The 57,671-nt window shown below is 67.9% G+C and carries 41 protein-coding genes and 1 pseudogene (2 of these 42 cut by a window edge); 18 read left to right on the top strand and 24 right to left on the bottom strand.

The window, feature by feature from the left end:
• The 4 genes from LC490_RS20925 to LC490_RS20910 form a co-directional block, all read right to left on the bottom strand.
• Nucleotides 1-533: the 5' portion of a bile acid:sodium symporter family protein gene (locus tag LC490_RS20925; protein WP_223621485.1), read on the bottom strand. It extends 466 nt beyond the left edge of the window; only the first 533 of its 999 coding nucleotides appear in the window; its start codon is at nucleotides 531-533; the stop codon falls past the left edge of the window.
• 291 nt (nucleotides 534-824) lie between these two features.
• Complete coding sequence (locus LC490_RS20920) at nucleotides 825-1,199, bottom strand: hypothetical protein (protein ID WP_031371293.1); 375 nt, start codon at nucleotides 1,197-1,199, stop codon at nucleotides 825-827.
• A gap of 22 nt (nucleotides 1,200-1,221) precedes the next feature.
• Nucleotides 1,222-2,160 (bottom strand): DNA/RNA non-specific endonuclease, encoded by a 939-nt coding sequence (locus LC490_RS20915; protein ID WP_223621484.1) that lies wholly within the window; start codon nucleotides 2,158-2,160, stop codon nucleotides 1,222-1,224.
• A 128-nt stretch (nucleotides 2,161-2,288) separates the two neighbouring features.
• On the bottom strand, nucleotides 2,289-4,274 hold the full coding sequence (locus tag LC490_RS20910) for a prolyl oligopeptidase family serine peptidase (protein WP_223621483.1): 1,986 nt from the start codon (nucleotides 4,272-4,274) through the stop codon (nucleotides 2,289-2,291).
• Between the two features lie 209 nt (nucleotides 4,275-4,483).
• Between LC490_RS20910 and LC490_RS20905 the strand changes: the two genes are divergently transcribed.
• Complete coding sequence (locus LC490_RS20905) at nucleotides 4,484-5,605, top strand: membrane dipeptidase (RefSeq protein ID WP_223621482.1); 1,122 nt, start codon at nucleotides 4,484-4,486, stop codon at nucleotides 5,603-5,605.
• A 236-nt stretch (nucleotides 5,606-5,841) separates the two neighbouring features.
• Here LC490_RS20905 and dnaG read toward each other — a convergent pair whose 3' ends face one another.
• The 4 genes from dnaG to rpsU all read right to left on the bottom strand — a co-directional run bounded on the left by dnaG (nucleotide 5,842) and on the right by rpsU (nucleotide 10,259).
• Nucleotides 5,842-7,587 carry a DNA primase gene (gene dnaG / locus LC490_RS20900; RefSeq protein ID WP_223621481.1) on the bottom strand — a complete coding sequence of 582 codons (1,746 nt, stop codon included), beginning with the start codon at nucleotides 7,585-7,587 and terminating at the stop codon, nucleotides 5,842-5,844.
• Nucleotides 7,588-7,742: 155 nt separating this feature from the next.
• Nucleotides 7,743-8,720 (bottom strand): YihY/virulence factor BrkB family protein, encoded by a 978-nt coding sequence (locus LC490_RS20895; protein ID WP_223621480.1) that lies wholly within the window; start codon nucleotides 8,718-8,720, stop codon nucleotides 7,743-7,745.
• A 665-nt stretch (nucleotides 8,721-9,385) separates the two neighbouring features.
• Nucleotides 9,386-9,832 (bottom strand): GatB/YqeY domain-containing protein, encoded by a 447-nt coding sequence (locus tag LC490_RS20885; RefSeq protein WP_031371287.1) that lies wholly within the window; start codon nucleotides 9,830-9,832, stop codon nucleotides 9,386-9,388.
• Between the two features lie 211 nt (nucleotides 9,833-10,043).
• Nucleotides 10,044-10,259 carry a 30S ribosomal protein S21 gene (rpsU, locus tag LC490_RS20880; protein ID WP_031371286.1) on the bottom strand — a complete coding sequence of 72 codons (216 nt, stop codon included), beginning with the start codon at nucleotides 10,257-10,259 and terminating at the stop codon, nucleotides 10,044-10,046.
• Nucleotides 10,260-10,397: 138 nt separating this feature from the next.
• Here rpsU and tsaD point away from each other — a divergent pair, with 138 nt between their 5' ends.
• The 3 genes from tsaD (at nucleotide 10,398) to LC490_RS20865 (ending at nucleotide 12,842) form a co-directional block, all read left to right on the top strand.
• Nucleotides 10,398-11,420, top strand: coding sequence for a tRNA (adenosine(37)-N6)-threonylcarbamoyltransferase complex transferase subunit TsaD (gene tsaD / locus LC490_RS20875; RefSeq protein ID WP_223621479.1), 1,023 nt, complete (start codon nucleotides 10,398-10,400; stop codon nucleotides 11,418-11,420).
• A gap of 110 nt (nucleotides 11,421-11,530) precedes the next feature.
• Complete coding sequence (folB, locus tag LC490_RS20870) at nucleotides 11,531-11,881, top strand: dihydroneopterin aldolase (RefSeq protein WP_057919345.1); 351 nt, start codon at nucleotides 11,531-11,533, stop codon at nucleotides 11,879-11,881.
• Nucleotides 11,882-12,017: 136 nt separating this feature from the next.
• The gene (locus tag LC490_RS20865; RefSeq protein ID WP_223621478.1) at nucleotides 12,018-12,842 is read left to right on the top strand and encodes a DUF6159 family protein; all 825 of its coding nucleotides are present in this window, start codon (nucleotides 12,018-12,020) and stop codon (nucleotides 12,840-12,842) included.
• A gap of 7 nt (nucleotides 12,843-12,849) precedes the next feature.
• Here LC490_RS20865 and LC490_RS20860 read toward each other — a convergent pair whose 3' ends face one another.
• Nucleotides 12,850-13,695: a hypothetical protein gene (locus LC490_RS20860; protein ID WP_223621477.1), complete on the bottom strand. Its 846-nt coding sequence runs from the start codon at nucleotides 13,693-13,695 to the stop codon at nucleotides 12,850-12,852.
• A gap of 234 nt (nucleotides 13,696-13,929) precedes the next feature.
• Between LC490_RS20860 and LC490_RS20855 the strand changes: the two genes are divergently transcribed.
• From LC490_RS20855 to LC490_RS20845, 3 genes are all read left to right on the top strand, one after another.
• A complete protein-coding gene (locus tag LC490_RS20855) occupies nucleotides 13,930-15,114 on the top strand; it encodes an SAM-dependent methyltransferase (protein WP_031371281.1) in 1,185 nt (394 codons plus the stop codon).
• A complete protein-coding gene (locus tag LC490_RS20850; protein WP_223621476.1) occupies nucleotides 15,111-15,545 on the top strand; it encodes a VanZ family protein in 435 nt (144 codons plus the stop codon). The genes LC490_RS20855 and LC490_RS20850 overlap by 4 nt, the downstream gene beginning before the upstream one ends.
• A 236-nt stretch (nucleotides 15,546-15,781) precedes the next feature.
• On the top strand, nucleotides 15,782-18,280 hold the full coding sequence (locus LC490_RS20845; RefSeq protein ID WP_036148247.1) for a TonB-dependent receptor: 2,499 nt from the start codon (nucleotides 15,782-15,784) through the stop codon (nucleotides 18,278-18,280).
• 237 nt (nucleotides 18,281-18,517) lie between these two features.
• Here LC490_RS20845 and LC490_RS20840 read toward each other — a convergent pair whose 3' ends face one another.
• From LC490_RS20840 to LC490_RS20825, 4 genes are all read right to left on the bottom strand, one after another.
• The gene (locus LC490_RS20840) at nucleotides 18,518-19,747 is read right to left on the bottom strand and encodes a multifunctional CCA addition/repair protein (protein ID WP_223621475.1); all 1,230 of its coding nucleotides are present in this window, start codon (nucleotides 19,745-19,747) and stop codon (nucleotides 18,518-18,520) included.
• 118 nt (nucleotides 19,748-19,865) lie between these two features.
• The gene (locus LC490_RS20835; RefSeq protein ID WP_031371277.1) at nucleotides 19,866-20,243 is read right to left on the bottom strand and encodes a PH domain-containing protein; all 378 of its coding nucleotides are present in this window, start codon (nucleotides 20,241-20,243) and stop codon (nucleotides 19,866-19,868) included.
• Between the two features lie 996 nt (nucleotides 20,244-21,239).
• Complete coding sequence (locus tag LC490_RS20830) at nucleotides 21,240-22,151, bottom strand: complex I NDUFA9 subunit family protein (RefSeq protein WP_223621474.1); 912 nt, start codon at nucleotides 22,149-22,151, stop codon at nucleotides 21,240-21,242.
• Nucleotides 22,152-22,161: 10 nt separating this feature from the next.
• A complete protein-coding gene (locus tag LC490_RS20825) occupies nucleotides 22,162-24,255 on the bottom strand; it encodes a lytic transglycosylase domain-containing protein (protein ID WP_223621473.1) in 2,094 nt (697 codons plus the stop codon).
• 296 nt (nucleotides 24,256-24,551) lie between these two features.
• Between LC490_RS20825 and LC490_RS20820 the strand changes: the two genes are divergently transcribed.
• Both LC490_RS20820 and LC490_RS20815 read left to right on the top strand, forming a co-directional pair.
• Nucleotides 24,552-25,349, top strand: a complete 798-nt coding sequence (locus LC490_RS20820; RefSeq protein ID WP_223621472.1) for a sulfite exporter TauE/SafE family protein — start codon at nucleotides 24,552-24,554, stop codon at nucleotides 25,347-25,349.
• Nucleotides 25,350-25,627: 278 nt separating this feature from the next.
• On the top strand, nucleotides 25,628-28,555 hold the full coding sequence (locus tag LC490_RS20815) for a TonB-dependent receptor (RefSeq protein WP_223621471.1): 2,928 nt from the start codon (nucleotides 25,628-25,630) through the stop codon (nucleotides 28,553-28,555).
• 1,201 nt (nucleotides 28,556-29,756) lie between these two features.
• Here LC490_RS20815 and LC490_RS20810 read toward each other — a convergent pair.
• From LC490_RS20810 to LC490_RS20795, 4 genes and pseudogenes are all read right to left on the bottom strand, one after another.
• Nucleotides 29,757-30,521, bottom strand: a complete 765-nt coding sequence (locus LC490_RS20810) for an endonuclease/exonuclease/phosphatase family protein (protein ID WP_036149715.1) — start codon at nucleotides 30,519-30,521, stop codon at nucleotides 29,757-29,759.
• Nucleotides 30,522-30,549: 28 nt separating this feature from the next.
• Nucleotides 30,550-31,437, bottom strand: a complete 888-nt coding sequence (locus LC490_RS20805) for a thiol:disulfide interchange protein DsbA/DsbL (RefSeq protein WP_223621469.1) — start codon at nucleotides 31,435-31,437, stop codon at nucleotides 30,550-30,552.
• Nucleotides 31,438-31,646: 209 nt separating this feature from the next.
• Nucleotides 31,647-32,306 (bottom strand): thiol:disulfide interchange protein DsbA/DsbL, encoded by a 660-nt coding sequence (locus tag LC490_RS20800; RefSeq protein WP_223621468.1) that lies wholly within the window; start codon nucleotides 32,304-32,306, stop codon nucleotides 31,647-31,649.
• 481 nt (nucleotides 32,307-32,787) lie between these two features.
• Nucleotides 32,788-33,549 (bottom strand): annotated as a pseudogene (locus LC490_RS20795) (c-type cytochrome); the annotation flags it as partial.
• 179 nt (nucleotides 33,550-33,728) lie between these two features.
• Here LC490_RS20795 and yihA point away from each other — a divergent pair.
• Together yihA and LC490_RS20785 are read left to right on the top strand one after the other, a co-directional pair.
• Entirely contained in the window at nucleotides 33,729-34,379 is a 651-nt protein-coding gene (gene yihA / locus LC490_RS20790; protein WP_031373953.1) for a ribosome biogenesis GTP-binding protein YihA/YsxC, read from the top strand.
• 136 nt (nucleotides 34,380-34,515) lie between these two features.
• The gene (locus tag LC490_RS20785; protein ID WP_031373954.1) at nucleotides 34,516-35,361 is read left to right on the top strand and encodes a tetratricopeptide repeat protein; all 846 of its coding nucleotides are present in this window, start codon (nucleotides 34,516-34,518) and stop codon (nucleotides 35,359-35,361) included.
• A 26-nt stretch (nucleotides 35,362-35,387) separates the two neighbouring features.
• Here LC490_RS20785 and LC490_RS20780 read toward each other — a convergent pair whose 3' ends face one another.
• Together LC490_RS20780 and LC490_RS20775 are read right to left on the bottom strand one after the other, a co-directional pair.
• Nucleotides 35,388-36,281, bottom strand: coding sequence for a DUF2007 domain-containing protein (locus tag LC490_RS20780; RefSeq protein ID WP_223621467.1), 894 nt, complete (start codon nucleotides 36,279-36,281; stop codon nucleotides 35,388-35,390).
• A gap of 74 nt (nucleotides 36,282-36,355) precedes the next feature.
• On the bottom strand, nucleotides 36,356-38,008 hold the full coding sequence (locus LC490_RS20775) for an alpha-glucosidase (protein WP_223621466.1): 1,653 nt from the start codon (nucleotides 38,006-38,008) through the stop codon (nucleotides 36,356-36,358).
• Between the two features lie 286 nt (nucleotides 38,009-38,294).
• Here LC490_RS20775 and LC490_RS20770 point away from each other — a divergent pair, with 286 nt between their 5' ends.
• The 3 genes from LC490_RS20770 to LC490_RS20760 all read left to right on the top strand — a co-directional run bounded on the left by LC490_RS20770 (nucleotide 38,295) and on the right by LC490_RS20760 (nucleotide 44,531).
• The gene (locus LC490_RS20770) at nucleotides 38,295-41,102 is read left to right on the top strand and encodes a TonB-dependent receptor (RefSeq protein WP_081931326.1); all 2,808 of its coding nucleotides are present in this window, start codon (nucleotides 38,295-38,297) and stop codon (nucleotides 41,100-41,102) included.
• A gap of 238 nt (nucleotides 41,103-41,340) precedes the next feature.
• Nucleotides 41,341-42,849, top strand: coding sequence for an MFS transporter (locus LC490_RS20765; RefSeq protein ID WP_223621465.1), 1,509 nt, complete (start codon nucleotides 41,341-41,343; stop codon nucleotides 42,847-42,849).
• On the top strand, nucleotides 42,846-44,531 hold the full coding sequence (locus LC490_RS20760; protein ID WP_223621464.1) for an alpha-amylase family glycosyl hydrolase: 1,686 nt from the start codon (nucleotides 42,846-42,848) through the stop codon (nucleotides 44,529-44,531). Before LC490_RS20765 ends, LC490_RS20760 begins: the two co-directional genes overlap by 4 nt.
• Nucleotides 44,532-45,110: 579 nt before the next feature.
• Here LC490_RS20760 and LC490_RS20755 read toward each other — a convergent pair.
• The 4 genes from LC490_RS20755 to LC490_RS20740 form a co-directional block, all read right to left on the bottom strand.
• Nucleotides 45,111-46,142: a LacI family DNA-binding transcriptional regulator gene (locus LC490_RS20755; protein WP_223621463.1), complete on the bottom strand. Its 1,032-nt coding sequence runs from the start codon at nucleotides 46,140-46,142 to the stop codon at nucleotides 45,111-45,113.
• A gap of 88 nt (nucleotides 46,143-46,230) precedes the next feature.
• A complete protein-coding gene (locus LC490_RS20750; protein WP_223621462.1) occupies nucleotides 46,231-47,175 on the bottom strand; it encodes an ABC transporter permease subunit in 945 nt (314 codons plus the stop codon).
• Nucleotides 47,175-47,903, bottom strand: a complete 729-nt coding sequence (locus LC490_RS20745; protein ID WP_223621461.1) for a VIT family protein — start codon at nucleotides 47,901-47,903, stop codon at nucleotides 47,175-47,177. The genes LC490_RS20750 and LC490_RS20745 overlap by 1 nt, the downstream gene beginning before the upstream one ends.
• Nucleotides 47,900-49,519, bottom strand: a complete 1,620-nt coding sequence (locus tag LC490_RS20740; RefSeq protein ID WP_223621460.1) for a peptide ABC transporter substrate-binding protein — start codon at nucleotides 49,517-49,519, stop codon at nucleotides 47,900-47,902. Before LC490_RS20740 ends, LC490_RS20745 begins: the two co-directional genes overlap by 4 nt.
• 360 nt (nucleotides 49,520-49,879) lie before the next feature.
• Between LC490_RS20740 and LC490_RS20735 the strand changes: the two genes are divergently transcribed.
• The gene (locus LC490_RS20735; protein ID WP_081931328.1) at nucleotides 49,880-51,196 is read left to right on the top strand and encodes a glutamate--cysteine ligase; all 1,317 of its coding nucleotides are present in this window, start codon (nucleotides 49,880-49,882) and stop codon (nucleotides 51,194-51,196) included.
• Between the two features lie 1,013 nt (nucleotides 51,197-52,209).
• On the opposite strand, the gene LC490_RS20730 is transcribed toward LC490_RS20735, so the two are convergent.
• A complete protein-coding gene (locus tag LC490_RS20730) occupies nucleotides 52,210-53,136 on the bottom strand; it encodes a DMT family transporter (protein WP_223621459.1) in 927 nt (308 codons plus the stop codon).
• A 66-nt stretch (nucleotides 53,137-53,202) separates the two neighbouring features.
• On the opposite strand from LC490_RS20730, the gene LC490_RS20725 reads away from it, so the two are divergent.
• The 3 genes from LC490_RS20725 to ppc form a co-directional block, all read left to right on the top strand.
• A complete protein-coding gene (locus LC490_RS20725) occupies nucleotides 53,203-54,138 on the top strand; it encodes a LysR family transcriptional regulator (protein WP_223621458.1) in 936 nt (311 codons plus the stop codon).
• A gap of 118 nt (nucleotides 54,139-54,256) precedes the next feature.
• A complete protein-coding gene (locus tag LC490_RS20720; protein ID WP_031374175.1) occupies nucleotides 54,257-55,012 on the top strand; it encodes a tetratricopeptide repeat protein in 756 nt (251 codons plus the stop codon).
• A 297-nt stretch (nucleotides 55,013-55,309) separates the two neighbouring features.
• On the top strand, nucleotides 55,310-57,671 hold the 5' portion of the coding sequence (ppc, locus tag LC490_RS20715) for a phosphoenolpyruvate carboxylase (RefSeq protein WP_223621457.1). The gene runs 386 nt beyond the window's last position; only the first 2,362 of its 2,748 coding nucleotides appear in the window; it begins with the start codon at nucleotides 55,310-55,312; its stop codon lies beyond the right edge, outside the window.

The following is a 57,671-nucleotide window of genomic DNA, read 5'->3' as shown; positions in this document are numbered from 1 at the left end:
AAGGGAAGCAGCAATTGCAGAGTGATCTTGGCGATGGCCTCGGCCGGATCCGCCATCGCGCCCTGTGCGCCGGCCAATGCGCTCATCAACAAGGGCGTGAGGAACACACCGAGCAGGCTCGATGCCGAGGCGCTGCACACCGCCGCGGGCACGTTGCCGCCGGCCATCGAGGTAAAGGTGATCGAGGACTGCACGGTCGAGGGCAGGGTGCACAGGAACAGCAGCCCCAGGTACAGCTCCGGCGTCAGCAAGCGCCCGGACAAGGGCTTCAGCGCCAGACCGAGCAAGGGAAACAAGACGAAGGTGCTGGCGTAGATCAGCAGATGCAGGCGCCAATGCAGCGCACCGGCGAGGATCGCCTCGCGCGACAGGCGCGCACCGTGCAGGAAGAACAGCGCGGCGATGGCGATATCGGTAAAGCCGTCGAGCGCCGCGGCCGGGGCGCCGCCGAGCGGAAACCACCAGGCCAGCGCGACCGCCGCCAGCAGAGCCAGGGTGAAGCTGTCGACGCGCAGTCGCTGGAGAAAACTCATCCGATGCTCGCCTCGATGGGACGCTCGGGCAGACGTCCCGCATTCTGACCGCAGGCCGCACAGCGGTCCACGGCGCAAGCCGGCACCGCTGCAAGGGTAGGAGCGGCGCGAGCCGCGACCCACCGCAGAAGTGCACGCCAGCGCCGTGTCCGAAGACCGGTCAGACGGCTCGAAACAGCCAGTGCCAGTCGAACATCCGGAGCTTCGACGAATTGCGCTTTCGATCGACGCTGCGGGCGGTCGCGGCTCGCGCCGCTCCTACTCCAAAGCCGGCCGGGTTCGATCAGCCGTTCAGCACGGACGCACGCGCTCGGCGATCTCGGCGACGCTGTCGGGGGTGACGTACCAACGGCCCGGATCTTCGTACTCGAAGTCGATCGCGACTTCGGCGTCGGCGCGGTGGATGCGCACGATGCAGACCCGCCACGGTGCCTTGCCGGCGACCTGGGTGACCTTGCGCAGTTGTTCCAGGCGGTTCTCGATCTCGACGCCCGACGGCGTCAGCGGTTCGCCCGGCTGGCCCTTGTCGTAGCGGAAGCCGTTGAGGCGGCTGATGCCGTCGCCGTACCAGGCGATCAGCGCGTATCCGTCCCAGGGCCGTTCGCTGGCCTTGGGGTCGACCACGATCAGGCGCGCGATCTCGCCGAGCAATTCGTCTCTGTTCATGTCCTGCCTTGAGCGTGTCGATTTAGGAAGCGGCTGCGATCAGGTCATCCATCTGTCCGGCGTCGACCCGGTCGTAGCTCTGGCCGGCGCGGTTCTCGAAGGTGACGCGCTGATCGTAAACCCTGCCGCCGTCGGCGGGATCGATCACGTCGTAGGAAATGCGAACACGGTCCGGTCGGTCGGTTTCCCGCGGGCTCAGGTCGATGCTGATGCGCACGTCCATGCCCTTGTCGACCCAGGCCGCCCATTCGTTCTCGAGCGTCTTGTAGGCGCCCATGTTGAAGTTGCCGTTCTGCGGGAACAGGTTCTTCAGGCCCTGGTCGGTGACGAAGCGGTGGCCGAACACATGCCCGCCCTGGTCGCCTTCGACGCCACGGTCGGCGGCGGTGCGCTGCGCCTGGGTCTCGTCGTCGCTGCGCTCGATCCCGCTGAACACGGTGCGCAAGGTGCCTTCGGCATGGATCGGCCGGCCTTCGTCGTCGACAGTCCAGCGTGCGTCGTTGACCTCGCCGGTGTCGGGGTTGACGACCGTCGCCGAAATCTCCTCGGTCTCGCCGCGCGCGCGGTCGCTGAGACCGAGCCAATCCTTGAGCCGGCCGATCAGGCCGTCGTCGTCGGCGTTACCCGCGCCCTCGGCATAGGCGGCGTGCACCTCGGGGCCGCTGCGGCGATCGACCGCGGCGGCGATGCCGTCGCGCCCGAACGCGGCCTCCAGCTTGCGCAACTGCGGCGCGTCGAGCTTGCCGGCGAGTTCGTTGGCGAGGGTTTCGCGCTCGGCCACGGGCATCGCTTCGACCTCGCTGCGCAAGCCGCTCAATTGCGGCGCGGTCAGCGCATCGACCACGACGCGCGCCTGCGCCGGATCGGCGCTGCTCAGGGTCTGCGCGATCGATGCGGCAGGTGGTTCGATGCCCGGTGACGAGCCGTTGAGGTGGACGTTCGGGCTGATCGGGTCGGTCATCGGGCGGGGCCTGGACTGCACGCGTCAGCCTGGAATCTAGCCGCAAAGCAGCGCAGCGCCCATTGGGGGAAACCCCAGGAAAACATGACAGTTCGAAGACTCCGCGCCTGCCGGCGGATGCGCCCGCTTCACTTCCCGCCGATCAGATGCTGCTGCCAGAAGGTCATCATCGCCGCACCGAAATAGTCGGTGTTGGCCTTCTTCTGGAAGCCATGGCCTTCGTCGTCGAACATCAGGAACCACACCGGCACGCCGTTGCCGCGCACTGCCTTCACGATCTGCTCGGCCTCGGTATAGGGCACGCGCGGGTCGTTGCGGCCCTGGGCGACGAACAGCGGCGCGCGGATCTTGCCGGCGTTCCTGAGCGGCGAGATGCGGTCGAACACCGCCTTCATCTCGGGCAGGCGCTCGTCGCCGTACTCGGCGCGGCGCAGGTCGCGGCGATACGACTCGGTGTTGGTCAGGAACGTGCTGAAGTCGGAGATGCCGACCACGTCGACGCCGGTGCGGATGCGCTCGCTGTAGTGCATCAGCGAGGCCAGCACCATGTAGCCGCCGTAACTGCCGCCGTACACGCCGACGCGTTGCGCATCGAGTTCGGGCTGGGCGCCGATCCAGTCGAGCAGGGCGCCGATGTCCTTGACCGAGTCTTCGCGTTTCTCCGCATCGTCCAGGCTCAGGTAGCTGCGGCCGTAGCCGGCCGAACCGCGCACGTTCGGCACCAGCATCGCCACGCCGAGTTCGTTGGTCAGGAACTGGGCGTTGGCGTTGAAGCTGGGCTGCGACTGCGCTTCCGGGCCGCCGTGGATCTGGATCACCACCGGCAGCTTCGTGCCGGCCGGGACTTTCGCAGGCCGATAGTAGAACGCCGGGATCGTGCGCGCTTGGCCGTCGACACGGTCGAAGGTCGGATAGCGGATCAAGGTCGGGGTGACGAAACGGCCGTCATCGAGCCCGCCGACTTCGCTGCGGGTCCAGCGCACCAGCCGCTGGGCGGCCAGCTCGATCACGTAGACGTCGCTCGGCGAGGTCGCGGTGTTGATCGACACGGCGATGCGCCGGCCGTCCGGCGAGAACTCGGCGCCGCCGATCACCCCGACCGGCAGCGCCGGCAATGCAATCTCTTTGTGCCCGGGCAGCGACAACACGTGCAGCTTGCCGATGCCGTCTTCGTTGCTGACGAACAGCAGGTGGCGTCCGTCCTCGGACAGGCTGAGGTTGCCGACGTCCCAGGGGATGCCGGCGCTGAGCACCTCGAATTTGCCGCTCGCCGGTTCGTGCCGGCGCAGGCTGGCGAACTCCTGCGGCTTGCCGTCGAGGATTTCGTTGGAGACGTAATAGACCGCTTGGCCGTCCTTGGAAAAACGGAAATCGCTGATCGCCGCTTTGCCGCCGTCGACCGGGAACAACTGCAGCTTGCCGGTGTCCAGCTCGACCAGGCCTGGATAGGTTTCGCTGGCCGAGACGTACTTGATCACCAGCAACTGCCTGCCGTCCGGCGAGAAGTCGGCGGCGCTCCAGGTGCCGCCCTCGGTCACCACCGCGCGCGCCTTGCGGGTGGCGAGATCCATCACCCATACGTCGATGTCGCGGCCGTTGCGCGCGGTGCTGCTGTAGGCCAGTTGCTTGCCGTCGTGCGAGAAGCGCGCATCCTGGTTGCGCGACTTGCCGTCGGTGAGCAGGGCGGTCTCGCGCGTGGCCAGGTCGAACCAGTGCAGTTGCCAGAACTCGTTGCCGCCGACGTCCTTGCCGAACACGAAGCCGTCGAGCGGTTTTGGGGCGGCGTCCAGGCTGTTGAGCGGTTCGCGATGGAAGGTCAGTTGTTCGCGCATGCCCAGCGGCTCGCAGACGCGATGAGCCTGCTGGGTTTCGGCGAAGCGCGTAGCGATCAGCAGGCAGCCCTCGCCGGTCCAGCCGGCCAGGCTGGCGCCGCGGGTGTTTTGGTAGCGCTCGAGGCGTTCGAGCAGGGCCGGCGCGATCGCCGGCAGGTTCTCGCTGACGCGATTGCCGGTGTGCTCGCGGACGACGGCTCCTTTCGGCGCGTCCCCGGCCAGGGCGGGAGCGACGCAGGCCAAGGCCAGCGCAGCGATGGACAAGGCATGGCGCAGCGACATCGGCGTTCTCCCCGGAATGGATGCCGGCGCTCCGCCGCAGCGGAATTCTGGCGCAGGCATCCCGAGCTTAACGCGCCCGTCGCGACAGGATCCCTCCCGAAAGTCACGGCTGGAGCGCTGGCGCGTTTGCCTTAGAGTGCCGCGACAGCGCGTGACCAAGCGCACGATTCGCCGCATCCGCGCGCGAGGGCTCATCCAGGGAGGATTCGATGATCGACAGAAGGACGTTTCTGATCGGCGGCGCGGGCGCGCTCGCCAGTGCCTGGGCCAACGGCCGCGCCTGGGCCGCGGCGCCGCGCTGGGCGCCGTATGCGGACGCGATGGTGATCGACGGCTGCGGCTTCATCGCCGGCGAAGACGGGGCGCCGGGTGCGGCGCTGTCGGCGCAACTCGTCGACGAGGCGCGCCGCAGCGGCCTGCGCGTCCTCCAGACCACGGTCGGCCCGGTCGCGCAGTACGAAGGCGCCTACGAGGAAACGGTGCGCAGCATCGGCTTCTGGGAGAACGAAATCCTCGCCCATCCCGAGGTGTTCATGGCGGTGCGCAACCGCGCCGACCTGGACACCGCGCGGCGCGAGAAGAAGCTCGGCGTGGTCTATCAATTCCAGGACAGCGCGCCGATCGGCGAGAAGCTCGAACGCGTCGACGACTTCCACCGGCTCGGCGTGCGTACCGTGCAACTGACCTACAACCTGCGCAACCTGGTCGGCGACGGTTGCCTGGAGCCCGGCAACGCCGGCCTCAGCCGCTTCGGCCACAGTCTGATCGAACGCCTCAACGAGCGGCGCATCCTGGTCGACCTGGCCCACAGCGGGCGTCGCACCGCGACCGAGGCGATCGCTGCGTCGAAGGCGCCGGTGTTGATCAGCCACACCGGTTGCGCCTCGCTGGTCGAGCGGCCGCGTAACAAGACCGATGCCGAACTGCGCGCGGTTGCCGACGGCGGCGGGGTGGTCGGCATCTATCTGATGCCGTTCCTGCGCGAGAGCGGCCAGACTACCGCCGCCGACGTCATCCGCCACCTCGAATACGCCTTGAAGGTTTGCGGCGAAGACCACGTCGGCATCGGCACCGACAACCTCGTCTCGCCGGTGCGTCTGAACGAGAAATACAGGCAGCAACACCGCGAGGCGATTCAGGAACGGCGCCGGCTCGGCATTTCGGCGGCCGGCGAGAGCGAAGAGGTGTATCTGTTCGTGCCCGACCTCAACACGGTCGACCGTTTCCATACCCTGGCCGTGTTGCTGTCGGCGCGCGGATATTCCGATGCGCGCATCGGCAAGATCCTCGGCGGTAATTTCGCCCGGGTGATGGGCGAGGTGTGGGGATGAGAAGCGTTGCCTCTACAGGGTAGGAGCGGCGCGAGCCGCGACCGCGAACCGTCGGCTGCGACGAGGCGACACGGTGGCTGGGATCAACCGGAGAGGCGTATGCCAGCGTTCCGTCCGGAGATCGGACGGACAGCGCATTACGGCCAAGGCAAGACGAATGGCCGGGCTTCGGCCGATGCGCTTTCGATCACCTCTTCGGTGGGTCGCGGCTTACATCGTTCCTGCAGGGCCAGAACTCAGGGGCTCGGCGACTTCGCCAGGCGCGCCTGCTGCAGCGACAGCAGCTCGCGTTTTTCCTCGGCGCTCAGGCCGACTTCGCGGTGCTGGTGCTGCAACTCGGCCAGGCGCTGTTCGATCGTTTGCTTGTCGAGTTGAGCGACCGCATCGAGAAACTCGCGCTGCAAGGTGTCGTCGTCGCCGGGGAAACTCTGGCTGGCGAGCTTCTGCAGGGCGCCGGCCTGTTCGTGACCGGCGAACTGTTCGAGCAGGGCGCCGGTGCTGATTTCCGGGCGTTGCTGGACCAGGTCGACGATCTCGACGAGCAGGTCGATGCCGGGCTGGCGCAGTTCGGCGAAACGGTAGGGCGGGGTCAATGCGGCGGCCAGCGACGGCTTCTGCAGCAGCACCGAGATCGCGCTGCGCACCAGGCTGCGCTTCGGCGTCGGCGCGTGGCGCCCGCCGCCATGGGCGCGCTGGGTCGGCACGTGCGTGTCGGGGGTCGAGGCGCGCGCGCCGACGCCGGTCAGTTCGGTCAGGCGCTGCTTCATCAGGTCGCCGAAGGCGCCGTCGGGAATCTGCGCGAGCAGCGGTTTGGCGCGCTCGGCCAGGCGGCCCTTGCCTTCGAGCGTGTTGAGGTTGACGTCGGCGGCCAGCGAGTCGAACAGGAATTGCGACAGCGGCGTGGCCTCGCGCAGGCGCCGGTCGAAACCGTCGGCGCCTTCCTGGCGCACCAGCGAATCCGGGTCCTCGCCGTCGGGCAGGAACAGGAAGAAGGCCTGGCGCCCGTCCTTCATGCGCGGCAGCACCGACTCGACCGCTTTCCAGGCCGCGCCGCGTCCGGCGCGGTCGCCGTCGAAACAGAAATAGACGTCGGCGGCGTTGCGGAACAACAGCTCGGCGTGGTCGGGCGTGGTCGCCGTGCCCAGGGTCGCCACGGCGGTGTCGACGCCGTGCTGGAACAGCGCGATCACGTCCATATAGCCTTCGACGACGATCAGGCGCGGGATCTTGTTGTGGGTCTGGCGCACCTGCCACAAGCCGTAGAGTTCGCGGCCCTTGTGGAACAGCGGCGTCTCCGGCGAGTTGAGGTATTTCGGCCCGTCTTCCTTGTCGAGCACGCGGCCGCCGAAGGCGATGGTGCGCCCGCGCCGGTCGTGGATCGGGAACATCACCCGGTCGCGGAATTTGTCGTAGACGCGGCCGCTGTCGTTCTTCGAGAACAGGCCGGCGCGTTCGAGCAGTTTCATGCGCCGATCGTCGGTGCCGAGCGCGTCGCGCAGGGCGTTGAAACCGTCGGGCGCATAGCCGATGCCGAAGCGCTCGCGGATGTCGGCGCTGACGCCGCGGCTGTCGAGATAACCCTGGGCCTTGCCGCTGTGGCCGTACTGCTTCTGGAAGAAGCGCGAGGCGGCCTCGACCGTGCTGAACAACTCCTGGGTGTCGGAGTCTTCGTTGCGCGCGCGGGTGTCGCGCGGCACTTCGACGCCGACCCGCTTGGCGAGTTCTTCGACCGCATCGAGGAATTCGAGGCGGTCGTAGTTCATCAGGAAGCTGATCGCGGTGCCGTGCGCGCCGCAGCCGAAGCAGTGATAGAACTGCTTGGTCGGCGAGACCGTGAACGAGGGCGAGCGCTCGTCGTGGAACGGGCAGCGCGCCGAGTATTCCTTGCCCTGGCGTTTCAACGGCACGCGCGTACCGATCACCTCGACGATGTCGGTGCGCGCCAGGAGGTCGTCGATGAAACCGTCGGGAATGCGGGCCATGCGTAGGGCGCCCGCGAAGGGGCGGCGTTGCTCGTCGTGGTCTAACGGTGTCTAGGATGCCATGCGCGGCCGGCCCGCGACGGTTCGGGTCGTGGCCGCTGGGCCTCGAATCTGCGCAGTCGTCGCTTTAAGCGCTGAGTTCGCGGCGTGGCCGCTCAGGCGCCGGACGCATCCAGGCCGGCGATAGCGCGTTCGTCGGCCAGGCGCCGGCGCACGCGGGCGTGCTCGTCGAGCATGGCGGTGATCAGCGCGCCGAGCAGGAACACCACGGCGCAGTAGTACATCCACACCAGCATGATCACCAGGCCGCCGGCCGGGCCGTAGGCGGTGCCGAGGCTGGCCTGGCCGAGATAGAGGCCGATCGCGCTGCGCCCGAGCATGAACAGCCCCGCGGTCAGGGCGCCGCCGAACAAGGCCCGGCGCCGGCTGACCGGGCGGTCCGGCAGCCAGCGGTACATCGCTGCGAACACCAGGGCGTAGAGCGCGAACGAGACGATCGCGGCGAACACCGGCAGCAGGTCGGGCACGTAGGCGATCAGCAACTGCAGCGCCGCCTGCACCGCCATCGACACCACCAGCAGGAAACCGACGCTGATGACCATGCCGAACGAGAGCAGGCGCTTGCGCAGCCAGGCGGCGAGGCCGCCGAGGCGTTTGGCGTCGCTGCGGAACACCCGGTTGAGGGCGGCCTGCAACTGGCCGAACACGGCCGAGGCGCCGACCAACAAGGCCAGGGTGCCCAGCAGCGCCGCCAGCGAGCCGGTGCCGGGGCGGTTTTCGGCGTTGGCGACGATCAGGCGGGCGGTGCTCTCGACCTGGTCGCCGACCAGCAGGCCGATCTGGCGGAAGAATTCTTCCTGCGCCGACGGGTACAGCGCGGTGGTCAGCCACAGCACCATCAGCACCAACGGCGCCAGCGACAGCAGGGTGTAGAAGGACAGCGCCGCGGCCAGGGCGAGGATGTCGTAGTCGATGAAGCGCTGGGCGAACTTGGCCACCCAGCTTTGCTCCAGGCGCGCCTGCAGGGCGTGGATGCGCTGCATCGGGCCATGATCGGCCGCTTCGGCCGCCGTGGCGGCGTCGCGCTCGGGCGGGCGCTCGCTGGAAAGAGGTTGGGTCGGGGTCGGGGGCATGCGGCTCGCGATGACGGCGCGTGGATCGCCGGTTTCAGTATCCGGGGTCCAGGTTAGCGAGGCGTGGGCGCGGTGTGGAGGCGTGGGAGAGCAAACGGCCGGGCTGCAAGCCCGGCCGTTCGTCGATAGCGGTCACCGACAGCGGTGGACGGCCGTCGTCAGTCCCTGAAGTAGTGATCGCGTTCGGAACCTTCGTAGCGGCCGTCGCGCAGGCAACAGTTCCTTGAACCTCCGCGTGGAGCCGCACGGGCAGGGATCGTTGCGGCCCAGTTTCTCGAGCAGTTCCTTGTCGCCGTGGACCAGGCGCTGGCCGCGCTTGACGTGGGTTTCGGACGGGAAGCCCTTGCGGCGCTTACGCGTGATTTCGCGGGTCGGCTCGAAAGCAGGCGGCGTTGGGGTTGTGACGCTTCATGGTGCACCTCCGGGTGTGCGGCCCTTGCGGGCGGGTCTTGGTGTTGCGGGTGTTGCTTGGCCGGCCCTCGGCCCAACCCCTCTCCGTAAACGGGAGAGGGCTCGGTACGGGCGAATGTGGTGGATCGAAGCCGGGCGGCCTTCAGCCGCGTCGTGATCTCTGCCGTTCCGGCCGAACAGTCCCCTCTCCCGCTTGAGGGAGAGGGCTAGGGTGAGGGCAGGCCCGAGGCCCGGCCCTCATCCATCGAGTGAACTCAGCCCGCCAGGCGCTTCTTCGCCAGCGCCGAGACCAGGCCCATGTCGGCCTTGCCGCCCAGCTTGGCCTTCAGCGGGCCCATGAGCTTGCCCAGGTCGGACGGCGCGGCCGCGCCGACTTCGGCGATGACTTCCTCCAGCACGACCAGGATCTCGGCTTCGCCGAGCTTGGCCGGAACGTAGCGCTCGATCACCACGATCTCGTCGCGTTCGATCGAAGCCAGGTCCTCGCGCGCGGCCGCCTCGTACTGGCTGACCGAGTCGCGGCGCTGCTTGATCATCTTGTCGAGGATCGCGATTACCGCGGTGTCGTCGAGTTCGATGCGCTCGTCGACTTCCTTCTGCTTGAGCGCGGCGTTGATCAGGCGGATCACGCCGAGGGACTGCTTGTCGCCGCTCTTCATCGCGGCCTTCATGTCGTCGGTGAGGCGTTGCTTGAGGCTCATGGTCTGACCTTAGTGTTGCGAAAGGGGGAGGGGTCGCCGGCCGACGCGGCCCCGGCCGCATTGGGCCCGGCGGGGCGCGCCCGACAGCGTGATGCGGTTCCGCTTTGCGGCGACGGAAACGCAAAAAGCCGGCAGCGCCCGAGGCGCAGCCGGCTTGATGGTCGTTCCCCACGAGCGCCGGCGGTGAAGCCGGGTCGCGCGGAACGAACGATCAGTACAAGCGCTGGCGCTTGGTGACGTCGCGCGACGCGCGGCGCGCCTGGCGCTTCACCGCCGCGGCGGCCTTGCGCTTGCGCTCCTGGGTCGGCTTCTCATAGAACTCGCGCTTGCGGGTCTCAGCCAGTACACCGGCCTTCTCGCAGGTGCGCTTGAAGCGACGCAGGGCAAACTCGAAAGGCTCGTTTTCGCGGACTTTGACGCTGGGCATACGTAATCTCGTTAACGGGAACCGGCCCGGGCAGACCGGGAGAGCCGCGCATTATAGCGATGCTCCTGCGGAAGGTGCAACATAGGCACCCATGAATCCGACATTCTCCCAGAAATCGGCGCGCCGAGCAGGGTGCCGATGAAAGTCCTGGGCATCGAAACCAGCTGCGACGAGACCGGTGTGGCCGTTTACGACACCGACGCCGGCCTGCGCGCCCATGCGCTGTACAGCCAGATCGCCCTGCACGCCGAATACGGCGGGGTGGTCCCGGAGCTGGCCAGCCGCGACCACGTGCGCAAGCTGCTGCCGCTGATCCGCCAGACCCTGGTCGAGTCCGGCCTGGACGTGAACGAGCTCGACGGGGTCGCCTATACCGCCGGCCCCGGCCTGGTCGGGGCCTTGCTGGTCGGGGCCGGGGTGGCGCGCGCGCTGGCCTGGGCCCTGGACGTGCCGGCGATCGGCGTCCACCACATGGAAGGCCACCTGCTGGCGCCGCTGATGGAGGACGACCCGCTCGGCCGCCCGCAGCCGCCGTTCGTGGCCCTGCTGGTCTCCGGCGGGCATACCCAACTGGTCGCGGTCGACGCGATCGGCCAGTACCGCCTGCTCGGCGAGACCCTCGACGACGCCGCCGGCGAGGCCTTCGACAAGACCGCCAAGCTCATGGGCCTGCCATACCCCGGCGGCCCGCAACTGGCCGCGCAGGCCGAACTCGGCCGCCCCGGCCTGTTCAAGTTCGCCCGGCCGATGACCGACCGGCCCGGCCTGGACTTCAGCTTCAGCGGCCTCAAGACCCAGGTCTTGCTGGCCTGGCGCAACAGCGACCAGAGCGAACAGACCCGCGCCGACATCGCCCGCGCGTTCGAGGATGCGGTGGTCGACACCCTGGCGATCAAATGTGGGCGCGCGCTCGATGCGGCCGGCTGCAACACCCTGGTGGTGGCCGGCGGCGTCGGCGCCAACCGGCGCCTGCGCGCCAAGTTGGCGACGATGGCGGACAAGCGCGGCGGCCGGGTCTGTTTTCCGCGCCCGGCGTTCTGCACCGACAACGGCGCGATGATCGCCTACGCCGGCGCCCTGCGCCTGCAGGCCGGCCAGTTCGAGAGCGCGGCGGTGAAAGTGACCCCGCGCTGGGACATGGCGTTGTTGCAGGCGGTGTAGCTCGTTCGGGAATCGGGAATCGGGAATCGGGAATCGCAAAGGCGCGCGATCCCGCCTACCATCCCTGCTCTTACGATTCCCTATTCTCGATTCCCCATTCCCGGCCCCCCATGGACCACGTCTTCATCGAAGGCCTCGAAATCGAGGCCGTGATCGGCATCTACGATTGGGAGCGGCGCATCCGCCAGCCCCTGGTGTTCGATCTCGAGATGGCTTTCGACAACCGCGTGCCCGCGGCCAGCGACGCGATCGGCGACACCCTCGACTACAAGGCGATCAGCGACCGCATCGTCGAGTACGCATCGCAGTCGCAGTTCGGCCTGGTCGAGACCTTGGCCGAACGCGTCGCCGCGATCGTGCTGGAGGAATTCGGCGTGCGCCGGGTGCGACTCAAGCTCAGCAAGCCCAGCGCGATCCGCAATGCGCGCGCGGTCGGGGTGATGATCGAACGCAGCCGCTGAGGCTTCTCGACAGGGGCCGCCGGCGCCGCGCAGATGCACCCCGCACGCCCCCGGATTTGCGCCCCGTCGCGGCCGCGCTTGCGATTTTCGGCCGCAGGTTCGAGGATGCCCCCGGGATCAATCATGGGGGCATGAGATGTTCGATAAACTTTCGCGTAGTTGGGAACTCGCCAAGGCCAGCGCCTCGGTGCTCAATTCGGATCGCGAGCTGTTGGTGTTTCCGGTGGTGTCGGCGGTGTGCGTGTTGATCGTGCTGGCGACCTTCCTGATTCCGGCCACGGCGCTGGAGATCTTCTCCGATGGCTTCGGTCCCGGCGCCGCGCTGTTCGGCTTCGCGTTCTATTTCTGCCAGTACTTCGTGATCATCTTCTGCAACTGCGCCCTGGTCAGCGCGGCGATGATCCGCCTGGAAGGCGGCGACCCGACCGTCGGCGACGGTTTCCGCGCCGCCGCTTCGCGCCTGCCCACGATCGCCGGTTACGCCGCGATCGCCGCGACCGTCGGCATGATCCTGCAGGCCCTCAAGGACCGCGACAACAACTTCATCGTGCGCATGATCGGCGGCGCGCTCGGCGCGGCATGGACCATGGCGACCTTCCTGGTGGTGCCGGTGCTGGTCGCCGAAGACGTCGGCCCGATCGATGCGGTCAAGCGCAGCGTGAGCATGTTCAAGCGCACCTGGGGCGAAAGCGCGGCCGGCATGGTCGGCATCGGCCTGGCCACCGGCCTGGCGATGGTCGCCGTCGGCGTGGTCGGTTTCGGCCTGGCCTACCTGCTCGGCCTGGTGTCTTCGGCCCTGGCGGTGTTGCTCGGCGCGGTGACCGTGCTCGTCCTGCTGGCCCTGGCCGTGTACCAGAGCGCGCTCGGCGGCGTGTATTCGGCGGCGCTGTACCGCTATGCGGTCGACGGCGAAATGCCGGCCGGTTTCGAAGGCCTGCAGTTGGAAGCGCGCGGCCGTTGAGCCGCGCTCAGGCGACCGGCTCGTCGCCGTTCGCAAAACCGACCAGGATCTGGTCTTCGTCGCCGGCCCGGTCCGGGTAGAACCAGACCAGGGCCGCATCGCCGACGCGCGGCAAGCGCACCGGGTCGAACAGACCGGTCTTGGTCACCCAACGCTCGATGCCGGCGTGATCGGTGAACCGCACGACGAAGCGCAGGCGCAGCTCGTGGTAGATCTCCACGCCGGTGTCGTGGACCTCGGTGATCGCCGCGTCCGCGCGCCGGCCTTCGGCGAGCAAGCGCCGGATACGTTCGGCGCGCGCTGCGTGGCGGCGGTGCGCGCGCCAGGCCAGGCCCGCGCAGCACAGCGCGGCCAGCGCCAGCGAGGCCGGCAGCCAGTACTGCGCGCTCCAGCCGAGCCAGGCGACGACGTCCCAGTCCGGCGCGGGCACGCCCGGCGCATCGGCGAACGAGCCGACCCGCAGCGGCGCCACCCACGAGTCGCCCGCGCCGCGCCAGAAGCCCGCCGCGCACGCGAGCAGGGTCGATGCGAACTGGCCCCAGGTGCTCGCGGCCAGGCCGTACAGCTCCTTGAGCACGTAGCTCAGCAGGAAGCCGGCGATGAAGCCGCCGAACGACCCCACGAACACGCCGAAGAACCACGCCGGCGCGACGTTGTCCGGATACAGGCTCGGCGGCAGATAGGCTTCGGCGATCGGATAGCGGAGGGTGTCGGCGAGCGAATAGGCGAACAGCGCCCACAGGCTCCAATAGATCAGCACGAGGATCCACAGGCCGGCGCCGGGCCGGGGCGGTCGTTGCATGCGTTCGAGCGCTTGCCGGCGACGTTCGACGGCCGGATCGACGGTGCTCATGGGCGGGCTTCCGTGCGGGATGCGGCCATCTTGCACGGCGGCGATGAAACGCAAACGCGCGCATGCCCGAATGGCGCCGGTTTAGTACCAAAGCGCTAGCCGCGCAGGCCTCCGGCGCTGTCGCGCGAGCCTGCGTTCAGCCTGCATTGCGCAGACCTTGGCGATTCGCCGTGCCTGCGCCGGGGCCGTATCCTGTCGGCCTGTTTCCGATGCGCCTGCGACGCCGCCACCGACGTGAATTCCTTCGATCTGCCGACTCCCGATGCCGATGCGCTCGCCCACAGTGCGCGCCTGGCCGCCCTGATCCGCGAGCAGATCCTCGCCCACGGCGGCGCGATTCCGTTCTCGCGCTTCATGGAGCTGGCGCTGTACGCGCCGGGCCTGGGCTATTACAGCGCCGGCGCGAGCAAGTTCGGCGCAAGCGGCGATTTCGTCACCGCGCCGGAGATCGGGCCGATCTTCGCCGCCTGCGTCGCCGAAGCGGTGGCGCCGGTGCTGCAGCAGATCGGGCCTTCGGCGCGGTTCCTCGAACTCGGCGGCGGCACCGGCGCGTTCGCCGAAGTCGCGCTCAAGCGCCTGCTCGAACTGGACGCCTTGCCCGACCGTTACGCGATCCTCGAACCCAGCGCCGAGTTGCGCCATCGCCAGCGCGAACGCCTGCGCGAGCGCCTGGTGCCGCCGCTGTTCGATCTGCTCGAATGGCCTGACGGGCCGTTCGGCGACGAGTGGGACGGCGTGCTGTTCGCCAACGAAGTCATCGATGCCCTGCCGACGCCGCGTTTCGCGATCCGAGACGAGGAAGTGTTCGAGGAATACGTGGCGATCGACGGCGACGGCTTCGCGCGCGAGTTGCGCCCGGCCGACGATTTCCTCGCCCAGGCGGTGCGCATCGCCGAGCGCCGCCTCGAAGCTCCGCTGGCCGAAGGCTATCGCTCCGAGCTGTTGCCGCAGTTGCCGTACTGGATCCAGGCGGTCGCCGGCGGCCTGCGCAACGGCGCCATGCTGTTCGTCGATTACGGCTATGCCCGCGCCGAGTTCTACGCGCCCGATCGGGTCGACGGCACCTTGCGTGCGTTCTATCGCCACCGCATGCACGGCGACCCGCTGCTGTGGCCGGGCCTGCAGGACCTGACCGCCTCGGTCGATTTCACCGCTCTGGTCGAGGCCGGCGTCGCGGCCGGTTTCGATCTGGCCGGTTACTGCTCGCAGGCCAGCTTCCTGCTCGGCAACGGCCTGGCCGGGGTGTTGCAGCGGATCGAAGGCATCGACGACGAACTCGAGAAGCAGCGCCGCCTCAACGAGGTCAAGCGCCTGACCCTGCCGAGTGAAATGGGCGAGCGCTTCCAGGTCATGGGCTTCGAGAAGGGCGTCGAGTTCGGCGTGGCCTTCATGGCCGGCGATCTGAGCTTCCGTCTGTGAGCGGGGTCAGCGAGCTTGGCGCGCGCAGCGTGCTGCGCGCGTTCGAGCGGCCGGCGCTGTGGTGCGCGATCGGCGTGGCGATGATCGCCGCGGTCGCTTGCGCGACCTTGTTGCCGGCGCACGATCTGCCGCCGACGCCGTTCTCGGGTTTCGACAAAGTCGAACATTTTTCCGCGTATGCGGCGATGTCGGCCTACGCGACGATGCTGTTCGCGCGGCTGCGTCCGCAGGCGATCGCCGCGGCCGGCTTGATCGCGCTCGGGGTGGCGCTGGAATTCGCCCAGGCCGGCCTGACCGATTCGCGCACCGGCGACGCCATCGACGCCGCCGCCAACAGCCTCGGCGTGTTCGCCGGCCTGTTCGTGTCGCTGACCCCGGCCTCGCGCTGGCTGCAGCGGCTGGACCGCCGGCTGGCGCGTCGGCGCACCTGAGGTTTCGCGCACTGCGGCCGGCGGAGGGTCGCTCGGCGGCCTTCGGGCCACTGCTGTTCAGGATCGTCGAGCCGATGGCCGGCTCAAAAAAATGGTTACCGCTGTATCGGTTAGTAGAGGACGGTCACAAAGGCACATTCGGCACAGTCACATAGCCGCTTGCGCAAAGGTTAAATATTTGTGAGGCTCGCCGCGGGCTCTGCAGAGCCTGACCTCATCCTCGCAAGGAACCGACCATGTCCGTAGTGCACCGCAACCGTCTGGCGCTAGCCGTAGCCGCCGCCGTGGCCGCCAGCGTCTTCGTCCCCTCCGCTTTCGCCCAGGAACCCGCCGCTCCGGCCAGCCGCGAGGCGACGACTCTCGATGCGGTGCAGGTGACCGGTTCGCGCGCACGCGGCCGCGCCGCCGAAGAGACCGCCGCCCCGGTCGACGTGATCGGCAAGGAAGAGTTGAACGCCACCGGCGCGACCGAGATCGGTCAGATCCTGCAGATGCTGGAGCCCTCGTTCAATTTCTCCCGCACCTTCGTCAGCGACGGCACCGACATCCTGCGTCCGGCTACGCTGCGTTCGCTCGGCCCCGACCAGGTGTTGGTGCTGGTCAACGGCAAGCGCCGCCACCAGCAGGCGCTGGTCAACGTGCAGCAGACCATCGGCCGCGGTTCGGCCGGTACCGACATCAACGCCATTCCGCTGTCGGCGATCGAGCGCATCGAAGTGCTGCGCGACGGCGCCGCGGCGCAGTACGGTTCGGACGCGATCTCCGGCGTCATCAACATCATCCTCAAGAAGCAGACCGAGGAAACCCAGCTCTCGTTCCAGGCCGGCAAGTACTACGCCGGCGACGGCGCCAACTACCAGGGCTCGGTCAACACCGGCGTCAAGCTCGGCGGCGACGGCGGCTACCTCAACCTGTCGCTGGAATACCGCGACCGCGCCGAGACCAACCGCGCCGGCCCCGACAGCCTGCGCGTGAACCCGCCGCGCGTGACCCAGCGCCTCGGCGACGCCGACGCCACCGACGCCTACTTCTGGTTCAACGGCGGCCTGCCGGTCGGCAACGGCGAGTTGTACTGGTTCGGCGGCCTGTCCAGGCGCGAAGGCGATTCCTCCGGCTTCTTCCGCAGCCCGGGCGACAACCGCACGGTGCCGGCGCTGTACCCGAACGGTTTCCTGCCGAACATCCTGACCACCGTCGACGACCACTCGCTCGCGGTCGGCTACAAGGCCCCGATCAACGACAATTGGGATTGGGACATCTCGATCAACCGCGGCCGCAGCAAGTTCGGCTTCGAGGAAAGCAACTCGGTCAACGTCAGTTGGTGGTACGAGCCCAAGCCGGGCGGCGGCATCTACGCCGAGTCGCCGACCAAGGCCGACACCGGCACGCTGCAGTTCGACCAGACCACCTTCAACCTGGATTTCCGCGGCACCCTGAAGGGCTTCAACGACAACCCGCTGTACCTCGGCACCGGCGTGGAATACCGCCAGGACGACTACCAGATCCGCCCCGGTGCGCCGGTGACCTACACCTACGGCCGCACCAACAACCGCGCGATTCCGATCTTCGGCCAGACCGGCGACACCGCCCAGCCGGGCATGCAGGGCTTCCCGGGCTTCTCGCCGAACGAAGCCGTCGACGACGGCCGCCACAACTACGCCGTCTACCTCGACGCCGAAACCAACCTGACCGACCGCTTCCTGCTCGGCGGCGCGGTGCGTTACGAGGATTACTCCGACTTCGGCAACACCACCACCGGCAAGCTCTCGGCGCGTTTCGACGCGACCGAACAGTTCGCCGTGCGCGGCACCGTTTCGACCGGCTTCCGCGCGCCGGGCGTGCAGCAGCTGTTCTACAGCCAGCGCTCGACCAACCTCAACGCCGCCGGCGTGCTCACCGACACCCTGACCGCGCGCCAGGACAGCGCGGTGACGCGCGCCTTCGGCATCGAGCCGCTCAAGGAAGAAACCTCCAAGAGCGCCTCGCTGGGCTTCGTGTTCAAGCCGAACGACCGCTTCTCGCTGACGATGGACGTGTTCCGCATCGACATCGACGACCGCATCATCTTCTCCAGCAACATCCAGCCCGAGAGCGTCGGCACCAACGGCCAGCCCTGCGCGGCCGGTAACGGCAACTGCCCGATCCGCGCGATCCTCGATCCGATCGGCGTCGGCCAGGTGCTGTTCTTCACCAATGCCATCGACACCCGCACCACCGGCCTGGACGTGGTCGCCAGCCACAACACCGAGTTCGCCGGCGGCTCCAAGCTCAACCTGACCGCGCTGGTCCACTTCAACAAGACCGAGGTCAAGGACCGCCGCTCGCAGTCGACGATCCTGTCGCCGGAAGCGCTGTTCGACGACACCCAGGTGACCCTGATCCAGGACGGCCAGCCGCGCGCCCACCACGTGCTGCAGAGCGTGTACGAGATCGGCAAGTGGGAATGGACGGCGCGTGCGAACTACTACGGTTCGGTGGCCGGCGAAGGCTTCACCCCCGGCACCAAGCAGCGTTGGGGCGGCAAGTGGCTCGGCGACCTGGCGGTGCGCTACAAGTTCAACGCCAAGACCAGCCTGACCGTCGGCGGCAACAACATCTTCGACACCTACCCGGACAAGTGGGACACCGTCACCGGTGCGCCGTTCCCGCAGCTCGGCTTCAAGTACGGTTGGGAAACCCTGCCGTTCGGCATGAACGGCGGCAGCTACTACGCCCGGATCGACTACCGGTTCTGATAGCCGCACCCTTGCGACACCGAAGCCGCCGCGCATCCGCGCGGCGGCTTCTTGCTTTCTGTAGGAGCGGCGTGAGCCGCGACAAGCGAAGCGGTGTTTGCGAACGCAGCCTCCGAAACTCGGGCCATCGAACGGCTTTCCGGATCGTTGGCGCGGCTCGTCCCGTCTTCGGTCACGGCGCTTGCGTACCTTTCTGCGGTTGGTCGCGGCTTACGCCGCTCCTACAAAAGCTCGCGATTACTCGGCCGCGTCCTTGCTCACCGCCGCGATCGCCGCGATCCGCGCACGCCGCACCGCTTCGCCGACCTCGGGTCCGGCCAGGCCGGGGGCGACGTCGTTCGCGCGCACCTTCATCGCCGCGCGCACCGCTTCGCGCAAGGCCGCGCCCGACGGATACGGTTGGTCCTGCAGCCCCAGGCGCCCGCGCTTGTCGGCCTCGCAGACCAGGCTCATCTGCTCGATCCGCTTCGGGTTGCGGAAACCGTCGCAGCGCGCGATCAGCTCGTAGACGCTGCGCGGGCGCATTTCGGCAAGACGGTGCACGTTGAGGTGTTCGCGGCAGACCGCTTCGGCGAGCAGGCGATGCTCGGTCGGCACCTTGAGGCGCTCGCACACGGCCTGCAGCGGCTCCAAGCCGCCCTGTTCGTGGCCGTGATGGCGCGGCAGCAGTTCGGCCGGGGTCAGCGCCTTGCCGAGGTCGTGGGTCAGCGCGGCGAAACCGATCAGGTCGTCGCCGGGCGCGAGCTGTGCGGCCATGTCGAGCACCATCTCGGTGTGGATGCCGGTGTCGACTTCGGGGTGGTATTCGGGGCGCTGCGGCACGCCGTACAAGGCCTCGACTTCCGGCAGCACCACGGCCAGCGCGCCGGCGTCGTGCAAGGTGCGCACGAACGCCGAAGGCCGCGCGCAGGTCAGCGCACGCCGCAGTTCCTGCCAGACGCGCTCGGCGACCAGCGCCGACAGCTCGCCGGATTCGGCCATCTGCCGCATCAGCGCCATGGTTTCCGGGGCGACGCTGAAACCGTGCTCGGCGAAGCGGGCCATGAAGCGCGCCGCGCGCAGCACCCGCAGCGGGTCTTCGACGAAGGCCGGGCCGACATGGCGCAGCACCCGCGCTTCGATATCGCGCGCGCCGCCGTAAGGGTCGACCAGGCGGCCGTCGTCGGTGCGGGCGATCGCGTTGATGGTGAAATCGCGGCGGGCCAGATCGTCTTCGAGCGTCACCGAAGGATCGGTGTCGACCACGAAGCCGCGGTAGCCGCGCCCGGACTTGCGTTCGGTGCGCGCCAGCGCGTATTCCTCGCCGGTTTTCGGGTGCAGGAACACCGGGAAATCGCGGCCGACTGCCTTGAAGCCGGCGGCCAGCATGGCCTCGGGCGTTTCGCCGACGACCACGTAATCGCGATCGCCGGCCGGCAGGCCGAGCAGGGCGTCGCGGACCGCGCCGCCGACGAGATAAGTCTTCATGGTCGTCTCCAGGCGGGAATGGGGAATCGGGAGTTGGGAATCGTTGAAGCGGATCCGCCTCTCCCGTGGAAGTCTGCAAGCAAGCCGTTGCGATTCCCGCTTCCCGATTCCCGGCCGCTCAACGCGGCGAGTTCTGCGCGAGCAGGGCGACGATGTCTTCCGCTCCGGCGCTGCGGCCGAGGTGGCGGATGATCGGCGTCGCCTGGCCCGACACCCACAGGCGCAGCTCGGCTTCCAGATCGAAATGGCCGGCGGTCTCGAGCGAGAACATCACGATGCTGCGATACGGCAGGCTGAGGAATTCCGTCTTGCGGCCGGTGACGCCCTGCTTGTCGACCAGGATCAGGCGGCGATCGGTGAACACGATCAGGTCGCGGACCTCGCCGAACGCGCGCTGCACGGTTTCGCCGGGTGCGAGCAGGGGTTGGAAGTCTTCGCCGACCTTCTCGGCGGATTTGGCGCCGGCATGGCCGAGCAAGGTGTCGAGCAGCCCCATGGGGATCTCCTTGTGATGGGCAGTGGCCTGCATCCTAGCGCGCGCTGGCGGCGGCGGCGATGAGGCCTTGCTTTAAGGGTAGGAGCGGCGTGAGCCGCGACCAAAAGCAAAGGCGTACGCAGGCGCCCTCGACGAAGATTCGATAAACGGTAGGAGCGATCCGGAAAGCGACGGTTTGTTCGGGTTTCGGATACACAGCGCAAAGCGACCGTCTGTCCGGGTTTCGGATACCTAACGCTTTCGCTCACCGCTGCGGTTGGTCGCGACTTGCGTCGCTCCTACCCAAAAGCGCGGCGCCGCTTCCCTTGTAGGAGCGACGCGAGCCGCGACCAAAAGCAGAGGCGTACGCAAGCGCCCTCGACGAAGATTCGATAAACGGCAGGACCGATCCGGAAAGCGACGGTTTGTCCGGGTTTCCGATACTCAACGCTCTCGGTCACCCCCACGGATTGCCGCGCCGGTTCGGGTGGTTGCGCGGTCGCGACTTGCGTCGCTCCTACCCAAAAGCGCGGCGTCGCCTCCCTTGTAGGAGCGGCGCGAGCCGCGACCAAAAGCAGAGGCCTACGCAGGCGCCCTCGACGAAGATTCGATAAACGGTAGGAGCGATCCGGAAAGCGATGGTTTGTTCGGGTTTCGGATACACAGCGCAAAGCGACCGTCTGTCCGGGCTTCGGATACCTAACGCTTTCGCTCACCGCTGCGGTTGGTCGCGACTTGCGTCGCTCCTACCCAAAAGCGCGGCGTCGCCTCCACTGTAGGGGCGGCGTGAGCCGCGACCAACCGCAGAGACGTACGCCAGCGCCCTCGACGAAGATTCGATAAACGGCAGGACCGATCCGGAAAGCGACGGTTTGTTCGGGTTTCGGATACACAGCGCAAAGCGACCGTCTGTCCGGGCTTCGGATACCTAACGCTTTCGCTCACCGCTGCGGTTGGTCGCGACTTGCGTCGCTCCTACCCAAAAGCGCGATGCCGCTCCTGCCCTGGATACGTGCCTCAACCGGCGTGCGCGTTTAGTCCCAGGATTTCCGGCAGATGCGACAGCACCGGCGTCGGGCTGACGCCGAGCTTCAGCAAACCGTTCTCGACGCTGGTCGAGTCGGTCTGCAGCGAGCGCCAGTTGTCGCGGCTGATCGGTTTGCCGGGCAGCCACTCGCCGATCTCGGCCTGCAGTTTGCCGAGCGATTCCGGCAGCGGCAGCACCGCGCGCAGGCGCCGGCGCGCACGCGCCGTCGCGCGCACGATCTCGGCGAGGGTCATCACCTCGGGGCCGACCAGGTTGTAGCTGCGGCTGACGTGGCTGTCGTCGGCGAGCGCGTTGACGAAGGCCTGGGTGACGTCGCCGATCCAGACCGGCTGGAAGCGCGCGTTGGCACGTCCCATCGGCAACAACGGCGCGTAGCGCAACAGCGCGTCGAAACGGCAGAACAGGCCGTCGCCTGGGCCGGCGATGACCGAAGGGCGGAACAAGGTCCAGGCCAGCTTGGAGGCGCGCACGCGCTGCTCGGCGCGGCCGCGCGACTCCAGGTAATGGCTGTGGCCGGTGCCGGCGTTGAGCGCGCTCATCTGCAGCAGCCGCGACACGCCCATGTCGCACATCGCTTCGAGCAAGGCGTCCAGCAGTTCGACGTAGACGTGCTCGAAGCCGGCGCCGCTGTCGCCCTGCTCGTTGAGGATGCCGACCAGGTTGACCACCGCGTCGACGTCGTCGAGCACGGCGCGCAGGAAGTCCGGGTTGCCGATATCGCCTTCGATGATGCTGGCATCGCGCGACAACAGCTTTTTCTTGGCCGGGTCGACGCCGCGGCTCAGCACGGTGATGCGGTAACGCTCGCGCAGCAGGTGCTCGACGAGATGGCGGCCGACGAAACCGGTGCCGCCGAGAATCAGAACATGACGACGGGGCATGGCGGCAGGCTCACTCTTGTTCGGCCGGCGCCGGCGCGGTCGCGGCGGCGCTCGCCGCCGGGCAGGCGAAGGACTTGCGCTTGCCGGTGGCGATGCCGCGCATGCGGTCGCTGACGTTGTGGGCGTCGCCGTTGAGGCGCCAGTCGTAGATCACGCTGAAGGCGAGCACGCGCGCGACGTATTCGCGGGTCTCTTTGTAGCTGATGGTCTCGATCCAGAACTCCGGCTCCATGCCCGGGCGCTGCGACTGCCAGCGCGCCAGCGGCGCCGGGCCGGCGTTGTAGCCGGCCATCGCGAAGTAGGGCTGGCCGCCGTACTTGTCGAGCAACTGACGCAGGTAGGCGGTGCCGAGGATGATGTTGGTGTCGGAGTCGTACAGGCTGGCGGCGCCGCCCCAGGGCAGGCCCAGGCTCTTGGCGACCGCCGCGCCGGTGCCGGGCAGCACCTGCATCAGGCCCATCGCGTTGGCGCCCGAGCGCGCGGTCGGGTTGAAGATGCTCTCGGCGCGGATTTCGGCGGCGACCCAGGCCGGGTCGATGCCGTTCTTGGCCGACTCGCGGCGGATCGTGTCGCCGTGGTGCAGCGGGAAGCGCAGGTAGTACAGGCGCTGCTCCTGCGGGGTCTTGTTGAGCGAGAACACCGCGCGGTCGAACCAGTTGTAGCTCTGCGCCACTTCGATGGCGATGCGGCGCTGGGTGTCGTCGAAGCGGCTCAGCGCATCGTCCCATTCGCGCACCGCCCAACCGGTGCGTTCGATCTGGAACAAACCCATCGCCCGCAACAGGGCCGGGTCGCGCGCGATCGCGGCCTTGGCCGCGGCGCTGTCGGTCGGTTGCACCGGGCACAGCGCATACGGCGCGCCGAGCCGGTCGGCGGCCATGAAGCCGTGGAAATCGGTCTTCTTCGCCGCTTCGCGGTAGAGGCGGTCGGCGCCGGCCTTGTCGCCGGCGCGTTCGCTGAGGCGGGCCTCGAAATACTGCCAGCGCGAATCGCCGCGTTGCTTGGCGCCCATCTTCTTGATCGCGGCGAGTGCGCCGGCCCAGTCCGAACGGGCCATCGCTTCGCGCGCGCGCCACTCGTGCAGGCGTTCGTCGTAGGCGACCTCGGGCACGGCGTTGAGGCGGCGCGCCGATTCGGCTTCATAGGACGCCACCGACCACAGCGCGGTCTGGTACAGCACGCGGCCGCGGTCGGCGTCGCTGAAGCCGAGCGCGTTGGCGTACTTGGGCAATTGCTGCTCGGCGCTGGCCGGCTGAGCCTTGGCGAGCTTGGCCAGGCCGTAGGAAGCGATCTTGCGGCTGCGTTCGGTCTTCGGCCACGACAGTGCGCGTTCGTTGACGCTGTCGAGGAAGGCGGCGTAGTCGTTCGCTTGTGCGAGTTCGGCGGCGGGCAATCCGCGCGCGGCCGAACGCATCACTGCCGGCTGCCATTCGGCGGCCGCGGCCTCGATGCGCTCCCAGCGCAACTCCGGCGACAGCGCGCCCTGGGCCGCGAGCACCGCGAACGGGCCGTCGCAACTGTCGGGCAGGGATTTGCCGCTGCTGCGCCAGATCGCCTGCGCTTCGCGCGTCCAGCTCTCGTCGGTGCGGCCCAGGGCCTGGCGCGCGTTCAATTCGGCGCAGCGCAGGCTGACGCTGCGTTCCTTGCCGGTGGCGCTCTTCGGCGTCCATGCGGCGAGGAAACTCGGCCAGTCTTCGCGACGCGCGGTCGCCGCCAGCCAGATTTCGCGGAAGGCTTCGCCGGAGGCTTCCTTGCCGCGACGGGCGAGGAAATCCTGGGCCTGGCCGTTGTTGACCGTGTCGATGCCGCGGCGCAGGTTGGCGTATTCGATCCAAGCGTACAGCGGGTGCCGCGCGAGATCGGCGTATTGGCCGCTGTCGAACTGGCCGCGTTCGGCCGCTTCGATCGCTGCGCGCAGGCGCGGCAGCAGCGGGTCGACCGCCGGCGCCGGCAATGCGTTCACGACCGGCGCCGGCTTGATAGCGGCCTGGGTCGGCGCCGACGCCGTGGTCTGGGCGCAAGCGGTGGTGGCGAGGGCCGCGGCGAGCGCAGCGATGACGAGTGTGTAGGGGCGTGGCAGCATCGTCGGACTATAGCCCAGCACGCATGAATGCCTTATGTGAACATTCGCTGTCGATGCGCTGCTTGCGAAGCGCGTCGCAGCTTTCCCGGCGCTCGCTCGAAGACTGGCCTGCGCATTCGCGCCGTTACTGCCGCGCCGTTGTTGCTTCAGGATCGTGGAGGCGATGCGAAGGTTCGGTGCGATCGGGCTCGTGCGGTGGATCGTTGTCACACGTTGGTCTTGCGGCCGCGCCTGCGAACGGGCGCATCGTGGCAGGCGTTCGCGGCGCGGCACTGCGACCATGTAGGCTCGACCCTGATCTTGCGGAGCATTCGACGGTGACAGCCTGGTTGGTTTTTCTCGCATTGGGCGCCGTGGCCGGCGTGCTCGCCGGCTTGCTCGGCATCGGCGGCGGCCTGGTGCTGGTCGCCGCACTCGCCTGGCTGGCGCCGCTGATGGGCATTCCGCAGGAAGCGGCCATGCACACCGCGCTGGCCAGTTCGCTGGCCAGCATCGTGTTGACCGCGACCGCCTCGGCCCGCGCGCATGCCAAGCGCGGCAGCGTGATGTGGCCGACCGTGCGCTGGATGGTGCCGGGGCTGCTGCTCGGCGGTTGGCTCGGCAGTTTCGTCGCCGTGCGCGTCGACGGCGATTGGCTGCGTTTGATCGTCGCCGGCTACTGCCTGATCGCCGCCGCGCAGTTGCTGTTCGGCAAGAACGGGGCGCCGCTCGCCGACGGCGCGCCGCCGCCGCAGGGCCTGCCGCTGTCGGCCGCGGGCGTCGGCATCGGCGCGGTGTCGGCGGTGGTCGGCATCGGCGGCGGCAGCATGACCGTGCCCTTGCTGGTCTGGCGCGGCGTCGCCCCGGTGCGCGCGGTCGGCACCTCCTCGGCCTGCGGCGTGGCGATCGGCCTGGCCAGTGCGGTCGGCTACGCCCTCAACGCGCCGGCCGGGGCCTTGCCCGAGCACGCCATCGGCTACGTCTACCTGCCGGCGGCGATCGGCGTCGCCATCGCCTCGGTGTTCGCCGCACCCTACGGCACCCGGCTCGCTCACAAGCTGCACGGCGACACCCTCAAGCGGGTGTTCGCAGCCTTCCTGATCCTGGTCGCGGTCAGCCTGTTGCTCGGCGGCTGAAGCGCGACCGCGGTCGCGTTTGCGCGCCTGGCCGCCCGAGCTGCGGCCGTCGCCGGGTATTAACTGAACAGGCGTCGGTCGTTCGCCCATAGGCGACGTACGTCTCAGCCCGCAGCCGATCCCGATCAGAAATGGGACCGAGTTGGCAAGTAGTCCCTATTTGCGCCTTGTGGCGGATTCACGAATTGTTTACAACCTCCCGGTGCCGTCCGACATGGATGGACGGCGTGCCAATAGCCATCAGAGCTACAGCCACATTCTTGAGGGAGAGAGAGTCGATGAAAGTGTCGCGTCGTCATGCCTTGGCGAAAGCCATTCAGTTGTCCCTGCTGGTCGCCCTGCCGGGGCTCGCAGCCGCCCAGGAAGCAGCGCCTGCCCGAGACGCCACCACGCTGGACACCGTCCAGGTCACCGGCACTCGCATCAAGAAGGCCGAGATCGAAAGCCAGGTCCCGGTCCAGACCCTTACCCGCGACGACATCGAACGCACCGGTCTGACCTCGATCGGCGACGTGGTGCAGGAGCTCACCGGCGCCGGTTCGGCGCTCAACACCAAGTTCAACTCCTCCGGCAACTTCGGCTTCTCGCCCAACGGCGACGGCGTCGGCGCCGGTTCGGCCCAGGTCGACCTGCGTCACCTCGGGCCCAAGCGCGTCCTCGTCCTCGTCGACGGCATGCGCTGGGTCAACGAATCCTCGGCTTCCGGCGTGGGCGCGGCGACCGACCTCAACACCATCCCGCTGGCCATCGTCGAGCGCATCGAAGTGCTCGAGGACGGCGCCTCGTCGCTGTACGGCTCCGACGCGATCGCCGGCGTGGTCAACATCATCACCCGCCGTAATTTCGATGGCGGCCAGATTACCCTCAACTACGGCCAGTACGGCGAAGGCGACGGCGAGCTCAAGGGCTTCGACGCGGCCTGGGGCTACAACACCGACCGCGCCAACCTGTTCCTGGGCTTGAGCTACGTCGATCAGGACCCGGTGTTCTCGCGCGACCGCGAACTCTCGCGCGTGCCGGTGCCGGGCCTGGGCGTGGAGACCGGCAGCTCGGCGACGCCGAACGGCCGCTTCATCATCACCCCGGCGACCGCCAGCACCGCGTGCCCGCTGACCGATACCGACGACGATCCGAGCACGCCGTCGATCCCGTTCTGCAACATCACCACGCCCAACGGCAGCAGCTTCCCGAACGGCGTGCGCTACCCGCAGGACTTCATCCGTTTCACCGGCGCCAACCGCTACAACTTCGCCGAACAGAACATGCTGCTGACGCCGTCCAAGCGCACCGGCGTGTTCGGCCAGTTCCGCTACCACTTCAACGACAACGTGCAGGCCTACGTCAAGGCGCTGTACAACCGTCGCGAGTCGGTCAACCAGGCCGCGCCGGAACCGCTGTTCCTGGGCCTGGACGCCGGCACCGGCAACCCCTGGTCCGAGCACATCACCGTCTCGCGCCTCAACCCATATAACCCGTTCGGCTTCGACCTCACCACCGAAGGCGCCAACCCGAACCTGGTCCTGATCGGCCGTCGTCCGGTCGAGGGCGGCCCGCGCATCTTCGAGCAGGAAGTCGACACCAAGTACATCGCCGCGGGCGTGGAAGGCAGCTTCGACGCCGGCGACCGCACCTTCTTCTGGGACGTCAACTTCGCCAGCAACAAGAACGAAGCCGAACAGACCAACCGCGGCAGCTACAACATCCGCAACATCAACATCGCCGTGGGCGACCCGGCCGTGTGCGCCGCGACCCCGGGCTGCGTGCCGCTGAACCTGTTCGGCGGCCCGGGCACGATCACCCCGGCGATGCTGCAGTGGATCAGCCCGATCGTGCGCGACCGCAGCGAGCAGAAGCTGCAGACCTTCACCGCCAACCTGTCGGGCGACCTGTTCGAAGCCTGGGCCGGCCCGCTGTCGTTCGCCGCCGGTTACGAATACCGCAAGTACGAAGGCTTCTATTCGCCCGATGCGATCACCGTGGCCGGTTTCTACAACGGTACCCAGTCGTTGCCGACCCAGGGCGAGTACGACGTCAACGAAGCCTATGTCGAACTCAACCTGCCGCTGATCAAGGAAGGCAGCTTCGGCAAGAGCCTCGACCTGAGCCTGGCCGGGCGCTATTCGGATTATTCGACCTTCGGCGGCCAGTTCACCCCGAAGTACGGCCTGCGTTGGCAGGTCGCCGATGAATTCCTGCTGCGCACCACCTACGCAGAAGGTTTCCGCGCGCCGTCGATCGGCGAGTTGTTCGGCTCGGCCAGCCGCGCCGACCTGCAGCTCAGCGATCCCTGCCTGATCTCGATCACCGGCTCGCCGGCGACCGGCAACCGCGCCAACTGCGCCGCCCTCGGCGTGCCGGCCGGCGCAACCCAGGCCAACAGCCAGATCTCGGTGCAGACCGGCGGCAACCCGGACCTCGAGCCGGAAACCGCGCGCAGCTTCACCGCCGGCTTCGTCTACAGCCCGGCCTGGGCCGCGGGCGTGCCGTGGTCGGACAAGTTCGATTTCGAAGTGACCTTCTACCGCCATTCGCTGGAAGGCGCGGTGCAGGCGATCGACGCCCAGACCCAGCTCAACCTGTGCGTGCAGACGCTCGACCCGACCTACTGCGGCGGCATCACCCGTTCCAGCGTCGGCGGCATCAACTCCTTCGAGAACAAGCTGACCAACCTGGGTTCGATCAAGACCTCCGGCTGGGACGTGGACTTCTTCTGGACCCTGCCGGAGACCTCGCTCGGCCAGTTCAAGGTCAGCTGGCAGAACACCTTCGTGACCCAGTACGACGCCGTCGGCGCGGCCGGCCAGGTGCAGCCGCGCCGTCCGGGCGTGGAAGTCAACGACAGCGCGATCCCGGAGTGGACCTCGAACGCGAGCCTGTCGTGGAAGCGCAACGCCTGGACCGCGTCGTGGACGATCCGCCACATCTCCGACATGACCGAAATCTGCCAGGCCTCGGCGCTGGATTCGCCGTACTGCGATAACCCGGTCACCGGCGACAACAAGCTCGATGCGATCACCTACCACGACCTGCAGGTGGGTTATCACATCGACTGGCTGAAGGGCCTGCAGATCACCGGTGGCGTCAACAACGTCGCCGACAAGGATCCGCCGGTGTGCCTGTCGTGCTCGCTCAACGGTTACGACGCCTCGACCTACGACATCCCGGGCGGTCGTTTCTTCTACCTGCGCGCCGATCTGCGTTTCTGATCGACGAACAGCGACCGGCGTGAGCCGGTCGCTGGCGGGGCAAGGCTTGAAACACGAACGGCCGGTGCTTGCACCGGCCGTTTTGTTTTGGGCGCCGATGCGTGGTGTTGCTTCGTGCCCCCGCTCTTCCTGTAGGAGCGGCGTGAGCCGCGACCGCGTCGTTGCGGTCTCGCGGCGTATCGCTGCCGCAAGATCCAGATCCAGATCCAGATCAAACGCCTAAAGCTTCCGCCACTAAAGCGGCGGGTTACTTTCTTTTGTCTAAAGCAACAAAAGAAAGCTAACCAAAGAAAATGCTTTGTTTTGAATCACCAGCCCGCACGGTCGATGCCGACGCCGGTATTTTTCATACGGGACATCCCTGTCCCGATGAAAAACGGCCCGCATCCATGCGGGCCGCCCTCCGGGTCTTCGATTGCCTTCGCTAGTGCGGGACGACGCACAGCACCAGCAAAATCCTCACGGCAACGGCAACGGCAACGGCAACGGCAACGGCAACGGCAACGGCAACGGCTGTTGTCGTTGCGATGCTCTAGGGGTAGGAGCGGCGCGAGCCGCGACCGCGCGGCTGCAGTTTGCGTCGCGGTCCGCACTTGACCATGAATCCATCCGCTTCGTTGCTTCTATTGTCGTATCGAGGCGATCACGTAAGAGCCGCCGTGGCGTGCGATTACGCGGTCGCGGATTGTGACCGAAGGAAATCCAGTAGGACGCCGCTCCTACCCCGGGGAGCGTTACAGCAAACTGAGGTTGCCGTTGCCGTTGCCGTTGCCGTTGCTGTGCGCCGTCTTGCACTAGCGAAGGCAAAGGAAGACCCGGAGGGCGGCGCGCAGGGATGCGCGCCGTTTTTCATCGGGACAGGGATGTCCCGTATGAAAAAGCCCCGCGGAAGCGCCGCTCGTGCGGGCTTGTGATTCAAAGAAAAGCATTTTTCTTTGGTTACCTTTCTTTTGTTGCTTTAGACAAAAGAAAGTAACCCGCCGCTTTAGTGGCGGAAGCTTTTGGCGTTTGATCCTGATCTTGCTTGAGTGATTCGCAACGAGACCGAAGCAGCGCGGTCGCGGCTCGCGCCGCTCCTACCCTTGCGACGGCACGCCGCTTCGATGGGCGGCATCGGCACTACTTCTCGGAGCGTCCCGCGGTCGCGGCTCACGCCGCTCCTACAGAAGAGCGGCATCGCGGCCTTCGCGCAACAGCGACGCTATTCGGAGCGCAGCGCGCTGTGGGGGACGTCGAGCTCCAGCGACAGCGCCAGATGATCGGACAGGGCGGCGGGCACGGCGCGGGCGCCGGCGAAGCCGAGGCCGTCGCCGAGCAGGATGTGGTCGATCGCCCGCTGCGGACGCCAGCTCGGGAAGGTCGGCAGGGCGCTCGATGGCGGTTGCAGGCGGGTGTTGCGGAACAGCGCCTGCATTTCGGGGCGATCGGCCGAACAGTTGAAGTCGCCCATCAGCACGGCGTGCGGGTGGTCGTGCAGCAGTTCGGCGATGAAGGCCAGCTGCGAGGCGCGCGAGGTCGCGCCAAGCGAGAGGTGCGCCACCGCCACGGTCAGGCCGTCGTCGTCGTCGCCGTAGTGGGCGATCAGCACGCCGCGGCCGGAGATGCGCCCGGGCAGGGGATGGTCGACGACCTCGCGCGGTTCCAGCTTGCTCAACAGGCCGTTCGCGCTGGAGGCGACGCTGCCGACGCGGCGGTTGGGCTGGTGGCTCCAGTACTCGAAGCCGGCGCGTTGGGCGAGGTAGTGGGTCTGGTTGGTGAAGCCCGAGCGCAGACTGCCCGGGTCGCTTTCGTTGAGCCCGACGATGTCGTGTTCGCCGGCCAACTGGGCGATGGTGTCGAGGCTGCCGCGCTTGTTGCCGGCGGGCAGCACGTGCGACCAGCTGCGCGTCGCGTAATCGCTGTAGCGACGCGTGCTGGAGCCGGCCTGGATGTTCGCGCTGAGCAGGCGCAGCCGGCGTGTATTCATGCGGGGGAGCGTCGGGCGCGCAGCCCGATCAGCCCTTGCTCGCCGGAGCCGGGGCGGCGGCTGCCGGTGCCGGCGTTGCGGCCGGTGCGGTCGAGCCAGCCGGTGCTTCGGCCGGGGCGGCAGCGGGTGCCGCGCCCTGGGTGGCGGCGCGCTCGCGTGCGACCAGGTGGTCGGTGATGCGCAGCATGTCCTCGAAGCTCTTGCCTTTGACCAGGTACTTGCCGTTGACCACCAGCGAGGGGCTGGAGCTGACGCCCGAGCGCTGCATGAACTGTTCGGCGCGCTTGAGCTTGGCGTTGATCGCGAAGCTGTTCATGGTGCCGATGAAGTCCTGCGGCTTGGCGCCGAACTTGGCGTAGAACTGGCCGAACTGTTCGTCGGTGACGCTCTGGTAGGAGAGCGACTGGTCGATGTGGACGGCGCGGAACATCGCCTCGTGCGACTTCTCGAGCAGGCCGAGGGTCTGCGCGGTGTAGAAGGCCTTCGCGAACGGAACCGGGTTGGCGCCGAACGGGCCGGCGATCGGGGTGAACTTGACGTCGGCGGTCTGCTTGGCGCGCCAGTCGAGCACCTGCGGTTCGAACTGCGCGCAGTGCGGGCAGGTGTAGCTGAAGATCTCGGCGACTTCGATCTTGCCGGCAACCGGCTCGTAGGGCTGGCCGGCCGGGATTTCGTCGTAGTCGGCGCCGACCACCGGGGCCGGGCCGGCCGGCGGCGTGGCCACGGCGGCGGGCTGGATCGCCGGCGCTTCCGGCGCTGCGGGGGCGGCCGGTGCGCCGTCGGCCGGGGCTGCGGTCGCAGCGTCGGTGGTCGCCGGGGCGGCGCTGTCGGCCGGGGCCGCGGTTTCGGTCTTGGTGCAGGCGGCGAGCGCGAACAGGGCGCTCAGCACGAGCGGATAGCGGGACAACGAAGCCATACGCGAATTCATCAGGGAAATCTCCGCAATACGTTCAAAGGAAGTGTGGGCATCGGCGCCGGGCTGAAGCGCTCGTCGCGATGCCGACAGGAGCGGCGTTCAGGATAACGGCCGCGGCAGGGAAGGGGGAGTGCAGGGTTCGGCCGGGATGCGGAAGGGGCGAGTCGCCGTGGCGAGTCGCGACCCCAGCACCCCCGCCGTAGTAGCGATCAGCGCTTGCCCGCGCGTTCGCGCGCGACCAGGTGATCGGCGACGCGCAGCATGTCGTCGAAGCCTTTCTGGGTGGTCACGCGGTACTTGCCGGCGACCACCAGCGACGGCGTGCCGTCGACGCCGGCGGCCATGATGAAGGCCTTGGCGCGCTCCATCGCCTTGGCGGTCGCCGGGCCGGCCATGGCCGTCGCGAAGGCCTGACGGTTGGCGCCGTGCTGGGCGTAGAAACCGGCGATTTCGTCGGTCGAGGCGTTCTGGATCGGCAGGCGGTGCTGCTCGTGCAAGGCGCTGAACATGGCCTCGTGGGTCTTGCCGAGCAGTTTCATCGATTGCGCGGTGTAGAAGGCCTGCGCATACGGGTTCCAGTAGCCGCCGAACGGCGCGGCCAACGGCACGAAGTTGACGTCGGCCGGCTGCCTGGCGCGCCAGGCGGCGACCTGCGGCTCGAAATGCGCGCAGTGCGGGCAGGTGTAGCCGAACACTTCGACGACTTCGACCTTGCCCTTGACCGCGGCGAAGGGCTTGCCGCCTTCGATCTCGACGTAATCGACGCCGGCTTCCGGCGCCGGGCCCGCGGGTGCGGCCGCCTTGGGCGCGGCGAACGCGGCGAACGGAAGCACTGCGAGCAGGAACAGGGAGGCCAGGCGTGGATTCATCGGAAAGTCTCGTCGGTGGCGGAATGAACGGGCGTAAAGCTTGCGCCCTCCGGCGACGGCCGGCCGGGCATAAAAAACGCCGGCACCAAGGATAGCGGCCGGCGTCTTCAACAGGAGTATCGGTACGACCCCGGTGTGCGCCAGAAGTTCCACTACCGCGACAAGCGGTGACTGCGGTCACCTTATGCGCGGGCCTGCCTGGGCAGGTCGTCCGACCATGCCGCCTGATCGGGCCCGCTGATCAGGTCGGCTGATCAGGCGCCGCAACGAAAAACGCCGGCCTGTCTCCAGGCCGGCGTTCGTCTGCATCGCGTTGGCGCGAGGCTCAGCCCTGGGTGGGCTGGGCCGGTGCGGCCGCCGGAACGGCTGGAGCCGCGGCGGGCGTCGCTGCCGGGGCCGGAGCGGCCGGGGCGGGTGCTGCCGGGGCGGGTGCTGCCGGTGCGCTGGCGGCCGGTGCGGCCACTGCGGGAGCCGGCGCATCGGCGGCGGCGACGTCGTCGGCGCGTTCGTGCAGGCCCTGCAGGTAGCTCGACAGCGAACCGATTTCCTCGTCGCTGAGCTGCTTGGCGACCGTCGCCATGATGTTGAACAGGTGCGGGTCCTTCTGCGTGGTCGTGCCGGCGCGGTATTCCTCCAGGCGACGCTGCGAGTAGGCGGCCTGCTGGCCGGCGATGTGCGGGTAGGCCGGGCCGGGGTTGCCGGCGCCGCTGGGGCCGTGGCAAGCCATGCAGGCCGGGATGCCGCGAGCCTTGTCGCCGTTGCGGAACAGTTGCTCGCCGACTTCGAAGAACTTCTTGCCCTTGTTGACGCCCGAGGCGATCAGGGTGTCGTCGGCGACGCCGGCGCCGGACTTCTGGGTGGCGAAGTAAGCGCCCAGGTCGCGGGCGTCCTGGTCGCTGAGGGCGTCGGCGAAGGGCTTCATCGCCGCGGCCATGCCGGTATTGCGCTCGCCGCTCTTGAACAGGGCGATCTGGTGGGCGATGTAGCGCTCGCTCTGGCCGGCCAGGCGCGGGTACTGCGGATCGGTCGGGTTGCCGTCGAGGCCGTGGCAGGCCGCGCAGGTGCCGGCCTTGGTCGCGCCGGCCTTGACGTCGCCCCAGGAGGCCTTCGCCGCGGCGTTCAGCGGCGCGGTCTGGACCGGCTCCTTGTCGGGAATCGGCGTGACCGTGGCTTGGGCGTACGCAACGGCGGCGGCCGCGAGAGCGGCGAGGCCGACGAGGCCTAGAACGCGGGCTTGGCTCATGTAGCTGGGCTCCGAACTACTGGCTTGCTGGGTGGCAGGCTGAAAGGGGCGTACTGGGGACCGGACTGTGCGCAAGCTGCCGCCACCGGAACCTCGGAATTATCTTCGCCGGCCCCGACCGGGTCAACGCGGATTCAGTCTGCGGCACGCCGAAGGGTGGGGCGTGCGATCCTAATGGCATGAACAATCCCCTCGCCCGTGCCCGTTACCTGCTGTCGGCGCACAACGTAAAGCAGCTCCCGCCCGACGGCGGCTACGAGGTCGCCTTCGCCGGCCGCTCCAATGCCGGCAAGTCCAGCGCCCTCAACGCCATGTGCCAGCAGAACGCCCTGGCGCGGGTGTCCAAGACCCCGGGCCGGACCCAGCAGCTGGTGTTTTTCGACGTCAGCCCCCTGTACCGCGGCCCCGAGCCCGCCCCGGAGCCCGACCGCTTCCTGGTCGACCTGCCCGGCTACGGCTACGCCAAGGTCCCGCAGAACCTGCAGGCCCACTGGCAGGCCTTCCTGGACCGCTACTTCGGCACCCGCGAGGCCCTGCGCGGGCTGGTCGTGGTGATGGACATCCGCCACCCGCTCAAGGACTACGACCGGCAGATGCTCGGTTACGCGGTCGAACGCGGCCTGCCGGCGCATGCGTTGCTGACCAAGGCCGACAAGTTCGGTCGCGGCCAGCAACAGCAGCAGCTGATGATGGTGCGCAAGGAACTGAGCTCGGCCTTCGGCGACACGGTCAGCGTGCAGACCTTCTCCGGCGAGTCCAAGCAAGGCGTCGAAGAGGCCTGCGCGGTGGTCTCGCGCTGGCTCGAACTGGTCCCGCCGCCGGCCGCCTGAGCCGGCCGCGCCGTCGGCCAGCCGATTCTGTTTCAGAAGCCGCTGGCCGCTCCGCCCGCGCCGACTGCGTTACTCCCTGGGTAGAAGGGCTTCCGCGCGACCTGCGCGGAGGGCGATCTTCGGCTCAAGGAACGAGATGGACACGATCACCGACCCCCAGACCATCCTGGCTGCGGGCGCCTATGGCACGGCGCTGCTGTTCTTCGCCTACGGCGCCTATGCGCTGCTCAAGACCCGCAACGCCGAGCAGAACAAGAACGTGCGCTGGTATCTGGGCATCGGCGCGGCGGTGGTGGTGGCGATGATCGGCTTCGACACCCTCAAGAGCTGGCGCAGCGGCGAGCGCGTGGTGCCGAACGTCTACCTGACGTTCTCGCCGCGCTTTTCGGCGATCGACCTGCCCGACCCGGAAATCATCTACCGCGGCCAGGCTTTCCCGCCGAACGCGGCCATCGAGGTCGCCGACAACAACAGCAGCATCAACATCTCGGTCGATTCGATCATCAAGAAGGTCGAGGACTTGCAGCAGAACAACCGCGACCTGCAGAACGCGGTCGGCAGCGCCGCGCTCGCCAATCAAGCGCCGGAGCTGGCCGACGAGATCGCCGCGGCCAAGGCCGGGGGCGAGGACGCCTGCGCCGGTGGCGATGCGACTCTGTGCGGCTGGAAGCAACTGTCGGAAGGCAAGCTCGACAGCGCGCAGGAGACCTTGACCCAGGCGGTCAAGGACACGCCGGCCAGCAATCCCAAGACCCGCGCGACCGCGTTGAGCGGGCTCGGCGAGATCTACGTGGGGCAGGGCCGCATCGCCGAGGCCCAGGTGGTGCTCAGGAAGGCCGCCGCGCTCGGCAACGAGGGGGCGAAGAAGCGCCTGGACACGTTGGCCCTGCCGCCGCCGGAGCGGCGTTTGCAGCCGGTGCCGACGGTGACGCGCGAGCAATTGCGCCGCGAAGTGCGGGCGGCTCAGCCCGGGCGCGGCTGAGGCCCGGGCGATGACGCGCGCTGCCGCTATGGCGTCGGCAGCGGCCTGCTCGCGCTGATCTCGCCGCGCGGGTCGTAGTCGCGCGCGGTGTCGCGCACGCCGTCGCCGTCGCTGTCGAACTCGCCGCTGACCGGGCGGTTGTCGACGTAGTCGATGTGTTTGATCAAGTTGCCGCGTTTGTCGAACCATTGTTCGTTCTGCAACACGCCGCGCTTGGCGGCTTGCTGCCAGTCGACCTGGCCGTCGCCGTCGTAGTCGGCGCTGCGGCCGGCGAGTTGGCCGTTCTCGTAGCGGCTGGCGGTCTCGCGCACGCCGTCGAAGTCCTGGTCTTCCTCGATCTCGGTCGCCAGCCCTCGCTCGTCGTAGTGGGTGCGTTGGTCGACCTCGCCGTCGCTGTTGCGGTCGGCATCCACGCGTTGCAGGAGCTCGCCCTCGAAGACCAGGGTCTCGTCAGGCCGGCCGTCGTCGTTGTAGTCGACCGGCTGCTGGCTGGCGTGCGGTTGCATGGCGATGCCGGTGGCGATGGCGCCGCCGAGGGCGCCGGCGATCAGGGCGAACACGATGCCGCCGAGACCGGCGCCGGTGTGGCGCGAGGGCAGGCGTTGGTTCAAGGGGCGATAGAGATTTCCGCCCTCCACGTGCGCCGGCGTGTCGTCGTCGCCGTAGTCGCGATCGACTTCGTCTGCATCGTCCTGGTCGTCGAGCGGCACGGCCGTGTCCTGCCACGCCTGGATGATGGTGCGTGCGCGTTCGGCGTCGTCGTCGGCGACTTCGAGCCGGACCGCGCCGCCGACCGGCAACAGGCCGGCGCCGCCTTCGAGGGCGCCGCCGAACACGAACGAGCGGATGCCTTCCTCCGCCAACAAGCCGCGCACGAGCTGCGCGTCCGCCGAATGGGCGGCGTGGTAAACGATCTGCATTCGGCGTTCCCCCCGGTCGCGGACGTCCTGCCGCGAGACCGGAGTATGCCGCTTGACCGAAGTGTGCCGCGAGCTCAGCCGGTGGCGCGCGCGGCGAACACGCCGTAGGGCGGCAGGCGCAGGCGATCGCCGGTCCGCTCGCCCGAGGGCAGGCCGTGGCCGTGGTCGATGTGCCAAGTGCCGGCTTCGGACAGATTCAATTCCGCCTCGGCGCCGCCGAGGTTGAAGGCCATCAGCACCGCGTCGGCGCCGCTGCCGCGGACGAAGGCGATCACCGGCTCGTCGCTGGCGAGAAAGCGGATCGCGCCGTCGAGCAGGGCCGGCCGGGTCTTGCGCCACGACAGGAAACGGCGGAAGCGGTTCAAGGACGAATCCGGGTCGTGCTGCTGGCGGGCGACGTCGAGGCCGCGATGGCCCTCGGCGATCGGCAGCCACGGCGTGCCGGTGCTGAAACCGGCCTGCGGCGTGCCGTCCCACGGCATCGGCGTGCGGCAACCGTCGCGGCCCTTGAAGGTCGGCCAGAAGGCGATGCTGAAGGGGTCGCGCAGCGCCTCGAACGGCAGCTCGGCTTCAGGCAGGCCCAGTTCTTCGCCCTGGTAGACGCAGACCGAACCGCGCAGCGAGCACATCAACGCGCTGAGCATGGAGGCGAAGTGCGCCGGCTTGTCGCCGTGGCCCCAACGCGAGACCACGCGCTGCACGTCGTGGTTGGAGATCGCCCAGCACGGCCAGCCTTCGAGCATGCGTTCTTCGAGCGCCTGCGCGGTGCCGCGGATATGGGCGACGCTGTAGTCCTCGGTCAGCAGCTCGAAGCTGTAGCCCATGTGCAGGCGGCCGTCGCGGGTGTATTCGTCCATGGTCGCCAGCGAGTCTTCCGAGGAAATCTCGCCGAGCGACACCGCGCCTGGATAGCGGTCGAGCAGGTTGCGCAGCTCGGCCAGGAAGTCGAGGTTCTCGGGCTGGTTGTTGTTGTAATAGTGGTATTGGAAAGCGTAGGGGTTGTCGGGGCTGAAACCGCGCCCGACCCGCAGCTCGCGCGCCTTCGGCGGGTTGTCGCGCAGTTGCGCGTCGTGGAAACAGAAGTTGATCGCGTCCAGGCGCAGGCCGTCGACGCCGCGGTCGAGCCAGAAGCGCACGTTGTCGAGCACCGCCGCGCGCACCGCCGGGTTGTGGAAGTTCAAGTCCGGCTGCGAGGCCAGGAAGTTGTGCAGGTAATACTGCTGGCGGCGCGGTTCCCAGTGCCAGGCGACGCCGCCGAACAGCGACATCCAGTTGTTCGGCGCGGTGCCGTCGGGGCTGGCGTCGGCCCATACGTACCAGTCGGCGAACTCGTTGTCGCGGCTTTCGCGGCTGCGCTTGAACCACTCGTGCTGGTCGGAGGTGTGGCTGAGGACCTGGTCGATCATCACCCGCAGGCCCAGCGCATGCGCCTTGGCGAGCAGGCGGTCGAAGTCGTCGAGGTTGCCGAACAAGGGGTCGACCGCGCGGTAGTCGGCGATGTCGTAGCCGAAATCGATCATCGGCGACTTGAAGAACGGCGAGACCCAGATCGCATCGACGCCGAGGTCGGCGACGTAGCCGAGCTTGTCGATGATGCCGGGCAGGTCGCCGACGCCGTCGCCGTCGAGGTCGCGGAAGCTTCTGGGGTAAATCTGGTAGATCACCGCGCCGCGCCACCAGGCGTGTTCCTGCGATGCGGCGGGGGTCGGAAGATTGACGGCTGACAAGAGGCGCCCCTGATGGCGTATGCGGTCTTCGTGCTGCACTGCCGCGATGGGCGCCAGCTTAGCGCCGGGCGCGTTCGCGGCTCGCCGGCCTGCATACGTATTCATGCCCAAACGACCGATGAAGTGCGACATGAATGCGACTGCCGGTCATGAATACGTATGCATAAACCGCAGCGGGCGCGATCGCTTGCCTAACATGCGCCTCAGACCGATGGCGTACGTCGCCTAGGCAACCGCAGCACGCCGCAGTGCGCGCGCGGACGGCACACAGCTACTGGAGGGGAGCATGTCGAGAACGAACCGGGCTTCATCGAACCAACAACGCCACCTGTTGACCGTGGCACTGGCCTCGTTCGGCCTGTGCAACTCGTGGACGGTCTGGGCGGCGGATGCGCCCACCGCGCAGGACGCCCCGGCCGCGGCCAGCGCCGAAGCGGCGCCGACGAGCGCGGCGCACGAACTCGACGCGGTCCAGGTCACCGGCAACCGCCGCGTGCAGTCGATCCAGAAATACGCCGGCACGATCCAGTCCTTCAGCGGCGAGGATCTGACCAAGCTCGGCATCAACACCGATTTCCGCAACCTGCAGGCGGTGGTACCGGGCCTGCAGATCACCCGCCAGGAAGGCAAGTACGAGATCTTCCTGCGCGGCATCGGCGCGGCCGACTCGGACTTCTCCTCCGACCCGTCGGTGGCCACTTATTACAACGGCATCTACCTGCCGCGTCCGCGCTCGATCGGGCCGATGTTCTTCGACGTCGACCGCATCGAGGTCAACAAGGGCCCGCAGGGCACGGTGCGCGGCCGCAATGCGACCGGCGGCTCGATCAACGTGATCTCCAAGCGCCCCGAACTGGGCGTGACCAGCGGCGGCCTCAAGGTCGGCGCCGGCAACCACGACTTCACCACCGCCGAGGGCGTGCTGAACCTGCCGATCGGCGACACCTTCGCCCTGCGCGCGGCGCTGTTCGACGAGGAGCGTTCTTCCTACATCAAGAACGGTTATCCCAGCTCGTTGTTCCCGGCCGAAGGCCCGGGCGCGCTCGACAACCAGGCCGCGCGCCTGTCGATGCTGTGGGAGCCGAACGACAAGTTCTCGGCCTACGTCATGCTCGACAAGGTCAGCGAGCGCGGCACCGGCGATCCGGGCCTGTTCGCCGAACGCGGCCTGGCCGCCGGCTACGACATCGACGACCTGTCCGACCCGTTCCGCCAGTACTTCCGCACCCAGGGCAAGACCAGCAACGACATCGAAGGCGTCGCCGGCACCTTCACCTATGCCTTCAACGATGCGGTGTCGGTGGAGTTCAACACCTCCTACCGCAAGTACGAGTTCGACAACCGCAACGCCTCGCGCGAATGGCAGCTCGGCCCGGTCTATCCGGGGTCCGAACGCGAGGCCTATCACAACCCCGAACGCCTGGCCTGGTACGACACCTTCTACCAGTCCGACAAGTCCAGCTCGACCATCAACGAGCTGCGCTTCTTCGGCGACACCGGCAAGCTGATCTGGTCGGCCGGTCTGTTCAATTACGAAGAGAAGTACGACTACACCTCCTGGGACGTCGGCAACGGCTATTTCGGCGACTGCGACTGGTGGCGTCCCGGCACCGTCTGCGGCTGGCAGGACGGCCTGGGCGGCGAGAACCGCGGCGACGACTCCAAGGTCGAGTCGAACGCGGTCTATGGCGATTTCAGTTTCGCCGCGACCGATTCGCTGCGTCTGATCGGCGGCGTGCGCTACACCCGCGACAAGAAGACCGCGCGCGAGTCCAACGTCAAATATCAGTTCGTGATTCCGGAAGAACTGTTCCAGCAGTTCACCGGCCAACCGATCAACACTGCCACCAATCCCTACACCACTGGTCTGGTACTGGGTTCGCCCGGCTTCCAACTGGCGCCTCCCGGCCGCCGCGGCGGCGGCGACCCGAGTATCTGCACCGGTTGGTCGCCGGCCGAGCTGCGTTGCGGCCCGGGCGCGAATTCGCTCGACTATTTCCTCGGCGGCATCCAGAACTTCGGCGCGCAGGACAACTGGTCTCAGTTCCTGACCCGCAACCGCGACCAGATCGACGTGATCGTGCGTTCCGACTTCCCCGGCGGCAAGAGCGTGGACGTCTACGAGGACAGCTACGTCGACTGGCGCGTGGGCTTCGAGTACGACCTCAACCCGCAGGTGATGCTGTACGGCACGGTGTCGACCGGCACGCGTTCGGGCGGCATCAACCGTCCCCTGCTGCTCAACGACGGCAGCGCGCTGGCGCCGACCTTCGAGCCTGAAGAACTGACCTCGTACGAAGCCGGCATCAAGGGCGATTACCTGTGGGGCGAGACCCCGGTGCGCCTCAACGCCTCGGTGTTCTACTACGACTACCAGAACAAGGTGCTGCAGAACCTGATCGACGTGCCGGCGCCGACGCCGACCAACCCGAACGCGACCAGTCGCCAGGTCTTCAACGACAACGCCGCCAACGCCAGCGTGCTCGGTCTCGAGCTCGAAGGCCGGGTCGGCCTGCCGCACGGATTCAACCTGGGCTACAACTTCACCTACCTCGACGCGACCTTCGACGACTCCAAGGTGCTCGACACGCGTTCCGGCGGCCTGGGCCTGATCGTGCCGCTCGACGGCAACCGCCTGCCGAACACCTCCAAGTACAACGCCAACCTCAGCCTGTCGCAGACCATCGACATCGGCCGCGGCGCGCTGAACTCGTTCGACTGGACGATCAACCTGACCTACCGCTCCGACTACTACCTGACCGCGTTCAACAGCCGCGGCTTCGGGTTGGACGCGGCCGGCAACGTCATCGAGATCCCGCTGGCCGACATGCCGTTCAACAACGGCTCCAACCCGGCCGCGGGCGGCGGCCCGGCCAATGGCATGGCGATGCGCGACGACGTCGGCGGCTTCACCACCGTCAACGTCTCGGCCGGCCTGAACTTCGGCGAAGACAGCCAGTTCCGCATCGACGGTTTCGTCTCGAATCTCACCGACGAGGTGTATTCGGGCAAGGGCTTCGTCAACAACGCGACCAACATCCGCTACCTCAACACCCCGCGGATGTACGGGATCCGGTTCTCGTCGCAGTTCTGAGACCGGAAGCGGAAGCAAAATCCCAAGGGCGAGAGCAAATCCCCCCTAACCCCCCTTTGTCAAAGGGGGGAAGGGAACGTGGTTTCGGGTGGAGCGTTGTCGTTTGCATAGCGCTCCGTTGCCCGAACAGCGCCGCTCCGCTCGTCTTCCCCCTTTGACAAAGGGGGATCGAGGGGGATTTGCTTCTCCCGCCACCGCGTCGCCTCACCGCGCGGCGCTTCATGCCAGTATCGAGCCCATGACCGAACGCACCGAGCGCAGCGCCACGTCCCGCAAGCCGCAGCTGTCGTTCTGGCAGATCTGGAACATGTGCTTCGGCTTTCTCGGCATCCAGTTCGGCTTCGCCCTGCAGAACGCCAACGTCAGCCGGATCTTCCAGAGCCTGGGCGCGCCGATCGACGACATCCCGATGCTGTGGATCGCCGCGCCGCTGACCGGGCTGATCGTGCAACCCATCGTCGGCTATCTGTCCGACCGCACCTGGACCGGCCTCGGCCGCAGACGCCCGTATTTCCTGATCGGTGCGGTGCTCGCCACCCTCGCGTTGTTGGCGATGCCCAACTCGCCGACCCTGTGGATCGCCGCCGGCCTGCTGTGGGTGCTCGACGCCTCCATCAACATTTCGATGGAGCCGTTCCGCGCCTTCGTCGGCGACCAGTTGCCGACCTCGCAACGGCCGAGCGGCTATGCGATGCAGAGCTTCTTCATCGGCGTGGGCTCGGTGGTCGCCAGCGTGTTGCCGTTCGCGCTCGCGCACCTGGGTGTGGGCAATACCGCAGGGCCCGGCGAGGTGCCGGACACGGTGCGTTACGCCTTCTATTTCGGCGGCGCCGTGCTGCTGCTGTCGGTCGGCTGGACCGTGCTGCGCACCCGCGAGTATCCGCCGGACGCTCTGCAGTCCTTCGACGACGCTTTGCCCGAACCGCCGCGGCCGAACCGTGACCGCGTGCGCTGCGCGCTGTTCGGCGCCTCCTGGCTGACGGTCGGCGGTCTGGTCGCCACGACCATCTCGATGTGCGGGCTCGATCGCCAGTTGTACGTACTGGCCGGCCTGATCGGCGCGTTCGGCCTGGCGTTGATGGTGCGCGGCATGATCGGTGCCGGCGGCGGCTTCGCCACGGTCATGGACGATTTGCACTCGATGCCTGCGACCATGGTGCGCCTGGCGGTGGTGCAGTTCTTCTCCTGGTTCGCCCTGTTCGCGATGTGGATCTACACCACGCCGGCGGTGACCCAGCTGCATTTCCACAGCAACGACACCACCTCGGCGGCCTACAACGAAGGCGCCAACTGGGTCGGCGTACTGTTCGCCGCCTACAACGGTTTTGCCGCGCTCGCGGCGGTGGTGATCCCGTGGATGGTGCGGCGCTGGGGCCTGCGCTGGAGCCATCTGTGCAACGTCAGCCTCGGTGGGCTGGGCCTGATCTCGATCGCCCTGATCCGCGATCCGCAATGGCTGCTGCTGTCGATGCTCGGGGTCGGCTTCGCCTGGGCCTCGATCCTGTCGCTGCCCTACGCTCTGCTGTCCGACAGCGTGCCGGCGACCAAGATGGGCGTGTACATGGGCATCTTCAATTTCTTCATCGTCATCCCGCAATTGGTCGCGGCCAGCCTGCTCGGTTTTTTGCTGAAGACCTTCTTCCACGGCGAACCGGTCTGGGCCCTGGCGATCGGCGGCGTCAGCCTGTTCGTCTCCGGCCTGTGCGTGCTGTGGGTGCGCGAACCCGGCACCGGAGCGGCGGCATGAGGGTCTTGACGCTCGCTGCGCTCAGTCTCGTCCTCGCCGGTTGTGCGCACGGCGCACGCGACACCGCGCCGGCACGCGAGTACTACGGCACGCTCGAACCGATGGCCAGCGATGCGGTGTACTTCGTCGTCACCGATCGTTTCGTCGACGGCGACCCGTCCAACGACCAGCGCGAACAGGGCGGGCCGGACCCGGGCACGCGCAGCTTCAATCGTCCGGTGCCCGGTATGCCGGTCGGCGAGAGCGACAACATCGGTTACCTCGGCGGCGACTTCAAAGGCCTGCTCGACAACGCCGGCTACATCCGCGACATGGGCTTCGGCGCGGTCTGGCTGACTCCGATCGTCGACAACCCGGACCAGGCCTTCACCGGCGGCGACGCGGTGACCTGGGGCGGCGCCTTCCAGGATCGTGGCAAGACCGGCTATCACGGTTATTGGGGCGTGGATTTCTATCGTCTCGACGAACATCTGCCGAGCCCCGGGCTCGATTTCGCCGGCCTCACCCAAGGGCTGAAGCGGCACGGCCTCAAGACCGTGCTCGACATCGTCGCCAACCACGGCTCGCCTTCGTTCACCATGCCGGCCGACCAGCCCAAGTACGGCGAGATTTACCGCGACGGCGTGCTGGTCGCCGATCACCAGAACCTGGCGCCGGAGCAACTCGACCCGGCGCGCAATCCGCTGCATCGGTTCTTTCACGCGCAGAAGGACCTGGTGCAGTTGTCGAACCTCGACGACACCAATCCGCAGGTGCTCGACTATTTCGTCGGCGCCTACTCGCAATGGATCGACCAGGGCGCCGACGCCTTCCGCATCGATACCATCCGGCACATGCCGCATGCATTCTGGAAAGTCTTCGCCGAGCGCATCCGCGCCAAGCGTCCGGGCTTCTTCATGTTCGGCGAAGCCTTCGACTACAAGGCAGAGAATATCGCGCCCTTCACCTGGGCCGAGAACGGCGGCATCAGCGTGCTCGATTTTCCGCTCAAGGAGGGCTTGGCCGAGGTATTCGGGGTCAAGGAGGCGGGCTACGAGCGCTTATCCCCGCGCCTGTACCTGCGCGACGGCCCGTACGCGAACCCGTACGAGCTGATGACTTTCTACGACAACCACGACATGCCGCGCCTGAGCGCGAGCGACGAGGGCTTCATCGACGCGAACAACTGGTTGTTCACCGCGCGCGGCATCCCGGTGATCTATTACGGTTCCGAGATAGGCTTCGAGCGCGGTCGCGCCGAGCATGCCGGCAACCGCAATTATTTCGGCCAGGAACGCATCGACGCCGCCAAGGCGCATCCCATCCATGCCGCGCTCAAGCGCATCGCCAAGGTTCGCGAGGCCTCGCCGGCCTTGCAACGCGGCCTGCAGCTGAATCTGCTGCTGCGGGGAGAGCGCGCCGCGTTTTATCGTGTCTACCAACACGCTGGGCAGGCGCAGATCGCCCTGGTGTTGCTCAACAAGAGCGAAGGGCCGAATACGTTCTGGATTAGCGATTACCTGCAGGCCGGGCGTTGGCGCGCGGCGCTCGGCGGCGGCACGGTCGAGGTCGGCGAGGACGGTGTGATCGAGGCGATCGTGCCGGGGCATGGGGTCGAGGTGTATCTGCTTGATGCGCCGGTGCGGCGGGCGGATTTGACGGCGGCCTTGGATGAGGCCATGGCGCATGCGCGGCGGCGTTGAGCCGCGATCTATGGCGTGTCGTCTTTCCCTGTAGGAGCGGCGTGAGCCGCGACCACGGGACGCGGATAACTAAAGATGCCGACATCGCACATCGAAGCGATGTGCTGGCGCAGGGTAGGAGCGGCGCAAGCCGCGACCGCGCTGTAACGGGTTTGCGGCGTCTCGTTCAAGCAAGATCGGGATCAAACGCTAAAAGCTTCCGCCACTAAAGCGGCGGGTTACTTTCTTTTGTCTAAAGCAACAAAAGTCCGTCTGGATTCCCTTCGGTCAAAGGTAACCAAAGAAGTTGCTTCTTTTTGAATCAAGGGCCCGCACGATCGATGCCGACGCAGGGATTTTTCATACGGGACATCCCTGTCCCGATGAAAAACGGCGCGCATCCCTGCGCGCCGCCCTCCGGGTCTTCTACTGCCGTCGCTAGTGCGAATCGGCGCACAGCAACAGAAAAATCTTTACACCAACACCAACACCAACACCAACACCAACGCCAATCACGACATTCCTGCCCGAAGGATTCCCCCTTTTGAAAAAGGGGGGGAGGGGGGATTTGCTTTTGCTCCGCCCCAACTACCGCCGCCCTCACTCCGCGCCGCAGGATTTGCGTACCACCAGCGTCGTGGGCAGGCGGATGCTGTGCGCTTCTTCGTCGCGGACCAGCTTCATCAGGGTGTCGACCAGCAGTTCGCCGGCCTGTTTGGTGTCCTGGAAGATCGTGGTCAGGGGCGGGTGGGCGACGCGGGCCATGGGGATGTCGTCGAAGCCGATCACCGAGACGTCTTCGGGCACGCGCAGGCCGTGTTCGGTCAGGGCGCGCATGGCGCCGAGGGCGATCAGGTCGCTGGCGGCGAACACGGCATCGAAGGGCAGGCCGCGCGCAAGCAGTTCGCGCGCGGCGTCGTGGCCGGCGTCTTCGGAGCTTTCGGCGTCGACCTGCAAGGCGCGGTCGAGGGGCAGGCCGGCTTCGTCGAGGGCGCGCTCGCAACCGAGGAAACGATCGAGGAATTCCGGGTAATGACTGGAAGCGTCGCCGAGAAACGCGACCCGGCGCCGGCCCAGGCCGACCAGATGGGCGCCGGCCTGATGGCCGCCGCCGACGTTCTCGCAACCGATCGACAAGCCCGGCTGATCGGGCAGCACCGCGCCCCAGCGGACGAAGCGCGTGCCCTGTTCGACCAGTTTCTGCAGCTTGCCCTGGTAGGCGAGGTAGTCGCCGTAGCCGAGCAGGATCAGGCCGTCGGCCTTCATGCTGTCTTCGTAGTCGGCGGCCCAGTCGTCGGACAGTTGCTGGAACGAAATCAGCAGGTCCTGGCCGTGGCGCGCGCAGGCGCGGGTGATCGAACCGAGCATGGACAGGAAGAACGGGTTGATGTGCGACTCGTCCGGGGTCGGGTCCTCGAACAACAGCATCGCCAGGGTGCCCGAGCGCTGCCGGCGCAGGCTGGAGGCGTGGCGGTCGACCTTGTAGTTGAGCTCGCGCACCACCGCTTCCACGCGCTTGCGGGTGTCGGCGTTGACCAGCGGGCTGCCGCTGAGCACGCGCGACACCGTGGCCTGCGAAACGCCGGCGAGGTGGGCGATGTCGACCGAGGTCGCCTTGGACTTCTTGCGCATGGCGCTGAGTGTAGCTGTGAAGCCGGGGCTCGGGACTGAGCGCTCGCTTCTAGCCGGCAGCTAAGCTCTTGATTCCCGATTCCTGCCCCTAATCCTCCAGCCGCGGGTCCATCCACCCGCGCAAGGCGTCGACGGCGGTATTGATCGCCACGATCAGCGCGCCGATCACCAACACCACGCCCAGGACCAGGGTGTAGTCGCGGTTGAGCGCGCCCTGGACGAAGTAGCGGCCCATGCCGGGAATGCCGAACACCTGTTCGACCACGGCCGAGCCGGTGACCACGTTGATCAGCGCCGGCGACAGCCAGGCCACCACCGGCAGCAGCGCCGGCTTCAGCGCATGTACGAACAGCAGGCGCGTTTCCGACAGGCCGCGCGCGCGTGCCGCGCGCAGGTAGTCGGCCGACAGCACGTCGAGCATCGAAGCGCGGGTCAGGCGCGCGCAGTAGGCGATGTTGGGCAGGGCCAGGGCGATCACCGGCAGCACCACGTTGTCCCATTCGCCCCAGCCGCCGGCCGGCAGCCAATGCAGGGTCACGGCGAACAGCAGCACCAGCAGCGGCGCGACCACGAACTTCGGGATCGCCAGGCCGAGCCCGGCCAGCAACATCAGGGCGCGGTCGGTCCAGCCGCCGGCACGCAGCGCCGCCCACACGCCCAGGCTCACCCCGAGCAGCAATGCCAGCAGCAGGGCCAGGCCGCCGTTGAGCGCCGACACCGGCAAGGCGTTGGCGATCAATTGATTGACGGTGTAGTCCGGGTATTGGAACGACGGCCCGAGGTCGCCGCGCGCCGCGTCGCCCAGCCAGGCCAGGTATTGCATCGGCAGCGACTGGTCGAGCCGGTACTGCGCATCGAGCGCGGCCTGCACTTCCGGCGGCGCGACTTTCTCGGCGTCGAACGGCCCGCCCGGGGCAGCGCGCAAAAGCACGAAGCACAGCGTCGCCAGCAGCCACAGGGTGATGACCGCTTCCAACACGCGCGAGCCGAGTCGGGCGATGACGGGATGATCGCTGCGGTTATCGGTGCCCATCAGACGGTCACGTCGAACAATCGGCCGACCAGGGACGCCGCGGCCATCGCCAACGCACCCCAGAACGCCACGCGCGCGGCGCCGCGCAGGATCGGCGCGCCGCCGGCCCAGGCCGCGAGCCCGCCGGAGATCGACAGCGCCACCAGGGTGGTCGGGATCGCGACCGCTTCCAGGCGCCCCGCGGGCGCCGCCAGCACCGCGGCGATCGGCAAGGCGGCACCGACGACGAAGGCCAGGGCCGACGCGAGTGCGGCTTGCACCGGGCGGGCGCGCAAGGTCTCGGTGATGCCGAGCTCGTCGCGGGCGTGGCTGCCGAGCGCGTCGTGCGCGGTCAGCTGGCGCGCGACTTCCTGCGCCAACTCCGGGGTCAGCCCGCGCTGGACGTAGATATGGGCGAGTTCGGCTAACTCGCTGTCCGGATCTTCTCGCAGTTCGCGCCGCTCCACCGCGATGTCGGCGCGCTCGGTGTCGGCTTGCGAACGCACCGAGACGTACTCGCCGGCGGCCATCGACATAGCCCCGGCGACGGTGCCGGCGATGCCGCTGGCGAGGATGGTCGCCGGCGACGCACCGCTGGCGGCCACGCCGACCACCAGTCCGGCGACCGAAACGATGCCGTCGTTGGCGCCGAGCACCGCCGCGCGCAGCCAGCCGACGCGGTCGGAGCGGTGCGTCTCGGAGTGGCGGCCGCGCGCTTGCGCTTGGGCGGAAGGGGCGCGTGGGGTCATGGCGTCAGGCTCAGCCAGCGGCTCGCGTGCCGGTCCAGCGCGTTCGACTCGAAGCCGCGCACGCGTTGCGACACCAAGTGCTTGGAGCTGTAGAAATACAACGGAATCGCCGCGTCGTTGTTGAGCAGGCGCTGCTCGGCCGCGCGCAGCCAGGCGTTGCGCGCGGTTTCCGACTTCGCCGCATCGGCCTTGGCCAGGCGCTCGCGATAGGCCGCGCTGTCGTAGCCCATCCAGTTCAAGGGGCCGTCGCTGCCGAACGCGGCCAGGAAGTTGCGCGCGTCGGCGAGGTCGCCGATCCAGCCGCCGCGGAACACCTGGGTGATGGTGCGTTGCTTGCGGTTCTGCACGAACACTTTCCATTCCTCGTTGCGCAGGCGCACCTGCACGCCGAGGGTCTGCCGCCACATCGCCGCGACCGCCAGGGCGAGGCGGCGGTGCGGCGTCGACGTGTTGTAGCGCAGCTCGATCACCAGCGGCTTGTTGCTGGAATAACCGGCGTGGCGATACAGCGCACGCGCATGCGCTTCGCGCTGCGCTTGCGGCCGCGTCGCCCAAGTCGTGGTCGCCGGCGTGTAGCCGGCGATGCCGGGCGGCACGATGCCGTAGGCCGGGGTTTCGCCCAGGCCGGTGACGTAGCGGGTGAGCTTGTCGCGATCGATCGCCATCGACAGCGCGCGGCGCAGGGCCAGAGCGCGGTCGTCGCAGTGCTGGGTGGCGCAGGCGTCGCTGCGGAACGGCGGCCGGGTGACGTTGAGCCCGAGCCAAAACGCGCCGAGGTAAGGCGACAGGCGCAGTTGCGAGCCGAAGCGCGCGCGCAGCGAGGCCAGCGGCTGCGGCGGCACCACCTCGGTGATGTGCAGGTCGCCGGCGGCGAAGCGTTGCAGCTCGGCGGCGGCGTCCTCGGTGACCTGGAAGCGCACGCGTTCGATCGCGACCGCCGCGGCGTCGTGGAAGCGCGGGTTCTTCTCCAGCAGCAGATTCGCCTGCGGCGTCCACGCCGCGAGCCGGTAAGCGCCGTTGGACACCAGTTGCCCGGGCCGGGTGTGCTGGGCGCCATGCTGCTCCACGGCCGGCAGGTACACCGGAAACGCGATCGGCAGGGTCAGCAAGGCCGGCAACGAGGCGCTGCGGTTGAGCCGGAAGCGAACGCTGCGCGGGTCCGGCGCCGACACCCCGAGCCGTTCCGGCGGCAGCTTGCCGGCCTGCACGGCTTGGGCATTGTCGAGCGCGTCGAACAATTCGCCGAACGGCGCCGCGGTGGCCGGCGCGAACGCGCGGCGGAAACTGGCGACGACCTGGCCGGCGTCGATCGGCTCGCCGTTGCTCCAGCGCAAGTTGTCGCGCAGGACGAAGGTCCAGCTGCGGCCATCGGCCGACACCGACCAGCGCTCAGCCATGCCCGGCACCAGGCGGCCGCGCGCGTCCTCGGTCACCAGGCCTTCGTACAGATCGCGCAGGACGTTGCCGCAGGCGACTTCCTGGCAACGGTGGGCGTCGAGCGTGCTCGGTTCGGGGCCGTTGCCGCGTTCCAGTTGCGATGGCGCCGCCTGCGCCAGCGCCGCCGGTGCCCACAGCGCTCCCCACAGCAGCGCCCTCGACAGAAGGGACCCAACCACGCGCACCCCCGACAGGGGCATTCCTAGCAGATCGGCCAGCGACACGGCTGCACCATAGCGTTGCAAGGCGGGCGTTGTTCGGTGCAAGGCTGGGTCTACACTGCCGGGGTCTTGCGATTGTAGGCGACGTCCCGCATATCCAGACCGTGATTCAGACGATGTTGCAAGCGGCCGGCCTTCGTACAGCGAGGCGCCGGCCGTGGCCGCTGGACCGTTTCGCGACGGCCGGCGGCCCTCCGCGCCAGATGCGCGAGCAGGGCATCCCGCCTTGCAGCAGGTTTTACCAGCGAGGTGGATGTGTCCGGTCCCAGCCAAGTCAAAGATATTGAGATTCCCGATATCAAGGGCGGCGGTCGCGCCATGCTCGTCGAGTACCTGGCGTCGGGCGCGCGCCCGGACTCGGACTGGAAGATCGGCACCGAGCACGAGAAATTCGGCTTCCGCACCGACGACCTGCGCCCGCCGACCTTCGACGGCGAGCGGGGCATCGAGGCCTTGCTGAAGGGGCTGGTCCAGTTCGGCTGGACGCCGGTCGAAGAAAAGGGCCGGGTGATCGCCCTGACCCGCGACGAGGCCTCCGTCTCGCTGGAGCCGGCCGGCCAACTGGAACTGTCGGGCGCGCCGCTGGCGACCCTGCACGACACCTGCGTCGAAGCGGCGACCCATCTGCGCGAAGTGCGCACGGTGGCCGAACCGATGGGCCTGGGCTTCCTCGGCATGGGCTTCCAGCCCAAATGGCGCCGCGACGAGATGCCGTGGATGCCGAAGGGCCGCTACAAGATCATGCGCGAGTACATGCCTAAGGTCGGCTCGCTCGGCCTGGACATGATGACCCGCACCAGCACCGTGCAGGTCAACCTCGACGTGCGCGACGAGGCCGACATGGTGCGCAAGTTCCGCGTCTCCCTGGCCCTGCAGCCGATCGCGACCGCGCTGTTCGCCGACTCGCCGTTCACCGAGGGCAAGCCGAACGGCTATCTGTCTTATCGCTCGCACATCTGGACCGACACCGACCGCGACCGCACCGGTCTGCTCGACTTCGTGTTCGAGGATGGTTTCGGTTACGAGCGTTATGTCGACTACCTGCTCGACGTGCCGATGTACTTCGTCTACCGCGATGGCGAGTACATCGACGCCAGCGGCCAGTCGTTCCGCGATTACCTCGACGCCAAGCTGCCGGCCTATCCGAACCAGCGCCCGACCCTGAAGGATTGGGCCGACCACACCACCACCGCGTTCCCGGAAGTGCGTTTGAAGAAGTACCTGGAGATGCGCGGCGCCGACTCCGGCCCGTGGAACCGCATCTGCGCCTTGTCGGCGTTCTGGGTCGGCCTGCTGTACGACGCCGAAGCGCTCGATGCGGCCTGGGACCTCGTGCTCGATTTCACCCCGGCCGAGCGTCATGCCTTGCGCGACGGCGTGCCGCGGCATGGGTTCCAATTGCCGTTCCGCGACAGCAACGTACTCGAACTGTCGCGCCGCGCGCTGGAGATTTCCGCGCACGGGCTGAAGCGTCGCGCGCGTTTGAACGCTAATGGTGCCGACGAGTCGATCTACCTGGAACCGCTGATGGAATTCGTCGCGATGGGCAAGAGCCCGGCCGAGCGCAAGCTCGAGTTGTTCCATGGGGCGTGGGGTGGGAATGTGGATCCGGTGTTCAAGGAATTCGCGTACTGAGTTCGCTCGGCGGAGCGCACCCTCGGTCGCGGCGACATAGCCCCTGTAGGAGCGGCGTGAGCCGCGACCACGGAACGCGCAGAGGGTGCATCGCCTTCGTCGCTGATCGAAACCTCGAAGCTATCGCAGGGTAGGAGCGGCGTCCTACTGGATTTCCTTCGGTCACAAGCCGCGACCGCGCTATCTCGGTTTCGCGTCGTCATCGGCCGCAGCTTCGTTGGAACTGTGCGTCGCCCAGCACTCGCGAAGGCAATCGAAGACCCGGAGGGCGGCCCGCAGGGATGCGGGCCGTTTTTCATCGGGACAGGGATGTCCCGTATGTAGAGCCCTGCGTCGGCACCGCTCGTGCGGGCCTGTGATTCAAAACAAAAGCAACTTCTTTGGTGACTTTTGACCGAAGGGAATCCAGACGGACTTTTGTTGCTTATGACAAAAGAAAGTAACCCGCCGCTTTAGTGGCGGAAGCTTTTGGCGTTTGATCCTGATCTTGCTTGATCGCTTCGAAGCGAGACCATCACAGTGCGGTCGCGGCTTGCGCCGCTCCTACTCTTTGAAGCGGCGACCACGACGCCCTGATCTCGCGTCGCTTCCGACTGGAGCCCAGGGTAGGAGCGACGCAAGTCGCGACCACGTCCTGGCGGCCTCCGGCGCAGCCTCAAGCAGGAGCAAAGCTTCCGTCCGCTAACGCGGCCGGGTTACTTTCTTTTGCTAAGCCCAAAAGAAAGCTAACCAAAGAAAAGGGCTCTCCTTGCAAGGGCACAGGCCACGAGTGCGGCGCTGTCGCCGGGATTTTTCGATAAGACGTCCCTGTCTTATCGAAAAACGGCGCACGTCCTGTGCGCCGCCCTCCGGGTCTCCACTGGACCGGCAAAGCAGCAATGCAGAGCAAAATCACCGCAACCGCAACCGCAACCGCAACCGCAACGGCAACGGCAACGGTTGGTGGTTCGCGCCTGCTCTTGGGTAGGAGCGGCGCCAGCCGCGACCGCGTCGCTTCAATCTCGCGCCACCCCTCACCCACGCCTCGCACGCGCTCCGCTGCGCAATGCCGCGACCGCTCCAATCACGATCAACGCCGCGCCCGCCAGCGTAGAGGGCCGTGCGGGGTGGGCGAACAACAGCCAATCCAGGGCGGCGCTGACCGGCACGGCTACGTACATCAGCGGGGCGAGGGTGGAGGCGTTGTCCATGCCGCGGTAGGCGAGGTCGCGCAGGGATTGGCTGCCCAGGCTGCACAGCGACATGCCGAGTAAGGCCAGTACCAGCACCGTCGTCGATTCGGTCGTGAACGGTTGCGAGGGCAGGCGGCCCAGGCCGAGGGCGGCCAGGGGCAGGCCGACCAGCGAGGCCTGCATATACAGCTTGAACTGGTTGCGGAATGGCGGCTGGTGCTGGGCGCTGCGATAGAAGAGCACCTGCGAGGCGGCCATGGCGAAGCCGCCGAACAGCGAGATCAAGGCGGTGCTCTCCAAACCGCGCAACGCAGGCTGCAGGACCACCAGCACGCCGGCGAAACCGATCGCCAGGCCGCACAGCGCCGCCGGGTGCAGGCGTTCGCCCAGCCAGACGCGCGCGATCAGCGGGATGAACAAGGGCCCGGTGTTGTACAGCAGCACCGCGTGCAACAGGTCGCCGCGCATCGCCGCGAGCACGAAGCAGCCTTGCGAGATCACCACGCACACCGCCCGCACCCAGCCCGGCCGGTCGGCACCGGAGCAGACCGCGCGCCAGTCCTCGCGACGGGCCAGGGCGACCAGGCACAGGCCCGGGATCATGAAGCGCAACCAGGTCACCAGCTCTGGCGGCAGGCCGCGGGTGTAGCGGCTGAGCAGGGCGAGCAGGGCCAGGCAGATCGAGGCGCTGGCCATGAGGCCGGCGCGCATTGCCAAGGGACGGGACGGTGCCGGCGCGGCGGCGAGCGGTAAGGGGGCTGCAGTCATGTGGTAAATCTAGACAGTCACTCGGTTCGCATAAATCGAGAAATCCAAGAGCAGCAGTAAGTAAATATGACCACTTCCGATCCGCCGTCGCGGCGCCTCCCGCCCCTGCGCGCCCTGCAGGCCTTCGCCGCCGTGGTCCGTTACGACGGCATGCGCCGCGCCGCCGAGCGCATGCACCTGAGCCATGCCGCTCTGAGCCAGCACGTCCAGCATCTGGAGGAAGCCTTCGGCCTGCGTCTGCTCGACCGCAGCGGCGGGCGCGCCCGGCCGACGCCGCTAGGGCGCGAATACGGCGAGGCCCTGATCGCCGGCTTCGAGCAGATCGAAGCGGCGACCGCGCGCCTGCGCATGCGCGGCGACGAGGGGCGGCGTTTGATCCTCGGTGCGCCGACCAGTCTTGGGGTAAGCCTGCTGTTGCCACGCATCGAAGAATTTCCCGCCTACGCCGGGCTGGACCTGCAATTGTTCTGTCCGGCGACGGCGCAGGATCTCGCGCAGGGGCGCATCCACGCCGCCTTGTTGCATCGCGAACCGCAGGCCGACGGTCTGCACGGCGAGCTGTTGTTCGAGCAGGCGATGCTGCCGGTCGCGGCGCCCGAACTGCACGCGCGGCTCGATCCCGAGCGCTGGTGGCAGGACCCGTTGCCCGGCGTGCGCCTGTTGCATGTCGTCAGCGACGGTTGGCGGCAGGATTGGCCGAGTTGGTTCGGCGAGGATCCCGCGACCTGGCCGCTGCCGCATCTGCGCCTGTCTTCGCCGATGCCGGCGCTGAGCGCGGTGCTGGCCGGGCAGGGCATCGCCCTGATGTATCCGCGTTTGATCGCCGAGCGCCTGGCCAGCGGCGAGCTGCTGCCTTTGCCGCTGCCGCAGCCCGCGCCGGTCAAGCGCGTCTATCTGGCCTGGTTGCCGGAAGCGCAGGGCAGCGCGCGCCTGGGGCATCTGCGCGATTGGCTGGCCGGTTTGTTGCGCGCCGATGACGACGGCGCAGGTGCGACGGTCTAACGCGTCGAAGCCGCGGCGAGCGCCAGCGGCCGAAGCACACTGACGGGGCGGCGCCCCTCTGGCGCGGCGGCCGCCGAATCACCACACTAGCGCCCGAATATCTCGCAAGGATCGCGTCATGCCGTATCTGGGGCTGGGGTTGCACGTCATCGTCGCGTTGTGTTTCGCCGTGCACGTGGTGCGCAGCGGGCAGGACCGTTACTGGTTGATGATCCTCTTCATGTTTCCGCTGCTCGGCAGCGTGGTCTATGGCTTGGCGATCTGGCTGCCGGAGCAGCGCCACAGCCAGCACGGCCGCGCCCTGGTCGGCAACGTGCGACGCCTGCTCGATCCCGACCGCGAGTTGCGCGAAGCGCAGGACGCCTTCGAGACCGCGGCCACCACCGACAACCGCCTGCGTCTGGCCGATGCCTTGCTGAGCAAGCAGCGCCCGGCCGATGCGTTGCCGCTGTATCGCGCCTCGCTCAGCGGCATCCATCGCGACGATCCCGACATCCAGGTCAGGCTGGCGCAGGCCTTGCTCGAAAACGGCGAGGCCGCGCAGGCGCAGGCCGTGCTCGACGAATTGATCGCGCGCCGTCCCGATTTCCGTTCGCCCGACGGGCATTTGATCTATGCACGCGCCATCGCCGCGCAGGGCGACCGCGCCAAGGCCAAGGACGAGTTCGAGACCCTGCTCGGTTACAGCAGCGGTTTCGAGCCGCACGTGCGCTATGCCGAAACACTGGTCGCTTGGGGCGAACTCGGCCGCGTGCGCGAGCTGTGCGTGCAGGCGCAGACGCGGGCGAAGCGCTTGCCGGCCTATGCGCGGCGCATGAACAAGCCGGCGTTGGACCGTCTCAAGGCGCTGGAGAAGCAGGCGTCGGCGCCGTGATGGGCGCGACGCTCGCTAATCGTTTCTTGTGAAATCGTTTCGTTTGTAATCGATGGCGGCGCTAGAACCGATACGCATATCGGTAGAACCGGCGCGCTGCGAAGTCTCGACGACGGTCTCGGTGGCGGCTGCGGATAAATGCTGCGTTCGGCCGGAATTCCCTGCCCGCAGCAGCTAAATCGGCGTCCGCCGCGACGACCGGCGTGCTCGTGCGTACCTCGCCGCGGACGCTGGCCAGCGCGATACGCCCCAGCGAGCGGCAACGCAGTCGCCGCGCCGGTGTTGTAGCCTTGTCGGATGAATGTCCTCCTCGATACCAGCGACGAACCGTTGCGCGCCGTAGACTTCGCTTCCACCGACGCGCTGCTGCGCGACGACGTCAAAATGTTGGGCGCCCTGGTCGGCGAAATCCTTGCCGAGCAACGCGGGCCGGGCTTCCTCGACGAGGTCGAACGCCTGCGCCGCGCCGCCATTCGCCGGCGCGAAGCGCAGGCGCCGATCGGTGCGCTCGCCGACGCGCTCGCCGATACCGATATCGAGCAGGCCAGCGACCTGGTGCGTGCCTTCGCAACCTATTTCCAGGCGGTGAACCTGGCCGAACGCGTGCACCGCATTCGTCGCCGCCGCGACTACGAACGCAGCGGCGCCGGCGCGCAGCCGGGCGGTTTGCGCGACGCGCTCGGCGTGCTGTCGCGCCAGGGCGTCAGCGCCGAAGAAGTCGCCGCGCTGTTGCCGCGTTTGCGCATCGAACCGGTGTTCACCGCGCACCCCACCGAAGCGGTGCGGCGCGCTTTGCTCGAGAAGGAGCGCCAGATCGTCGGTTGTCTCGTCGACGATATCGACCGCGGCCGTACCCCGGCCGAACGCCGCGCCGACCGCGAGCGCATCCGCGTCGCCCTCACCGCGAGTTGGCAGACCGCCGAGGCCCCGGCGGCCAAGCCGAGCGTCGCCGATGAGTTCGAGCACGTCGGTTTTTATCTGTCCGACGTGCTGTATCGCGTGCTGCCGGTCTACTACGAAATGTTCGAGGAGGCGCTGCGCGAAACCTATGGCCCGTTCGCGCCGCTGCCCGACGTGCTCGGTTTCGGCACCTGGGTCGGCGGCGACATGGACGGCAACCCCAACGTCGGCGCCGACACCATCGCCGCGACGCTGTCCGGGCAACGCGCGCTGGTGCTCAACGCCTACCGTCGCGAACTGGGCACCCTGGCCGAGCTGCTGAGCCAATCGGTCACGCGCGTGCGCATCGACGATGCCGTGCTGGCCCGCGTCGAGGACTATCGTTACCAACTGCCGAAGGCGGCGCTGCTGCTCAAGCCGCGTCACGCCGACATGCCCTACCGCAACCTGCTCAGCCTGATGGCCGCGCGCCTGCAGGCCACCGTCGACGAGAGCGTGCACGGCTATCCGGATGCGGCGACCTTCCTGGCCGACATCGCCCTGATCGAACGCAGCCTGGCCAACAACCAAGGGGCGCACGCCGGCAGTTTCGCCGTGCGCCGCCTGCGCCGTCGCGCCGAATGTTTCGGCTTCCATCTCGCCAGCCTCGACCTGCGCCAGGATTCGGGCACCCACGATGCCGCGCTGGCGGCGCTGCTCGATCTGCCCGAGTGGGCGTCGCTGGATGTCGCCACGCGCGCCGCGCGTCTGCACACCTTGCTCGACGGCGATGCGCCGCCGGCACGGGCCGCGGCCGGCCCGGCCCAACCCACCCTCGACGTGTTCCGCGCTGTCGCCCGCCTGCGCCCGCGCTACGGCGAGCGCGCCTTCGGCCCCTACATCGTCAGCATGAGCCGCAGCGCCGCAGACGCCCTGGCGGTGCTGGCCCTGGCCAAGACCGCCGGCTGCGTCGATCGCGACGGCCGCGTGCCGCTCGACGTCGCGCCCCTGTTCGAAACCGTCGACGACCTCGACGCCGCCGCCGACACCTTGCGTGCCTTGTTCGCCGATCCGATGTACCGCTCGCATTTGCGCGCGCGCGGCAACCGCCAGGTGGTGATGCTCGGTTATTCCGACAGCGCCAAGGACGGCGGCATGGTCGCCTCGCGCTGGGCCCTGCACCGCACCCAAAGCGCCCTGACCACCTTGGCCGCCGACAGCGGCGTGCGCATCGCCTTCTTCCACGGCCGCGGCGGTTCGATCAGCCGCGGCGGCGGCAAGACCGAGCGCGCGGTGATCGCCGCGCCGCGCGGTTCGGTCGACGGTTATCTGCGCCTGACCGAACAGGGCGAGGTGATTCACCGCAAGTACGGCATCCGCGCGCTGGCCTTGCGCAACCTCGAACAGACCACCGGTGCGGTGCTGCGCGCGACCCTGCGCCCGCGTCCGCCGGAACCGCGCGGCGACGGTTGGCGCGCGATGGCCGCCGAACTGGCCGCCGACGCACGCGCCCACTACCGCGCGCTGGTCCACGAGGACGAGTTGTTCCCGGCCTACTTCCGCGCCGCCACGCCGATCGATGTGATCGAGCGGCTGCGCATCGGTTCGCGTCCGGCCAAGCGCGCCGGCATCGGCGACATCGGTTCGCTGCGCGCGATCCCGTGGGTGTTCGCCTGGTCGCAGAACCGCGCCGGGCTGACCGCCTGGTACGGCGTCGGCACCGCGCTCGAACAGGCCCTGGCGCGCCACGGCCGCGATGCCTTGAACGAGATGTCGCGCG

The organism is Lysobacter sp. ESA13C, assembly GCF_019970005.1.
Classification (GTDB): Bacteria; Pseudomonadota; Gammaproteobacteria; order Xanthomonadales; family Xanthomonadaceae; genus Lysobacter; species Lysobacter antibioticus_B.
Note: the sequence above shows the minus strand (reverse complement) of the source record. Positions and strands in the feature narration are given on the sequence as shown.

Excerpts from the sequence above, each read along its gene's own strand:
- LC490_RS20920 (WP_031371293.1), bottom strand. The coding sequence starts at position 1,199 with ATGAACAGAGACGAATTGCTCGGCGAGATCGCGCGCCTGATCGTGGTC.
- LC490_RS20915 (WP_223621484.1), bottom strand. The coding sequence starts at position 2,160 with ATGACCGACCCGATCAGCCCGAACGTCCACCTCAACGGCTCGTCACCG.
- LC490_RS20910 (WP_223621483.1), bottom strand. The coding sequence starts at position 4,274 with ATGTCGCTGCGCCATGCCTTGTCCATCGCTGCGCTGGCCTTGGCCTGC.
- LC490_RS20905 (WP_223621482.1), top strand. The coding sequence starts at position 4,484 with ATGATCGACAGAAGGACGTTTCTGATCGGCGGCGCGGGCGCGCTCGCC.
- dnaG (WP_223621481.1), bottom strand. The coding sequence starts at position 7,587 with ATGGCCCGCATTCCCGACGGTTTCATCGACGACCTCCTGGCGCGCACC.
- LC490_RS20895 (WP_223621480.1), bottom strand. The coding sequence starts at position 8,720 with ATGCCCCCGACCCCGACCCAACCTCTTTCCAGCGAGCGCCCGCCCGAG.
- LC490_RS20885 (WP_031371287.1), bottom strand. The coding sequence starts at position 9,832 with ATGAGCCTCAAGCAACGCCTCACCGACGACATGAAGGCCGCGATGAAG.
- rpsU (WP_031371286.1), bottom strand. The coding sequence starts at position 10,259 with ATGCCCAGCGTCAAAGTCCGCGAAAACGAGCCTTTCGAGTTTGCCCTG.
- tsaD (WP_223621479.1), top strand. The coding sequence starts at position 10,398 with ATGAAAGTCCTGGGCATCGAAACCAGCTGCGACGAGACCGGTGTGGCC.
- folB (WP_057919345.1), top strand. The coding sequence starts at position 11,531 with ATGGACCACGTCTTCATCGAAGGCCTCGAAATCGAGGCCGTGATCGGC.
- LC490_RS20865 (WP_223621478.1), top strand. The coding sequence starts at position 12,018 with ATGTTCGATAAACTTTCGCGTAGTTGGGAACTCGCCAAGGCCAGCGCC.
- LC490_RS20860 (WP_223621477.1), bottom strand. The coding sequence starts at position 13,695 with ATGAGCACCGTCGATCCGGCCGTCGAACGTCGCCGGCAAGCGCTCGAA.
- LC490_RS20845 (WP_036148247.1), top strand. The coding sequence starts at position 15,782 with ATGTCCGTAGTGCACCGCAACCGTCTGGCGCTAGCCGTAGCCGCCGCC.
- LC490_RS20840 (WP_223621475.1), bottom strand. The coding sequence starts at position 19,747 with ATGAAGACTTATCTCGTCGGCGGCGCGGTCCGCGACGCCCTGCTCGGC.
- LC490_RS20835 (WP_031371277.1), bottom strand. The coding sequence starts at position 20,243 with ATGGGGCTGCTCGACACCTTGCTCGGCCATGCCGGCGCCAAATCCGCC.
- LC490_RS20830 (WP_223621474.1), bottom strand. The coding sequence starts at position 22,151 with ATGCCCCGTCGTCATGTTCTGATTCTCGGCGGCACCGGTTTCGTCGGC.
- LC490_RS20815 (WP_223621471.1), top strand. The coding sequence starts at position 25,628 with ATGAAAGTGTCGCGTCGTCATGCCTTGGCGAAAGCCATTCAGTTGTCC.
- LC490_RS20810 (WP_036149715.1), bottom strand. The coding sequence starts at position 30,521 with ATGAATACACGCCGGCTGCGCCTGCTCAGCGCGAACATCCAGGCCGGC.
- LC490_RS20805 (WP_223621469.1), bottom strand. The coding sequence starts at position 31,437 with ATGGCTTCGTTGTCCCGCTATCCGCTCGTGCTGAGCGCCCTGTTCGCG.
- LC490_RS20800 (WP_223621468.1), bottom strand. The coding sequence starts at position 32,306 with ATGAATCCACGCCTGGCCTCCCTGTTCCTGCTCGCAGTGCTTCCGTTC.
- yihA (WP_031373953.1), top strand. The coding sequence starts at position 33,729 with ATGAACAATCCCCTCGCCCGTGCCCGTTACCTGCTGTCGGCGCACAAC.
- LC490_RS20785 (WP_031373954.1), top strand. The coding sequence starts at position 34,516 with ATGGACACGATCACCGACCCCCAGACCATCCTGGCTGCGGGCGCCTAT.
- LC490_RS20780 (WP_223621467.1), bottom strand. The coding sequence starts at position 36,281 with ATGCAGATCGTTTACCACGCCGCCCATTCGGCGGACGCGCAGCTCGTG.
- LC490_RS20770 (WP_081931326.1), top strand. The coding sequence starts at position 38,295 with ATGTCGAGAACGAACCGGGCTTCATCGAACCAACAACGCCACCTGTTG.
- LC490_RS20765 (WP_223621465.1), top strand. The coding sequence starts at position 41,341 with ATGACCGAACGCACCGAGCGCAGCGCCACGTCCCGCAAGCCGCAGCTG.
- LC490_RS20760 (WP_223621464.1), top strand. The coding sequence starts at position 42,846 with ATGAGGGTCTTGACGCTCGCTGCGCTCAGTCTCGTCCTCGCCGGTTGT.
- LC490_RS20755 (WP_223621463.1), bottom strand. The coding sequence starts at position 46,142 with ATGCGCAAGAAGTCCAAGGCGACCTCGGTCGACATCGCCCACCTCGCC.
- LC490_RS20750 (WP_223621462.1), bottom strand. The coding sequence starts at position 47,175 with ATGGGCACCGATAACCGCAGCGATCATCCCGTCATCGCCCGACTCGGC.
- LC490_RS20745 (WP_223621461.1), bottom strand. The coding sequence starts at position 47,903 with ATGACCCCACGCGCCCCTTCCGCCCAAGCGCAAGCGCGCGGCCGCCAC.
- LC490_RS20735 (WP_081931328.1), top strand. The coding sequence starts at position 49,880 with ATGCTCGTCGAGTACCTGGCGTCGGGCGCGCGCCCGGACTCGGACTGG.
- LC490_RS20730 (WP_223621459.1), bottom strand. The coding sequence starts at position 53,136 with ATGACTGCAGCCCCCTTACCGCTCGCCGCCGCGCCGGCACCGTCCCGT.
- LC490_RS20725 (WP_223621458.1), top strand. The coding sequence starts at position 53,203 with ATGACCACTTCCGATCCGCCGTCGCGGCGCCTCCCGCCCCTGCGCGCC.
- LC490_RS20720 (WP_031374175.1), top strand. The coding sequence starts at position 54,257 with ATGCCGTATCTGGGGCTGGGGTTGCACGTCATCGTCGCGTTGTGTTTC.